We start from the raw sequence: 57,671 nt of genomic DNA on the forward strand, positions 1-57,671 counted from the left end.
GAGGACACGATCTTGCAGGAGGGGTTCTCTGGGGCCTTTCTCTTTCTCTAGGTTAATGTCATTATACAGAGCAACTCCCAGACATTCAAGTCAATCATTTTTAGGTCAATTTAGTTGGTCAAAAACACACTCAAGTTGAGTGGCCCCCCCGTCAACCATGTCAGTTAGGCAAACTTGTCAGCCACTTCATAAAGATTGTTCTTCATCTTTGATGAAATCGGGTATTTGCTTACCTTTACCTTAATGGATTCCTTTGACTCACCCTTGCAATAGAGCTCCCTAATGACGTCCTTTGCAATTTCGTCAAATTCATATTCTGCAATGCCATCGGCAATAACGCCTAAAACACAAAGTGTCATGACACCGCCAACAATTCCACCTGGACCTAATGCTGCAAGAGCAGTAGTAAGTGCTGCTGCACCAGCTAATCCAGTAAGGTCAATAGCAACCATAAATACAAGTCCAGGTACTCCTAATGCTGCAACCTTCTTAATAATCTGATCCATCTTAAAATTCCTCCATAAAAGAATGTGATTTGTTATTGTTATCTTTTTGATTGTCTTAAATGCTTTTTCTTTGTCGGCTCCTTTCAATCCGGCGTTGTTTCATCTGATGATGTAACTATATCTTTTTTCCAAATCACGTTTTTTCAAAAAACCTACAAAAAAAAGAAAACATGCCGTAAATGCTCGTCTTCTCAGTGTTTTTCACATCTATTTCGTTATAGCATTAGATTATCAATCAGCGATGCCATATTCATGCCCGCCCTATGGTCGCTGCTTGTTTTTGCTACGGTTGCCGAATATCGATGATCTCCAAAATAGGTCCACTTATAGTGCTTTCCATCATCAGTAATGATGAACCCCATGCTCCCCAATAAACTCTTGAGCGATCCACCAAGAGTTTTATATCCTTTTAAAGCTACCTTTATCTGTTCTCTACGCTTTGCTGGAATATGATCATATATATTGTTCTCAAGCAGATCCGTAACAATATGATCTCTCCTCGTCCCCTTAGGTGTATTCCTTAGGCATGTTTCAAGGATTTCCAAAATGATCTCACGAATTTCGCCCTCATAGAAATCGATCTCTTCGCCCATATAAAGCAATGGTTTTTGATCTTTGGATGCCAGCCTCATACGTAGTGCCTGGTTTTCAACAGTGAGTCTCTGAATCTCCAAATTTAAATTCTTATTGGCTTCTTCTGTTTTATGTAACTGCTCTTCAAATACTTCGTACAGCTCAGTATTTTCCTCCTCAAGAATTGATCTGCCTGATAGCAGGTCACTGTTTTGAAAGTGCAGTTTTGCATTCATCATGCCATCCCAAGTATCAGTGTCAAGCCGCATCACTTGGTTTGAGTATTCATATACGGCATTCGTTATAAGGCTCAAAACTTTATCCGGGTTTTCACTATTTGCCCCAAATGGATTTATCACCTTTCTCTTCATATATTTATTAGGGTATACGATGATAACGGATCCTCTTGCACCGTTGCAGTCCAATCTCTCCGCATATTGAGTAATACCAACATTCTTATCCTCATATATGGTATGTGCTACTCCTTGCAGTTTGAATGCAAGATCAGAAATATTAACTGGATAATCGCCATCTGACTTCTTTGATACAAAGACAATAGGAAGCCAAAGATTTTCCTTGCCTTCCAAAATATCTCTAATATATTTATCATATGTATCCAAGGATAGTCCTTGACTTCCAACCGGCAAGGAGCCATCCTCTGCTGCAAATCCCCAATAAATGATTTGTTTCACAAAAAACGGTGGGTAATATGAAGGATAAAAATCCGTGGTGGATTCAGTTGTCTCCAATTCCACTCGAATCGTAATGTACTCACCATAATTAAGGATAAAATCCGTCTTCCAAAGACCATGATTATCTTCCTTTTGAAAGCGCGATGCAATTATCCCTTTCTGCTCAAGTTCTTCAATGATCAGCTTTTTAACCGAATCCTCCCACGTGACAGAGAATGATTCTTCATCCCACTCCAAGTTATCTAACTTGTCATATTTACTTCCTTGATTCCACCTAATGACATATTCTACAAATGTCTTTTTGTCTAGCTTGTCATTAACTGGAAACTGTGTTGAATACGTAATCACTTGTTATCACCATCCTAAAATCTTGATTATATCGATACCTCTCCACCATTCACTGAAATCTTACATTCATTAAACTGAGCATCATCAAAGAATACAAATCCATCCTCAACCTTCTTTACGGACGAAATGGTTTTGGGATACAATTCCTAGTTCTCCGATCCGTCATTTTTAACTTTCCAAAAGATGCTTACCTTCCTGTTCATTTGGATAGTATACCCAGCCACCACACTGCATGCTATCATAGCTATTTGCTAGGCGACGAGCATCAACAGATATTTTCTCTTGCTTTCTTTGAACGCTAACAGTTGAAGATGTTTCTTGTTGATTGGCATGATTCTTAACAGCACTTGTAAGCTTCTTTTCTAACCTTCCTATTGCATCATTAACAGTTTGATTTATTTCTTCTCTTACAGCCTGTCGAATAATGGTTTCGAGTTCTTCAGCTGTCATTTCAATATGTTTTGTTTGTCCAGTTTCTATTTTTTCTACAGCAACCATCATATCATCATTTAACATGTGCTCAAAATCCAACTCTAATCGCCTCCTTTTTGAATCGATAATTTGCAAGCCTCAATCGCTGCTTCTTCAGTCTCGGCACCAAGTAAATATCCGTGCAAATGACAAAAGGTAATTCCATTAATTCCTGTCACTTCAGATAATTCTTCTCTTTTTCCTCTCCATTCTTGAGGGAATGATAGTTTACACTCTTGCGTTGATACGTCTTTTGGAACCGCTTGAGCGTTGTATCCGCCTCTTGGAGATGGAAAAACAACATACAGCGCATCAGACGGAATAAGTATTGATTTCCATGGCATGCCCTTAGGTATTACTACAATGCCATTCTTCTGATTCTCTAGGCAGGATAAAACCGTAGCCTCCGCATGTTCGGTGCTTCTCATACTCTTTATCTCGTTTGTTAAGATAATAGCTGCCATATCTACAGCCTTGAAAAAACACTGATCAAAGTCAATCTCTTCATCCCACTTCGGATTCATTTGAGTTATTGCCCTACATAAAAGATTATTCCCGCCATTGTTATCTTGAATATCCAAGGGCTGAACGAACGATTCGTCAAAAATTAGGGCCTCTTTTTCACTTACGAGAGTATGACCATATTCTTTCCAAAGAAGTCCAAATGAAGCATATTGAACACCATTATCCCGAAAGCTACTTCTCTCACCATGATGATCAAAAATCCCCTCTCCAAGGTCAAAAACCAATCCCGAATAACCTTCCGGAACTGCATTCTTCCTTTCAATTTTAATTTGTGGATTTAAGATTTTCAGTAAAGCAGCTGAAAAAACATCATCTGTATGAAACCTTCCGTTGTGGGTCATAGCTTCATTTAGAACTCTTGACATCTACTTAATCATCCTCATCAACTCCAACCACTTCAATTGATGCAGCCTGCTTATCTCCATTCAAATACAAATCAATTGCATAACACAAATCACTCATCTTTGAAAGAGACTCAGGCTTATTCAATTTGAATCTAAGTGTCGGATTGATTGCCCTTTCTTTACTCATATAGTCATCCAATGTACGTATTACTCTTGCTAATTTCTTTGACTCATCACTTGCAACAACAAGCAGTTGAAATCCACTAGCCTTATCTGGATCTCTTAACCTTAACAAACTCAACAGAGCAACCATGTATGAAATATACATCTTTTTGGTTTTACGATCCGGATTATACTCTTCACCGAACCTCTCACATTTATTCAGCATTCGTTCAATTCCATTAATGACGTAGTAAGTCATGGAATGCATAAATGCTGGATCTGTGTCATAAAAGTCATAGATCAGTTCTGAATCAAAACAGCACATTCTACCGAGTTCACGTACAAGCGCATACATTCTTACACTATATGTATCCTGATCTGGTGCCTCCTTAATCTCATCAATTACCTTTGAGATTGCCGCTTTATTACTTCCGTTACGAAGAAGCATGTCAATCATCGCCTTCATACGAGATTTTTCATTAATAGAATCGTACTGATTAACAAAATATTTCTGAATCGATTCTGGCGTGTACTTTCCAAGAGAAAACATTACCTGAAGGCAATCCCCTTGGAAATAACTCATTTGTTTGCCATAATTATCGTCAAAAAAGCTATCTGGAATATCTTGATGCTTAAACAGACCAGCAATCTGACCAACGTATCGGTACAACGGAGTTGAAATAAACCACTCGATAAACTCATGCGCTTCTAGCAAATCACTTAGCACAACATTTCGTAATTTAAAGGTATTACGGCTTAAAAACTGATCCGTTTTCTTAATCGGATACGACTTGTCATTGTAGCTAACATAATTAACCATATGCTTTTCGATGCTGCTTTGGATTCTAATAAAACTATCTCTAGCTTCAACTATTGCTTTCAAGACTATTTTATCTTCCAGCTTATTTGTTGCGGCAGGCCATATATTAACAACGTTGGACTTCCGATTTGTATTTGACCATTCGACAATAAATTCCTTAAATGCTACTTCTTTTTCGTCTTCCGGTCTCAACGTCAGTTCATAACTATTATCAAATCCATACCTATACTTTACAGCTAAGGAAACAACTACATCATGATCCAGCGGAAAACTTTTGTCTGAAATGTACGCATCAATCATGGTCGATTTCCGGCTTATATCTTGCTTAATTAGTGGGAAACTAAATTCTTTCTCATTAGCTTTTAAAACAAGTTTCTCTTCTACTACGTGTTCATTGTCGTCTCCCATAACATCAAATGAGACATCATCCCCAATTAGTTCCAGTTCTGCATAGTCACCATCCCTTATTACTTCAAGACTTAGATGAGGCAAATACTCTGTCCATGTAGAAAGATGTTTATTGAGTCGATCTTTGTATAGCAAAGCTCCTTTTAGTATCAAATCGCTAGAGCTTTGATAAATGAACAACCCTTCCTGCTCATCCTCATCAAACACTGAGCTTAGATCATCTTCTTTTTTAAGCTGAAAAAGAAGATTTATCATTATATCCGACAAAAAAATGGCATGATTAGGTTTTCTCGTAGAATCAAATCGCTGATGATTTCTTTTCCAAAATCTACGAATATCAATTAGCCACTTATCCATGCATTCACTGGTGAGTTCTTCATCATAGGTAATTTGATACACAGACGTTCTTCCGGCAATATTTATAAACTGATTAGCATAACTGTCTCGTAACATCAACGACTTAATGCTTCCAGATCTTACAAGACTAGAAACCACCGTCTCAGGTATATCAAAACCATATTTTTCAGCATATGCCGTTACATAACTCTGACAAAAGGCATTCTCAGTTATACTGTCTCCTTCATCAACCTGGGGGAATGGAGGAAAATGATTACATACATATCCCTTTACGAACTTCTCTGAGTGAATAGTAAGCATTCCCGCTGTTGCCGTATCGCCGACTAAATCCACATATGCAAATACACTATCCTCTTCGAAGGAGTAATCCGGATTAGCCAACCAATATGTTAATGCAGCCACACTTCTCCAAACAGGGAAAGTCCTTGTAAAATGAGATTTCACGCATTGTTTAAGACTCTTCTGAAGGATTTCTTCAAGAGCATCTGGCACAAGATAAAAGAAATAATCATCTCTATCAAGAATTACCTTATTTCGAATTTCTTCAAGGGCAATCTTCAACCCTTCATTATTCTGATCAGTTACTGCGTCGCTTATAGTTACTAAATCTTCAGAATTGTAATGTATTCCACGGTCACCACCTGGATAAAAGGTACATCCACCTACTGAATCAGGATATGAAACAGCATACCTCGATCCCCATATTGGTACCGTAGGTTTCTCTTCATCCTCAACTCCGATATAATCACCATTTGCTACAACATCAAATGCAATTGAGCCTTCAATATGATCAAAAAGAGGTTCCCTCTTATCTGAATCAACCTGTGCAAAAGGAAATAATCTGTTCATTAAAAAGCTTGTTATAGTTCTTATTCCAGCTAAATCCGCAAATTCAGATATTTCAATTTTTGAATCTTCTATAACTGTCCAAATTATCGGCAAACCGCGTTTGGATTCTAACTCTTGAGAATCGTGATTTCCCTTCGCATTCAGAGTTATTCTTAGTTCCGAATCATATGCTTCAGAACCATTTAGTGGAGCATCATACATGGTAATATCAATACCATTTCCGCTATATGACACCTCTACTACGAATGGAATCTGCCAATGGTATCCTATGACATAAGATGCTTGCAAATCACCCATGCCATTTATTCTATTTCGATTCTCAACGACATAAACATCTTGATAGGACAGCAATTCAGCATTTATTGAAAAGAAAACCGCTCTCACATATAAAGCAAGTGCATCATTCCATTTTGCTTCTAGACGTGCATCATACTTAGCCATATTAAGATATGCGCGCCAAATCACAGAATAATTTTTATCAGATAACAAAGCATTATTCGGCTGGTTGTGATTTTGTGGAGAAACCTCCGCTAAAGGTGATTCTCTCAGGCTTTTCTTTATATACTGTAATTGCTGCATTCTGTTGCTATGAGTATCATCATATGCTCCAGTTTTAATTCCATAGTTAACTCTATCTGCCACCCGGCGCATTATCTGACGATAAAGCACCATAGCGATCTGATTTTCACGAATATTGTAACTATATTCATTTACCTGGTTGAGCATTTTGTTCTTTCCTGACAGTTTCTCCTTAATTGTTTTCCCAGGCTGCTTACCCAACCAGTTCATGGTTTTTGGTCCCGCATTTTTCACCCTATATGGCATCACCATTTTGTCAACTTTCACAATATTATGCCTAGGGTTCTTTATTACGGATTGCAATTGATCTCCACAATAAGAGACGATTTGCATTAAGTCATCATAAGGAAGCGGTCTGGATGCGTTTGTATCCAGCACCGCCTGTACACCGGTAATAGCATCTGACCAAAATTCTTGTAAGAAGGCATTATTCACCGGATCCCTTAAACTTGCACAATTACAAATACTTTCTGCCGTCTGAAGCATGATCCACCAAGTGCCCTCTCTTGACGGCGCTTCATCTGCCGCAAGCTGTTCTATTTTTCGTAAATCAACAAGTTTTGGCGCCATAAATTATCACTCCTCAACTTCGAGATACTTCGCACTACTCCAAATGAAAGTTTCATATGCATTCTTGATAGCGTGTTCGAAATCTGCCTGAAGGCCTGGTGCAAGCCCATCATTTCCATTAGGACCAAACAGTACATTCTCAATCTTGTCAATGCACTGGATCTTTGTTTCTCCATCAGTTTCAATTCCCCGAAGCTTAGGCATTACTTTATGCACTAGAGCCTCTTCGAACGCCTCTTGCATCGCAATATCACATACAACCGCATCAAAATTACCGTCATCCACCTTGATAGCAGCGATAACCTTCGGATGATTAGCCGTATAACTTTCTATTGACTGCCATACACGATGGCCTAATGCTCTGCCTGCAAATTCCATCGCTTCGTTAACTGTCTCAAGACCCTTTTTGTACTTTTCAATCCTAGAGGTAAATCTTTCTTCTTCAATCACATTATCATCCAACCAGCTCTGCCAAGTTGACTTTGGAAGCATGGATGCAGCCTCAATAGTTGTTGTTTTTGTACGACTAATGAACTCTTTTGGTCTAGGGAAGCTCAAAAGATTACCACGATCAAGTACCTTGTCAGAAAGTGATTTTGTAGTCTCATCCTCGTTCATGGTTCCAACCCACATAATGTTATCGTTCAATTCAAGCGGATACTTTGGCATACCGGCACCTAAATCAATCTCAACATCAATTTCATCATCACTATTCCTTCTTCTCTCCAACTTACTCAGCATATCACTGAAATACAATTCAACATGCGCAAGATTCATTTCATCAAGAAGTACAATGTAAAGAGAATCAGTTAACTTTCCTCCTTCAAGTTTAGACATATGATTACTAAGACTTGTTACAATGGCTGGATCAGCAGCATATTTTTCAGCCAGGTGCTTAATGCTTCCCATCTCTGAAAACTGAACCATTGCTTTTAAAAGGTTTGTCGGATTAAATCTGTTGTCAACGGAGTTAAAATATCCAAACAAGGACTGTGGACTATCCCAGTCTGGCTGAACAGCCATTGACATAAAGTAAATACCTCCAAATCGGCAATAGTATTCTGGTAGTAACGATTTTCCAGTTCCACTTACACCTGCAAGCACTGTTACAGGAGACCAGTCAGCCGTCTTTAGTGCTGTATGGAAAGAATATAACAACCTCTGATTAAACTTAATTCCTGCCTCTTCGCAGTTTTTACAGATTTTATCAAGCCATTCCGTTTCGGACATGCTGATAGTTGCCATATCCCTTTTCTTGAAATAAGGTGCTTCAATAGACTCTAAGCGGCCACTAAGTTCCTTTGGCTGCTCATAGAGGCTTCTAAATCTATTAACTTCCTGTTCATACTTCTCAATAGAAGCCTGCAATGCCTCACGTCTCTTTTCAGCAATAAGACACTTTTCTCGTACTGTTTCCAGCTGGCTAGTTGTTAGCATCCACTGCATCTGCTGTCTTTCTAAATCCGAGTGTTCCTCTAAAAGCCTAATATATTTGGTATCAAGTTCATCATACTTCTCAGCTTTAATCTTATATTCAGCATGAAGTACTTCGTCCGGTCTTGCGTTTAATTCGCTTTCCAAACGTTCAATTTCCCCGTTTGCAAAACTAAGTTTTTCGAGGAGTTCTGACATTGTCATGCCATCAGCTTCGCGTTCTTGATCCTGATAAGCTTCTAAGCGCTTCTCGCACTCATCCAATCTTTTTTTGAGATGCTCTTTATCCTTTTTAAGGCGCGTTAATTCGAACTGAATAGCCCCGGATCTACGATCAACCTCTGCAGTAATCTGATCCTGAATACCCTCCTTTTCAGTCTTTAACTCATCTTCTCCAAATTGCAAATTCATTTCGCGAGTAGCTAACTCTGTAGCAGTCTTTTCCTGCTCAAGCTTCTGTGAATCCAGTTTTGATGCCTTTTCATTTAGCGCTTTCATTTCAGCATCAATGCTAGCTTTCTGTGTTTTCACTACCTCTTTTGCCGTTGCAACAATCTGATCAGCTTCAGCCTGAGCCGCAACGCGACGCTCCTTATCAAAACGTGCAATCTCTTCATCTAGGGTTGACATTCTTGCAGCTCTCAATGTCTCAATCTGAGAATCAATGTCATCTTCCCTTGCGATTTTTTTCTGTTCTAATTCTGCAATCTCCTTGTTGAGTTCTTCCTTACGTTTACGAAGTGCATCCAACGCCGCACGATTTTGTGTAGCGAATTCATTTTCTGCATTGGTTTCTCTACTAATAATGTCTCTTTCACGATTCATTAAGTCGGTATCGCGCTTATCAGCCTCACCTTCACGACCACTTACTGCAGATTCTCTGGATTGTACAGCAGATTCTCTATCGTCAAGACCGACCTGAATTTCATTCTGCTCATCGTCACGTCGATCAAGTTCATTTTCAATTCCTGTAAATCCTTCTTGAATTTCTTTTACTGTTCGTTCTCTTTCTGCAAGTTCGTTTTCTTTTGCAATAATATCCAGCTGGCTTACAAAAAGTTTAGCTTCATCTTCCGACATAGTAGATAAAAGATCCTGCCACTGTACCTCTGCTGATTTTACCTTTGCAGCCTTCATTCTTTCTTTCAGCTTCTCGATGTTATCCTTTTTTGTACTAACATTCGGGTTATTTTTCTTCTTCGCCATCTAGCGTTCCTCCTTATGGTCAAATAATAGTACTGCCTCTGTTTATGCTATTCTAGAAAACCTACAAAAGTCCGTTTTCAAACATAAGATCCAACATGCTATTTATGGATTGATCGATATTCTTTTTCGTATAATCAAGGCGTTTATCATTAAAATCCATCTTTCCATCATGCCCTCGATTATTATGTATTTCGCTCATTAGTTTGATGAACCCAGGACTCCTTGGAGCCAACTTGTGTAATACGTTATCTTTTCTCTTTGTCTCTGAATAATACCAGGCATAGAACAGAGTTAATAAAGTTCCATTAGTATAATCTCGAAATGTTTTGAGAACTTTATCCTTGTAATAGAACGGTGTTTCTTCTATCTCAAATCCGAATGCTCGCATCTCAGCCAACAGTTCATCACGCTTTTCAGGCTTTGAGGAATCTAAAACATTGATCATAGCATCCGGTAATAACCTTTGCGATAATACCTGCTTAAAAATCGCTTCAAATACCTCCGATGATCGTTTTGGATACTCATTTTCCTTTAACAGTATTTCGAATTGCAGATTCCTAAGCTGATTTGCAATATATGTATTTCTCTGAAAATATAAGGAGTACGTATTTTCACAAGAAAGTTCCGCTTCTCTTGTCGCCTTAACAAGTTTCTCCTTACTCTTGGGATCTTGAATATCACCTTCTGATTCTCTTTCATCGTTATTAAATAAAAGTCCATCCAGCAATAGGTACGCAATATACATATTCTTCTTGCGATACGATGATACCCACTCAAAATCTCGATAGATATCATTCGGATGGACACTATCATTTCTTAAATTCCTCAAAATCGATAAATAAGAAATGATCTTCGGAACTGCTTTAGTAAGCTTATAGAAGGGATGCTCTGCAAAATGTTCTGCTGTAATAATATTATGAGCAAATAAAGCATTTAACTGATGTTGGCTTGTATTTGCAGCTTCACTCACAGCTCTGGCTTTAACATTAAAGAATCTTTCAAATGTGTTGCCGGTAGGATCCACAAACCCAATCTTCTTTGCAATTTCAGAGATAATAACCGCATTTTGTGCTACATGGCTGGTCAGTTCAGCATCTGTATAGTAGTCATACGCTTTGGCGGTATATACTAAAATGCTGGCCAACAGGTTGTAGTTATAGACAATATAATCATCTAAATTCTTTTTTATTATTTCTCTATTACTTCCTTTATTTACTTCAAGTAATTCTTTTACCAGTAAATAAGAGGACTCAACCGATAGGAGTGCATCCCTCACAGCAGGATAATCATTTATTCTTTCCGAGAGAACATTTACTATTTTTTCTTCTGAAGCGGCATGACCTTTTTTTACTGCTTCAAGATCGTCATCGGACATACCAAATACTTCTTCTTTCAATCCTTTAACAGCATCCTTAAGAGAATTGTTTTTTGATACCTTTCTCATAATTGACTCCATTAAGCTTGCTGAAATACCTTCTCCAAACGGATAGCAAACCTGCAATTTGCTACGATTGAGAACATCATCAGCTGCCATGAACATGTATGTTGCAACGTATACATCCTTTTGGGTTCCTAGCAATTTTACACTTTGGATTTCCCAAGGAAGATCCCTTTTATCGCTTTGATTTTTATGTTCTTCCGCTTCAGCCATAGTTGTTACTCCATCTGATTCTTCCTCTACAAAACCCAAATTTCGTGTTCTTTTATTATGCTTTTTGCAGCTAGCAAGGACATCATATGCACTAGGTTCTATTGTCATCGAAGTATCAGCATCCACAACAATCCCTTTACGCCATTTCCTATTTGCCACGGTTCCTAGATCAAAACTAATCGTTCCTTCTTTTCTGGATCCCGTTTCAATTTCCTGATGTTTTTCATCAGGAACAAATGCATCCATAAAAGTCTTAGTTACGTAGTTATAATATATGTACCCAGTCCTAATCTCATAAGAGTTCGATTCCCCACGGACAATCTGAAGTCCTGCATTGGTAACACGTCGACGATCATCAATAAGCTGATACTTTTCTAGCTCATCCACGATGAAAGCTACTAATTCGGTGTTAAGACATAATGCATTAGCTAGATATTCGTCATCTTTACTTCCGCTTACCAGCATTTTTAAAATTGTCATCTGAAACAAGTTCAAATCATTATCTTTAGGATATGGAACAGAAACTTTGTATTCACACATCGGAATCAAAAGCCAGCGACTTCTTATCCTTTTGTAGTTTCTAGGAAGTATTGGATTTTGGTAAATAACTCCTGTTCTATTATTAAATAATTTTTCCATATTCATCCTCTTTACATAATTTGTAGTATTCAACAAGCGGAGCAACTCCCTTAACAGCTTGTGGTCCTTTGACCATTCCGCTATCTCCTACACAAATCAACGCACGTTTTTGACGACTCATTGCAACACAAAGACGATTCTCATACATTAAGAAGCCATATTTTCGCTGCAATTGTTTATTAGTTTCCGGTGAATCCACACTAACATCCACCTCTGTATCGTTAGAGCGAACCATAGAAAGATATACGACATCAAATTCCATACCCTGGAAAGAATCTACAGTTCCAACTCGAACAATCTCGCTTACATCTCTGTTATTCTTTTTATACTCAGGATTAAGCTCATAATGCCCGGCATCATCTTTTACCAGTATCTGTATGTTTGGATCTGCCAGTGCTTTGTTAATCACATTTACCTGTTCCCGATAAAAAGTAATAATTCCATAAGTGAAATTCTTTCCTTCATCCGATTGCATAAGTGTCTTGATGTGACATGCTATTGCCTCAGCTTCCTTGACTCTATATTTACTCTTAGCCTTTTCACCTTTGTTATTTCTATCATAAGGTAAATCGTACCAAACGCATGCTTTCCCCTCTATACCTGAAAGTTCATGTGCAAATAGCGTTGGATCTTCTAATCCATTGCCAACATGCTCACTCTCGCTATACTTGCTGTAGAAATTAGTATCAATATATGTACCTAATTTAGGGTGCATTCTAAATTGCTTGTCGAGAGTGATTGTTCTCTTAATGCCATCCTGAGCCTCAAGCATTTTCAGCTTTGTAAATAGCTGAGCAAACATACTTTTTTTAATTTTCTGTTCAATATCAGCCCTAACATCAGCCTCTGCACTGTCCTCCAATTTGTTTACAATTTGATCATCGATAATATGTGGTAACTGTCTATGATCACCAACAAGAATTATTCGATCTTTAGCAATGGACAGAGGGATAAATAAATCCAAAGGATTACTTCTAGCCGCTTCATCTACAAGTACATTGTCATAAACAATCTCTCCGTCTTTCAGATCACTAATCTCTTTACGCATAACCTGTTGGTTTGTAGCACCATTTACGGCAGAGTAGTTTAGTATGGCACGTTTTACTGCTATTGGATCTTCCTCTAAACTCTGCATATATTGCATGACTACAAGATCCTCACCATCTTTCCCGCCTTCAATCTGATTTAATAAGTAATCTGAAATTTTTCCAAGCAATCTTACAATCTCGTCTTTTTTACTTGGTGCGGTAAAGATATTTGCTTTCGGCAACACCTTTACAAGCAGCTCTTTTCGTATCTTTCTTAATTGCTCAAAGTCATATTTGCCTGTACTCTGCATACTTTGCAGAACAGCTAATTCTTTTTCAAATTCTTTATTACTTTGCTTACCGAGCAGGTAGATCACTCGCTGCAATTCAATTTTACCATTATCCGAAAAAGCTACTTCAGTGGTTGGCAATCTTCTTACTGCTCTCACTAACGCGGATGTTGTATGTGTATCTAAACGACCCGTCATAAGCTGCAATTCCGCAATTGATTCGGATAATTCATCAAGTATTTCCAAAGACACATATATATCAACGAGATCCCTTGCTCGTTCTAAAAGATCCAGGGTCTGTTCAATTGAATTAGCAGAATATAAATAATCCAGATATATCTTATTGAACTCGACTAGATACTTTTTATTATCTAAATCGCTATGATTTACATATAAATCAGAGAGTCTATCGTTAATCCATCCTTGAATCGATGCATTGATATCAACGATATCCTGTTCGGATTCGTTGTATTTGTGTCCGAATTTAATTGCCGGAAGTCCCAGTATTTCTATTCTATCTATAGCATTTTGGACAGCATCATGCTGAAAAGCAGTAACAAGATTACGTCCGAAAATACCGCCTGTCGGATCAGTAATCTCATTTAATCTTTTTAAAATCGCAGTGATAACTGTCGTTTTACCTGTACCAGGAGGACCTTGGATCAGCGCTATATCTGGCGTGTTTAATGCCATTGCGATAGCCATTTCCTGTTTCTCTGTTGGCGGCTGATAGTGACCTTTCTTGGTAAATATCTCCTTTTTTACTGAGGGACTAAGTGCCGGAAAGTGCCTTTTTACATTGTTGGCAGAACTAACTGACTTTCCTTCTAATACTGCGGCTAAATGTGGCATAGGACACTGGTGGCTTTCAATTTTTAATCGTGCATTTTCACGACGATTAAGGCGCTTTTTATCACCCATAATCGATACAAAGATATATCCCTGCTGAGCAACAGTTAGTTTTCGGATTTGCTGATCATCAATCGTAAATGTCATATATCCAAGATCTGTTACAATGTCTTCTGATAATCGAACATTTGCAATATAATCTTTATGCTTTGATATATACTCTTCAAATTCTTGATCTTCCCTCTGAATATCAAAAGGATTCTGAATGCTTGCCGCTAAAATATCGCCGCGCTCAAACTTTTTTGCGAATTCTGTGAGACGTGCTCTGTTATTACTGATAATATCAAATCTGTACTCTCTTCCACTTGCTTCAAAAGAGGTATACTTAAGAGCCCCCGATTCTCTTGCATCATGCATAATTGATTGGCGCTCAATCTCTCCATATGCATTCCAAATCTGAACGTAGGTATCATCAGAAAGACTTTCCATTACCGCTTTTGTTTCAAGTGCTACTTTTTCTCTTTCTGTGGTATATTTCAGTTCACCCTTTGCCAAGAAAAAACAATACTCATCTGCTTTAATCCGCTTAAGCACTTTTTCCGCAACATAATATTCTTGTCCTAAAGCTTCTTCTACTTTGGCTACTTGAATATAGAAGTCGCTGCCAGCAATTATAAACTGTTTGAATTTCTGATTTTCATCTGCTCTAATGTGTGTGCCTACTACTGCATATGTATATCCACCAACAGAATATAAAGTGCCATTTTCAATATCCTTTTTGGGATTATTCACATTTTGGAGATTAATATTTTTTCGAACCGAAGAGAAAAACTCTTCAGAAATATGAATTGAATAGCTAAGATTTTTCTCTTCGGCATACTGTTTAAATGATACCTGGAGCAATTTTTGGGCATGGTTAACAACGGCCGCAAGGTAAACACGACCTCGACCAATAATTCCTTCCATGATGCTTAGATAGTGTGAATTAACAGGCTTTACCATTGCAGTTTTACTCGAATCATCTGTTGCTGCAATAGCGAAGCTACCACCCGCACTAATCAATTTCACAGGCTCATTATCCTTAAAATGCAGTTTTTTTCCGTCTCTGAGATTTGATATTATCTCAAATTCAACTATATCTTCTTGCGTACAATGTTTGAGATCAAAATGATCCATTAACTATCACCTCGTTATATCAAACCAATACGAACTGTATTGTTCTCTGTCTCAGATGCATAATATCGTCTGTCGTAAATTCCTCATTCGAAAGATAATCTTCCATATTTCCTCGAAGAACCGACATTGTCAAAATGATATTATTGATGTCGTTTAAGCGTTTACTGCTATTGGGTTGTATTTCTCCATAGTCTGATGTTGATGTACTAATTCTTATAGAACGATCCATCAGATTCTTGATGGTGTATTCCCCTTTTTCAATCTCGATCTCTATGGATTTCTCAATTTTCTCTGAAAAAGATGTATCACTTGTATGGTAGTTATATAAATAATAATGGCCATCCATATTATCGATAATCTTTAACCCAACAACGTCTTTTCTTTTTAACAGATCAATAGAAATAGGTTCAACTTCATATCCGCCAGCCTTATTGAACTGATCAATCTCTGAATTAGTATCAGAAAAAATCTTATCAACGTTAAAATAATCCGTGATTACAGCCGCAAAGAATCTAGCTCTATCCTTTTCTCTGCCCGATTTACAGAAAGGACACTTGCAATTCTGGATATCCTCAAGCTGAACCAAATATGTGCTACCACAGTACTGACATTTAGCAGTGAGATTTGCAGCCTGGCGAAATGCAACATACCAATCTCTCATCTTTGGTCTAAACAATGGATTATGGCGACCCTGCTCATTAAAGTTAGCATCAAATAAGGACCTTATTGCCTTAGTAAACGTATACTTCGGAACAATTCCTGTTTTGCACCTGTTAGAAGAATCATTCTCGTCATAAATCCACGGAACCTCTCCTTTGGAAGCTAAATCAGCATAGTCTGTATCATCGTCATCCCAGCCTCCACCATCACCATCTGTGAGGAGTTCTCCATTAAAAGGAGAATTCATAGTTAAAATTTCATGAGTTAAGATAGCAAATGAATATTCATCTGTTTGTAATGAATTCATCTCGCCTTTCATTATTTCCGGAGCACCATACCCTGGTGTTTGGATTTGACGGTTAACATCAAACTTATACCTCATATTATCTGCATCGATGAGCCAAACTTCGCTAGAATCCAAAGTTCCTGATGCAAATACATTCTCTGGTGATATGTCCGCATATACTGCCGAATGTGCATATAATTTCGTAAAAATCTCCGCAGCATTCATAAGCAACTCATATCTATGTCTGAGTCCGCCGGTTTTATAAAAAAATAGACCCGGTTTATCTGTTCCATCAAAAGGTCGAATCCAATACTTGATCGGCTTCATATCACGCAGCAATCTCATCGTGTATCCGCAATATGGCCTCTGCAACAAACTCACTGGTCTCGCAATGTGAATATTTTCTGGAATATTAAGTATTCTTACTTCATCTAATTCCTCTTTGAACTTTTTATATTCGTCGTCATCGATCACAGGTTCACCAGAACTGGGATTAACTTTCATTTTGACAATAATATTAGGATCTTTGGTCTGCCATGTGATTCCCTGTCCGCCTCTACCAATTTCTTTCTCTAAGAAATGCTTATATCCATTTTCATCCACAACAAACTGTAATTTATTTTCTTCCATGTTTGTGCTGCCTACCTCTTTTCATAGCTAATTAAGGTTCTGTCATCACCAGAGTTAACTGGGTTCCATTGATTTAAAACCCGATAAACTAGGTTGTTTCTCTCAATCACATTTGCTTTTTCAGATATTCGTTTCCATATTAGTTCTACAAAAGCTGACCGTTTATTTTCTATCAAAGTTTCAGACACGCCATCTGTCATGAGGCATAATTTAATCGGTTTATCAAAGGCATCAACTGTCATCAGTATCCAATCTTCAAACGATCTAATATTGTTTATCCCTGTAGTCAGGTTGGCAAAATCATCATCTTTGTCTTTCAGCACTTCTGTACCCTTACCAAAATCAAAATAAATGCTGCCATCCCCAAGCTGGCCTAGAAAAACCTTCCCCTCTACACTTACGAATGCAAATAAACAGGTTGCTCCGCATTCATTCTTTGCAAACGGATAGATGTCCAAATTCCACATTGAATGCAAAAGTGGAATCAACAAGCGTATGTCTTCACACTTATTCTCATTCCATATCTGAAGTGCTTTTGAAACGCTCCTGCACACAGCCCTAGATCCAACTTCAGCATGAGCATGAGAACCCATTCCGTCCGAAACAACTAGAAGTGTCCCAAATTTTAATTTTTTAACCAAATAGGAATCCTGGTTAGGGAGCCTGCTCTTTGTGTGAAGTGCTCCCATAACCGAAGAATATCCAATGCCTTCATATCTCATATGATTATCTTAATCCGTCAAAATTAATATTCAGAATATCGGCAGTAAACAAATCCTGTGCTACCTGATTTGGATTCTTGCTCTGGCTTCTCTGAACAGTACATGAAGAGATAAAGCGGAAGAACTTATGAATATCAGCTGCATCCTCTACATAGCACACTTCCTTTTCAGGATGATCCAGGAACTTCTTAAGCATTCCAGTATCGGCATCAGCACCAATTGCTAAACTCCAGCGATCGCACTTAGAACTCCTTCCAGTCGAAGTAAACTTATTCAGCTTATTCTCCCAATGGTCATCATTAGGAGCTCCATCTGAAACGAGAACTACAACTGGGCGATATGCATTCTTCGGAATCTTAGTCTTGTCTTCAATCATGTCGTATGCAACATCCAAAGCACGACCCATATACGTCATTCCACCTGCAACCATGTCTGTGTAATTAATGTCTCGCGCAGGTGTTAACTCAGTATGGACATTTACTTCCGAGCCAAAAGTAATAATTGATACACAGATATCAGCCTGAACAATCTGTTCCTTCCGAAAGCTATCCAGCATTTCACGAACAGAACTATTCAGTTCATCCATTTTTGCATCATATGACATTGAACCACTCACATCGAGCAGAAGAATAACCGGCAACATTCTTGCTTCAGGCATTACAAATCCATCAAATTCATTTGCATTTTCCATCGTTTTGTCCTCCATAAGATAGATGATTATATTTTCATGTATTGATTTTAAATTTACACAAATTTTTATATTCAACTACTTGATATTTTAGCAAAATAGTGCAATAATATCAAGTTTAGCTAGAATTTTTGTGCATATTGCTTTATACTGAAGCCTATAGAGAAAGTAGCCACCTCCTTTTTTGGATAGGCTTTCGTCTTCATGACGATATCTTACCATGGGGCTTTTTTTCTCCGTACTAAAAAACCTACAAAAATCAAGGAGCGATGATATGGCGAAGACAAAGAATACTCATGCATTCCAAAATGATATAAAGCATTATGACAATATCCGTGATATTCTACGTTTCTTGTACATGTATGGAAGTTACAGTAAGGAAGAATTAGTAAAAAACAAGCTGGCCAAGAGCATTAGTTCTTTTTATGACACCAAACAGAGGATCGAAAACTATATCGATGGCGAATTTCTTCAGAAACACAAATCCACAGAAAAAGGATCAGGAAAGAAATATCGCTTCATGTATGACCCTTTTATCTGTCCTGTCAACTATTTAGCAGAAACGTATCAGAATTGTTCCTATGTTATAGGAGACTTCATTTTCTATTTTTGCCTCATGCAAGCATTTACAGACTCAGAGTTTCGCCAGCTGCCTTATGAGTATGTAAATGATGCAGAATATGGTGAGATTGATGATTGTATGGCCTTTAATCATGAATTCACCTTAAATGAGCTTATAACCACCATACAGCTAGTATTTGATGCAAATCAGGAACTCCTTGAAAACTGCAATCAAGTACTCTGCAATGATGAGCAAAGTGAATTAATATTCACCATGCCTAGAGTCCGTGCGCGCATAAACGAATTAACAGATCTTGGAATTCTTATTCGCACCCAAAAAGACAGATACCGTCTTGCTGATGATATCTTTCAGAATTTTGATGCAAATGAATTACAAGACATTCAGCTCATGACTCAATACTTTTATAATTGCTCTGTAATTACCGTCCCAGGATTCTACCTTTCTTCAACGATAGCCGAATACTCACAGGCAAATTTTATCTCTGAAACTGATGCTTTTTTCAACAAGCAGGAAAACCCTGTCTTCTTCTATAAAAACCATCGCCTGCAAAACGTTATCGATGATGATATTACCTGGGCTATTTTGGACGCAATTCACAATAGAAATGTCATACAGTATAGCTACAGAAATAAGAGCACCGAATCAAAAACATTTACCGTTCTTCCAATAAAAGTCGTTATCGATTTGCAATATGGAAGACAGTATCTATTTGCATATGATTACGATTTCAAAGGATTTAACATCCAGCGAATTGCATCTATTTCTGACATAAAACCATCGAAAGCAGTTACCGCAAACCAAAAATACGAATTTGCTTCAAATGCAAAAGAGTACAAAGATATTCATGTTCTCTATGATGAGCAATATCATGCCCATATGAAAAACGTGTGGAATATTGCCCGTAGTGATAGCCCTTCCACCGTCTTGATTCATTTTTGCTTCCCTGCAGATGTATATGAAAAGAACTTAAGCAGATTACGTTCAACTTGTCACTGCGGTACTATAACTGAACTAAGAGGGAATAAAGTTGACTACACTTCTACTGTTCAATGCGAATCGGAACTGGTTCCTTGGATAAAGAGTTTCGGATCTTTTGCCACCGTGGATAAGCATATGAACCCAAATCTTTATGACAAAATGAAATCTGATTGGGAGGAGGCGTTGAAATTATATGGAACTATTTAATAAATACAAAAACAAAAATTTCACCTTCATTACCAACTACATTAATAGCTGCATAAACGATGAGTCTTTGACATTGACTGAGGATGAACTTCGCGAACAATTATCTGGGGCTTCTCAAAGCACATTTGAGGAATTTGTTTTGGCACTCACAAATGCATACACAGATAACAGTGATGTAAACGCAGCTATTTTATACGAGAATGATCAGTCGAACTCTCTTCTGCCTCTCCGGCAGATAAATGTACCTATAAGAGCGACAATAGCCGAAAAGGCATGGTTATATTACATACTTCAAAATAGCAAATCAGATTTATTTCTCAGTCCTACCACAAAAGAGAAACTTGTATCGGCTTTAGAGGATGACTTTGACAATAACCGATATCCAATAAAATTTGACTATATAGATATTCGAACATTATCTGCTGATACCAAATCGGATTTTTCGACTGAATATGTTAATAACTTTAAAATGATAGTTTCAGCTATCAAGCAGCATCGAACGTTAACTGTCACAAATAACAGTTTTAGCGGGAAAATATATACGCAGCAGATTGTTCCCTACAAGATAGAATATGCTCTTCAATTGGATTCATTCTCCTTATCATGTTTTCCTTTGAACACCAAAAGACCTGTGAAAATGAACTTATCCAATATTTCAGATATCTCAATCGGGGAAACACTAGAGAATTATGATGAATATCTAAATGATTTTAAGAAACAGCTTCGGGAAACAAAAGAAAAATGTCCTGTTACAATTGAAATTCAAAATCAAGCAGAAGCTTATGACCGATGTGCATATCTTTTTTCTTCTTATGATACATTTTGCTACGACAAGGGAAATGATACCCTCATAATGAATATATATTATTATCGATTCCAAAAAGAAGAAATCGTCCGCAACATCCTCTTTTTAGGTCGATACGTACAGGTAGTCGCTCCAGAGAATATTGTGGACGATGTTAGTTCTTCTATCAAAAAAGCTTATATGAATTATGCTGATTAAGCAGTAGCAAGTTCATAATACTCTACAAAATACGGCATCATGAAATTCAGATACTTTGATAAGTTCATGAATGCCGTATCCTTCTTCCTGCCATACAGCACGGCGTTAATTGGTGCACCGGACATACACATTTCATAGCAATCCGTTGAATACTCTCTTGTAAAAAGATAGAGTTCATCGCCATTATGTGTTCGCAAATAATAATCCAGCTTGTTATTGGCCATCTTAGCCAAAATAGTATTGTTGGTCCTTACAGAATATTTCTTTGCCATATTATTGTTCCTCCGTTTCTGATTTGTCTTTGTTTTGTTAATCACATAGTAAAGCATCACGAAGAAACATCTTTCTAAAAAACCTGGAAACAATCATAGCATCCCCATATGCTACATCCCAGCCCATATAATCACATATCTGATCACTCCATCAACACAACCAGCTTAATATGCTCCAGCGCTGCTTTCTTACCCATCTCTGTCTTTAGGCTCTTCAGAAGCTGCATTGCCAGCAGGATATCCGGATCCTCTTCCTGCTCTTCTACTTCTGATCCGTTCACCAGGTAATCTAAGGAAGTTCCAAGTTCCTTGGCAAGAACCTGAAGTACTGATACGCTGACTGCACTTGTATCATGCTCATAGAAAGAAATCACGGACTTGTTGTTCACGCCAATCCGAAAGCCCAGCTCTTCCTGTGACCAACCCTTCTACAGGCGAAGTGCCTGGATTCTGCCTCCCATAGTTGTTGTATCGATTTTCTTATTTGCCATTTCTGATTCCTTCCGGTCTCGAAACCAGTCGGAATAGGAAAGTCGATTTATTCTCAGCATAAAAAAAGACGCACGAGAAGAAAATCCAGTAATTACTGGTTTCTTTTCATGCGTCTGTAGGATGGCTATGTACCCGGCTTATATATCTTCTCCGGAGTCTTCCGTATCATGATTTTAAACAGCGATAATGCTAAAATATCCCATTCAGAAAGAGAATTTAAACAACAGTCAGAAATATTTCAAATACTGAATAATTTGACAACAGCAGATGGGTTTGATTATTGCTTTTATAAAGACATTACCATAATATCAAGCATAGCCGAAAGAAAAATAAATAAAAGAGAATTAGTATTAGAATGTCAGTTTGATGGCATGGGTGATTATTGGATTCCACTTGAACAATTCATATTATTTTTCAATTATGAAGAAGCCTCAAAAGAAAATAAGGATTTACCACTTTTTGTTAAATCGCTGAATTTCCCCAATAAACAATTCATAAAAGACAAATTACAATTTCGAAGAAAACCACTTTGCAATTATTAAAAACCCAAAAAACTGTTTCTTGCTACACCGATATTCAAAAATATAACGGTAATAATACACCGAAATAAGTTTATGGGTTGCAAAAAAACAAAAAAAAGAGCGTAAATCCTTTTATAATAAGGATTTTACGCTCTTAGTAGCTATTCCCACTCAATCGTAGAAGGGGGCTTGGACGTAATGTCGTAAACAATGCGATTCACATGTTTAACCTCATTGACAATCCGGTTTGAGATGCTTTCCAACACATCGAAGGGTATTCTAGCCCAGTCCGAGGTCATACCGTCAACCGAGGTAACGGCTCGCAGGCCGATGGTGTAATCATAGGTTCGTTCGTCACCCATAACGCCAACGCTGCGGTTTCCCGGAAGCACGGCAAAATACTGCCAGATCTCTTCATCCAGACCGGCTTTGGCTATTTCATCACGGAAGACAAAATCCGCTTCTTTCAGGATATCCAGTTTATCTTTGGTCACGTCTCCAATCACGCGAATGGCCAATCCCGGTCCCGGGAACGGCTGACGCCAGACCAGATCGTGATCCAGACCCAGTTCTTCACCGACGGCGCGCACTTCGTCTTTGAACAGGTTTCTAAGCGGTTCGATGAGTTCAAAATTGACATCATCCGGAAGGCCGCCGACGTTGTGATGACTCTTGATCACGGCTGCGTTTTTGGTGCCGCTTTCAATGACATCCGGATAGATGGTTCCCTGCAGCAGGAAGTCAATATCGTTGAGCTTGCTGGATTCCTCTTCAAATACCCGGATAAATTCTTCTCCGATGATTTTTCTTTTTTTCTCCGGATCACTGACCCCGGCCAATTTTCCCAGAAAGCGGTCTTCACAGTTTACACGGATGAAGTTCATGTTAAAGCGATTTTTGAAGATGGCTTCAACCTGATCCCCTTCGTCTTTTCTCAGCAAACCGTGATCGACAAAAATACAGGTCAGCTTATCGCCAATGGCTTTGTGTACCAGGGTTGCGGCAACGGATGAATCCACCCCACCGCTGAGAGCACAAAGCACCCGGCCGTCTCCCACCTGTTCTTTGATGGCTTCGATCTGTTCCTGGGCGAAGTTTTCCATGGTCCAGAGCCCTTCGCAACCACAGACATCATAGACAAAATGGTTCAGTACTGCTGTCCCGTATTGCGTATGTTCAACTTCAGGATGGAACTGCACGGCATAGAGCTTTCGTTCTGGACATTCCATGGCAGCAGTCGGACAGGTTTCAGTGGTCGCCGTGGTTACAAAGCCATCCGGAATTTCTTTGATGTAATTGGTATGACTCATCCAGCAGGTTGATTTTTGCGGAATACCCTTAAACAGCACCGAATCTTTCTGGATGGTTACTTCTTTTTTGCCGTACTCTCTGATGTCGGCACTGTCGGTGATGCCTTTTAACTGTTCCGCCATCAGCTGTGCTCCATAACAGATACCCAAAATAGGGATACCCAGATTATAGATTTCCGGATCGCATTTCGGTGCCCCCGGTTCATGAACGCTGGATGGTCCACCGGTAAAAATGATCCCTTTCGGATTCTTTTCCCGGATTCTTTCCGGGGTGATATCGTAGGGAACCACTTCTGAGTAAACTCTGGCTTCCCGAACGCGCCTGGCGATGAGCTGATTATACTGTGCTCCAAAATCGACAATGAGAATGACTTCACTGTGTAATTGTTTTTTCATAAATTACTCCTTAAAATTGAGCGCTATTGTAATTCGGTGATTCTTTGGTAATCGAGATATCATGTGGATGACTTTCAATCAGTCCGGCACTGGTGATCTTGATAAACTGGGATTTTTCTCTTAAATCCTTGATCGTGGCCGCGCCGCAGTATCCCATCCCGGAACGCAATCCGCCAACTAACTGGAACACGGTATCGGCAAGACTGCCTTTGTAAGGAACCTTGCCTTCAACGCCTTCAGGCACCAGTTTTTTCTGACCTTCCTGGAAATATCGGTCCGAACTGCCGTCTTTCATGGCGCCGAGCGAACCCATGCCCCGATAGGTTTTAAATGTTCTGCCCTGATAAAGGATGGTTTCTCCAGGACTTTCCTCGGTTCCGGCAAACAGGCTACCAATCATAACCACATCTGCGCCGGCACCAATGGCTTTCACCACGTCGCCCGAGTACTTGATGCCGCCATCGGCGATAACCGGAATATCGTTCTCTTTTGCCGCCTCAACGACATCGAGAATCGCGGTGATCTGCGGCACGCCGATCCCGGCAACAACTCGGGTTGTACAGATGGAGCCGGGTCCAATTCCGACTTTCAGAGCATCCACGCCGGCGTCAATCAAATCTTTTGCTGCTGCTCCGGTGGCGATATTGCCAACAATCAGCTGCAGATCCGGGAATTTTTCTTTAATTGCCTTGACTGTTTTGACAACACCGGCAGAATGTCCATGCGCTGTATCCACCACAATCACATCGACCTGTGCTTTAACCAGGGCTTCCACCCGTTTCATCGTATTGCTGGTAACGCCAACTGCTCCGCCGACAAGCAAACGGCCGCGGGAATCTTTGGCTGCTTTTGGATATTTGATGCTCTTTTCGATATCCTTAATGGTGATCAGACCTTTAAGATTATTGTCGTCATCGACGATTGGAAGTTTTTCGATCTTGTATTGTTTTAAAATGGCTTCCGCTTTTTCAAGTGTCGTTCCCTCTTCTGCGGTGACAAGGTTCTCCTTGGTCATGGCATCTTTGATTTTCTTTTTGGGGTCATTTTCAAAGCGCAGGTCACGGTTTGTAATAATTCCCACCAATTTTTCATTTTCGGTGATAGGAACACCGGAAATTCGGTAACGGGCCATTAATTCAAGTGCATCGCCAATACAATGATCTGGAGATAAAAAGAAAGGATCAACAATAACGCCATTTTCTGAACGTTTAACCTTATCTATTTCAAATGCCTGTGCTTTAATGCTCATGTTTTTATGAATAATACCGATTCCGCCTTCTCTAGCCATTGCGATTGCTAAACGGGCTTCTGTGACAGTATCCATACCGGCACTCATGATGGGAATATTTAATGAAATCTTCTTGGTAAGTCTTGTGCCGGTATTGACGTCACTAGGCAGCACTTCTGATTTTGCGGGGATCAACAGGACATCATCAAAAGTGATTCCCTCTTTTAATATTTTCTCCAAACTTTGTAACTCCTTCCAATTTTGAACTCTCATTTAGATACAAAAAAAGCAGACAATTGGCCATTGCTTTTCATCTGCTTCGTGTATTTTCAGTAACCTTATTTATGTTTTTTAGTCTAACACAACTTGCTTCCGTGTGACAATCATTATTTTTCTGGTAACGTTATCTTTTCTCAATCCGTTTCAATCTTCGTTTCTAGAACAACAATAGTGATGGATTCTCCATGTCGGCCTTGATATTCTTTAAGAATTTTGCGCCTTCCATCCCGTCTGCGACACGATGATCAAGATTCAGGGTGATTTTCATGACGGATCTTACCATCGGTTCGCCCTGATGCACCCGCAGCCGCTGAACCACCTCACCCACGCTCAGAATGGCGCTGTTGGGGTGATTGATGATGGCCGTGAATTCCAGAATGCCATGCATGCCGAGATTCGAGATAGAAAATGTGCTGCCCTTGAGGTCTTCCTGAGTCAGGTACTTATGCTTCACCGATTTCAGGGTTTCTCCCCGACTTTTCACCATTTCAATAAAAGTCATCTCCTGGGCATTTCGGATCACTGGTATAATGATGCCATCCTCGCCATCGACGGCCAATCCCAAATGCGCGTAAGCATGCGGGATGATGGCATGGTCTTCAAAAGTGCTGTTGATCAGGGGATGTTTCATCAGCGCCCTGGCCGTTGCCATCAATAGAAAATCGGTATAGGTGCAGCGATAGTGGGACTGTAATTCAATTTTCTTTGCTATTTTCTTGCGGAGGTCTTTTACTTCCGTCATGTCAATTTCTGTCGTAAGGGTGATCACCGCTGTTTCCAGACTGACTTTTACCAGCTGCTCGGCGCTGTTCTGCCGATTTTCCGGGATTGTCATGTTATTTTTTGCATTGTCTGATGTGTTTTTTTCGAATGTCGTATTTTCAAGCTCACTCATTGGCACCGCTTTGACAATAATCTCATCGCGTAACGGTTCAACTTCACCTTCCACAAATGGTACAAAATCGAGCTCCGGATTTGGCATCGTTTCCTGTTTGGGGTTTCTGTTTGCATTCCGGGGAACTTCCGTTTTTTTAATCTCATGCTCCTTCGGTTCCGACTTTCTGCCCCAGCTCTTCGTGGTTTTAGGCTTTCGGGCTTCAGACTTCCTGAGCTCAATTTTCCCGGTCTCCGGTGTCGCTTCTCCTGAAGGATCCGAATAAACATTTTCGGAATTTCCCGCGATTTCGTCAAGCACAGTCCCGATGACTGCCGGTTCCTTCGAACGGTAATCGGAAGGACCCGGCCGAATGATCACCATCCGACTGACATCTTCCAACTGAATCCGACCCTTCTGTCCGGATCCCAGAAGGGTCTGAATGTCGATATCGTGTTCCCTTGCCAGGCGTCGGGCCGCCGGGGTGGCTCTTACTTTTCCCAGTCGCGGGTCCTCCTCAGGCTCTGCTGCGGCCTGCTCCTCAATTGCTTCCTGAATTGCTTCCTGAACCGGCTCCGATGGCAGCTCCGCCTGAATTTCTGCTGCCGATATGACAGTGGCAGTTTCCGGTTTCACTTTTTCACTGTCAGTTGCGGCCATTTCAGTTTCAGCAGGCATCTGAAGTGACGGCTTCTGTACTGCTTCGCCTTCTGCTCCTGAGTAGCCAGTGGTCACGTCGATCCCTGATTTCGGTAATATTTCTTCTTTTGCCATAATATGTCTTTACTCCCTATTCCCGATTAAGCAGGCGATAAACCCCATGAACAAAATCATTTCTTTGCGGCACCACTGATGCCTCCAGTTCTTTGCTGTAAGGAATCGGCACATCCATCCCGCACAGCCTGAGAATCGGCGCGTTGAGATAATCAAAAGCTTCGCTTTCCGCGATGCGGGCTGCAATTTCCCCGCCGACGCCACCCGTTTTAGGTGCTTCATGGGCCACGATCAGACGTCCTGTTTTGATAACGGATTCCACAATCGGCTGCATATCCATGGGATACAGGGTGACCGGATTGATGATTTCAACTTCAATCCCCTCTTCTTCCAGAAACGCTGCCGCCTCCATCGCTTTTGCCAGCAGGGTCCCGTAGGCCACAATCGTCACGTCCTTGCCCGGGCGTTCGATCAATGTTTTTCCGATCTCAATGGTATAATCATCGTCCAGTGGAACCAGCCCCTCGGTTTGATAAAGCGCTTTGGGCTCGATGAAACAGACCGGATTATTGTCGCGGATGGCTGCTTTAATCAAACCTTTTGCCTGTGCCGGGGTGGACGGTGTGACCACTTTTAATCCGGGAACATGACACAGCCATGCCTCCAGGCTCTGGGAATGCTGAGCGCCGGCGCCGTCTCCCGTACCGGCCGGCAAGCGCAGCACCAGCGGGACCTGTGCCTGTCCGCCAAACATGTAATGCATTTTGGCGCCCTGATTGACCAGCGCATCCATCCCGAGGGTGACAAAGTCCATATGCATCATTTCACAGACCGGTCTCAGTCCGGTGAGGGCGGCACCGACAGCCGTGCCGACAATCGCCGCTTCCGATATGGGGGTATCCAGCACCCGTTCTTCGCCGAATTCATCAAGCATCCCGGCCGACAAACCAAATGCACCGCCGTAGCGGCCAATATCTTCACCCAAAAAGATGACGGCGTCATCCCGTCGCATTTCTTCCGTCATGCCCAAACGTATGGCATCGCGATACTTCATTTTTTTCATCTCATTTATTTCCATCATTAACCCCTCACGCGTATACATCTTCTAAAACTGTGGTAATATCGGGTTCCAGACTTTCCAACGCAAATTCTGCCGCCTGCTCAATCGAGCTTTTCGCTTCACCTTCGATGGTTTCCAGCTGTTTGCCGGTAAAAACGCGATTTTCCTGAAGATATTTTTTCAGTCTGAAAAGCGGATCTTTTTCCTGCCACTGCTGAACCTCTTCGGTACTGCGATAAACCTGTGGATCGTCACTGGAATGGCCACAGAAACGATATGTTTTTGCTTCCACCAGCACCGGGCCTCTGCCCGCCCTGGCATAGCGCAGTGATTTTGTCATGACATCGTAAATTTCAAGAAAGTCGGTGCCGTCAATCGTCAGGCCGGGAATGTTATAGCCCGCACCGCGATCCGAAATATTCTCAATGTTCATATGTTTTGCGATTGGCGTCGACATGCCGTAAAGATTGTTTTCAATCAAAAAGACGATGGGCAGTTTCCAGACGGAGGCCAGATTCATTGCTTCGTGAAAGCTGCCTTCATTGGTTGCGCCGTCACCGGCAAAACACAGAACAACCTGCCCCGTTTTTTTATGCTTCTGGGTCAATGCCGCGCCGCAGGACAGCGTAAATCCGCCGCCGACGATGCCGTTGGCTCCGATATTTCCGTTTAGCACATCGGCGATGTGCAGGGAGCCGCCCTTGCCCTTGCAGTAACCGGTTGATTTTCCCAGCAGTTCCGCCATCATCAGATTGACATCCAGTCCAAAGCCGATGGCCTGGGCATGTCCGCGATGGGTCATCGAAACCAGATCGCCTTTTTCCAGAGCCAGACCGGATACGACCCCGGTTGCTTCTTCGCCCTTTGAAAGATAAACCGTTTCATCAATAATTCCCCTTTTTAGAAGATCCTCGACTTTCTCTTCGAAAAAGCGGGCCTGGTTCATTTTATAATACATTCTTAATAGAATTTCTTCTGATAATTCAATCATGGTTTCCTCCACGTTCTCACATTCTGTTCAATATGGTGAATAATCCTATCTTTCATTATATCTTTTTTTTCCCAATAAATAAAGAATGAAGCAAAAACTATGTCAAATAACGACTTTTTTTGGTTCATTCTTATATTTGTTTAATAATCTTTTAATTTTTCTCGTGTTACTGATGCTTTTTTTCAAGTTGTCTGATGATGGCTTCAGCAATAATCAGATCTTCCGGCGTCGTGATTTTTATGTTCGAATAATCGCCGCTGACGATTTTGACAGGATAACCAAGCCGTTCAACCAGAAAGGCGTCATCGGTTCCGGCAATCCCCATCTCGATCGCTTGTTGATGGGCTTTTTTTAACAGCGTGTATTCGAAAGTCTGGGGGGTCTGGATTTCCACCAGGTAATTTCGGTCTGGCGTGCTTTCCACAAAGCCCTGATCGTCGATGATCTTGATGGTGTTTTTCGCCGGCACACCCACGACCGTTGCCCCATACCGGCTGGTTTCATGGATACTCTTTTCAATCACCGCTTGCTGAATCATCGGTCTGGCGCCATCGTGAGTCATGACTATCGCTGTTTGGGGTGCCACCGCCATCAGCCCGTTATAGACGGATTCCTGTCTGGTTCTGCCGCCGGCAACCAGTTTGACCTTCGCATAACGATCGGGTTTTAGCACCTCGCGCCGGCAGATTTCAAATTCGTCCTGGTTGATGACCAGAATGATTTCATCAATCAGCGGGCACTGCTCAAATGCATCCAGAGTATAGGCCAGAACCGGCTTCTGCTTGATCTTCAAATACTGCTTGTTGACCGGGGCATTCATCCGGCTGCCTTGCCCTGCTGCCGGAATAATGACACTGGTTAATCGTCTTTCCATATTTTCCGCCTCAGATTGTATTCAGAATTTCCATTATTTCAGGATCGTCTGTCTCGAGAACAATTTCCCGCTGATCCGGTGTCGCCACTGCGGATTTCAGCGTAATCTCCAGTTTATGTTCAAACACGTCATCCGCAAGTAGATCCGGCCACTCCAGAATCAGGGTTCCCCCCAGATTGAGGTAATCCTCAAAGCCCATTTCGTAAAGTTCATCGCCGTCCTGAAGACGGTAGAGATCAAAATGAAAAATCCGGGCGGGATCGCCATACTCATTGACAATGGTATAGGTGGGACTCGTCACTTCGTCATCGATTCCCATTCCTTTGACAAAGCCCTTGGAAAAGACCGTTTTACCGGCACCCATTTCGCCGCGCAGGAAAACAACCAGGGGGAAGCTGAATGCTTCCCCCAGTCGTTTCCCAAAATCATAGGTTTCCTGACTTGATTTTGTTTTGATTGTTTTTGATAGCATTATTAATGAACCTTCTCCGATGTTTTTTCACTGGCATTCACTTCAGCGTCGGGATGATCATCCGCTTCATCATCGACGATTTCATAATCAACTTCGACCACGCCCTGCTGCTCAATGCGGTCTCGGTCCGGCAGCACAAGAACCAGCACAATGTAGATCACGATGCTTAAAATTCCGGGCACAACTCTCAGCACAAAGGGCAACAGAAGCAGAACTCTGAACACCCATGGATTGACATGGCAGTAATCACCAATACCAGCGCAGACACCGGCGATAATTCCGCTTTCTCTATTTCTCATCAAACGTTTCTTCATCATTCTTCCAATCTTTTAAAAATCATCCGACTTCATCGGCAGAACTATTTCTGCCGATAGGTCGACATAAACCGTTCCAGCCGATCCATCGTTTCGGTTAAATCTCCCGGATGCGGCAAAAACACAATTCTGAAATGATCCTGGTTGGGCCAGTTGAACCCGGTTCCCTGAACCATCAGCACGCGTTCTTCCTTCAGGAAATCCACCGCAAACTGCGTATCGCTTTTGATATTGAACATCTCTTTATCAATTTTGGGGAAAGTGTAAAAACCGGCTTCCGGCTTGGTACAGGACAAACCCGGAATGGCATTGACCCGTTCGTAGACAATCCGCCTTTGTTCAAACAGACGGCCGCCGGGCTTGAGCAGATCATTCAGACTCTGATAACCGCCCAGAGCGGTCTGAATCACATGCTGTCCCGGTACATTGGAACACAGCCGCATATTGGCCAGCATTTTTATTCCTTCAATATAGTCCCCGGCGTTTTCTCGGTTGCCGGTTATGATCATCCAGCCGACCCGGAATCCGGGAATGCGGTGGGATTTAGAAAGACTGTTGAGGGTTACCACCAGCACTTCATCCGTCAGGGTTGCCATCGGGGTATGAACGGCCCCATCATAAAGAATTTTATCGTATACTTCATCCGCAAAAATGATCAGATCATTTTCAACGGCCATTTTAACAATGCCCTCCAGAATTTCTTTGGGATACAGCGCTCCGGTTGGATTGTTGGGGTTGATCACCACAATGCCTTTGGTATTGGGTGTAATCTTGCTTCTCATATCTTCAAGATCGGGATACCATTTTGATTCTTCATCACAGGTATAATAAACGGCCGTCCCGCCAGCCAGGTTGACAGCAGCCGACCACAACGGATAATCTGGACATGGAACCAGTATTTCATCGCCGTCATCCAGCAGCGCCTGCATACAGAACAGAATCAGCTCGCTGGCACCATTGCCGAGAAAGACATCGTCCACGGTCAAATCCATGATTCCTTTGGTCTGATAATGCTGCACAATCGCTTTGCGGGCCGAGAATATTCCCTGGGAATTGGAATACCCTTCGGCATCTTTGATATTATATTTCATATCGTAAACAATTTCATCCGGTGCCATTAAATTAAAGGGTGCAGTATTGCCGGTATTGAGCATGATAATGTCAATTCCTTCCCGTTGCATACGGTCCGCCGCTTCAACCACCGGTCCTCTAATATCATAACAAACGTTGTCCAATTTCCTCGACTTCTTCACAGCTTTCATCACTACACTCAACTCCTTTAATTTTAAATTTTAAATAAGATTAGGCCCTGCATACTATTTTTGATTGTTTTTCATTTTTTCAATGACGGAACGATAGCCTTTTCCGTATTTCAGGCAACGGTTTACCCGGCTGATCGTGGCAGAGCTTGCGCCGGTACTTTTCTCCACATCAATAAACGTTTTTCCCTGAGACAACAGATAAGCAATCTCGAAACGATGCGCCATATCTTCAATTTCTTTGATGGTGCAAAGATCTTCCAATAACAGATTGCATTCTTCTTCTGTTTCAAGGGCCAGTATTGCCTGCGCCAGAGCATGTCGCTTCATATTTTCTTCCATGGAGCATCCTCATCATTTCCTGTCATTCCAGAAATTTCTCTCTAAAAAATTTTATCCATTGACACTTAATCTTATCTTTAGTGTATAATGTATTATCATAACACACTCAAGTTAAGAAATAAAACGAAAGGTTAAAATTTATGAAATTATATAATACCCTCACACAAAAAAAAGAAACATTCGTGCCGATTGAGGCTGGAAAGGTGCGAATGTACTCTTGCGGTCCGACTGTATATAATTATTTTCATATTGGCAATGCCCGTCCCTTTATCGTCTTTGACGTGCTGCGCCGATTTTTAGAATATACCGGTTATGAAGTGACCTTCATTCAGAACTTTACTGATGTTGACGACAAAATTATCAATCGGAGCCATGAAGAGGGCATCTCCCCCCAGGCGGTTTCCGAAAAATACATCCGGGAATATTTTGTCGATGCCGATGCTCTGGGCATCAAGCGCGCATCGCTCCATCCCAAAGTCAGCGAGCACATCCCGGAAATCATTCAGATGATCAAAACCCTGGAAGAAAAGGGACTGGCCTATAATATTGGCGGCAACGTCTACTATCGGGTGGACCATTTCAGGGATTACGGCAAGCTTTCAAAGCAGTCCATTGAGGATTTGAAATCCGGCGCCCGTATCGACATCAACGATGAAAAACAGAGTCCCCTGGACTTCGCACTCTGGAAGAAGAAGAAGGAAGGGGAGCCCTACTGGGAAAGCCCCTGGGGCCAGGGCCGTCCGGGATGGCATATCGAATGTTCAGCGATGTCGCGAAAGCACCTGGGCGAGACCATCGATATCCACGGCGGCGGACAGGATCTCATTTTTCCCCACCATGAAAATGAAATTGCCCAATCCGAAGGTTCCTGCGGCAAGCCGTTTGCCAATTACTGGGTGCACAATGGCTACATCAATATCAACAATGAAAAAATGTCCAAATCAAAAGGCAATTTTTTCACGGTCAGAGATATTGCCAAAACCTTTGACCTGGAAGTCGTGAGAATGTTTTTGCTGATGGCCCATTACCGCAGCCCGGTCAATTTCAGCGAGCCCTTGCTGCAGCAGGCGCAAACGGCTCTTGAGCGCCTCTACACCGCCAAATACCAGATGCTTTTTCTGCTGGAAAAAGCGGTTGCCGCGACGGCTTCTGAAGATGAGATCCGCTGGATCACCGCTCTGGACAAATACAAAAAATCCTATATCGAAGCGATGGAGGATGATCTCAATACCGCCGATGCCATTTCAGTCATTTTTGAGCTGGTCCGGGAGCTCAACACTTTCCTTGATGAAAACTCCTCGAAACCGGCGATTCTGGCAGCGCAGGCGCTTTTTGGCGAACTCACGACGGTTCTGGGCCTTGCTGTCAAGGAGAAAGAAACCAGTCTTGATGCTGACGTTGAAGCCCTGATTGAACAACGCCAGGCGGCCCGAAAAGCAAAAGATTTCAAAAGATCGGATGAAATCCGTGATCAACTTCTGGCCATGGGCATTGTCCTGGAAGATACCCGGGAAGGTGTTAAATGGAAAAAAGCCTGACCGACCTTGAGATCATCAAAGCGGCTATCGAGAAGCCCTTTACAAAAATTCAGGCGGGAGCCATGAATCCGCTGGCTCTGGCCTATATCGGGGACGGCATCTTTTCGGATGCGGTCCGGAAATACCTGATCGGATGCGGCCACCAGAATGTGAACTTCATGACCAAGACCTCGGTAAAATATGTCCGCGCCAGTGCCCAGTCGCTGGTCATTCACACCCTGATTCCGGAGCTGACGGAAGAAGAACACCGGATCGTGAAACGCGGGAGAAACACCTCCTCCCAGGTTCCCAAAAATGCCAAAGCATCTGATTATCGCTACGCCACCGGTTTTGAGGCCCTGATCGGCTACCTCCACCTCAGCGGCGCGTCTTCCCGTCTTGAACAGCTGCTCCTCAAAAGCATTGACATCATCAATCAGCAGCTTGATTCTAAAAAATAATAACCATAAAAAAAAAGCGCCCTGAAAAGAAAATTCTTTTCAGGGCGCTTTGTGTTGCTGCATTTACGGGGCCGTGGGCACGGCTTCCCATTTGCTGAAGATTGTCCGTTTGTACCGCCTGTACATATGGAGCTCGTAAGCCAGACAGACGATTTCCGAAATCAGGAATCCATACCAGACCAGGTCAAGTCCGCCGATTCGGGACAGTAAAAAGGAAACCGGCAGAAGAAAAATCATCTGTCGAATAAACGAAGCGATCATGCTCACATGCGCTTTGCCAATGGCCTGAAAGCTTGTCGCGATCATGATCGATGCACCGGCAACCGGAAAGGCCAGGCTGATCACTCGCAGGCAATGAATACCAATCGCCATCATCTCTTCCGAGGGATTGAAAGCCGACATGATTTGCGTCGGGAAAACCCAGAAAATGAGTACGCCGATGCACATGACAATCAGTGCCACCGTCGTGACCACCTTGAGGGTATCCTTAAACCGTTTTTCGTTTCTGGCGCCGAAATTAAATCCGAAAATAGGCATGGCGCCCTGCGCCAAACCGAATATCGGCATGAAAACGAACGACTGAACCTTGAAATAAATCCCGAAAACTGCCACCGCCGACATGCCGAAGGTTGCCAGAATCAGGTTGTAGCCGGTTATCATGATCGAAGCCAGGCCCTGCATGATCGCCGATGGCAAGCCGACTTTTAAAATATCTCTAAAAATGGTTTTGTCATAATGAAATGACTTGAAGTCCAGTTTCAGCAAATTGTTTTTGCCCTTGAACACAACAAAAAGCATATAGCCCATCCCGATAATCTGCCCGGAAACCGTTGCAATCGCCGAACCGACCACCCCCAACGCGGGAAATCCGAACAGGCCGAAAACAAGAATCGGATTGAAGATGATGTTCAATACCGCCCCCAGAATTTGCCCGATCATCGGTTTGATCATATCGCCAGAGCCTTGGAGCGTCGAGAATGCCGCCTGGGTAATGATGCTGCCAAAGCTCAGCATGGTCACAATCAGAAGATAGTTACGCCCCTGTGAAATAATCAGTTCGTTATCCGTAAACAGGCTGATAAACATTTCCGAAATGAAAAAGCCGATCACCACCATGATCAGCGATAAAATAATAGCAATGATAAATCCATGTTCCGCCACATTCACGGCTTCACTCTTTTTTTTCTCACCCAGACGTCTGGAAATGGCGGAGTTGATGCCGACGCCCATTCCCACAAAGCAGGCGATGATGATCATCTGGACCGGAAACGCCAGCGAAACTGCGGTCAGGGCTTCTTCCCCCACCTGTGCCACAAAAATACTGTCGACAATATTATACATGGCCTGAATCAGCATCGAAATAATTGCCGGCAATGACATCGCAAAGAGCAGTCGGGGAATTGGGACTGTGCCCATTTTATTTTCTTTTTTAATTTGAGTCTCTTGTGTTTGTTTCATAACATCTCCAAAAATATTTATTGCGATTTTTGCGAAAATAAAAAGACAAACTTTCAAAAACAACATTTACCGAGCTGCATGCATCACAGCGAACAGGCCAAGCCTGTTCGAACCTGCTGATTTGGCACACGACAACAATGTCAGCCTTCAATCAAAGTTTGTCTAATTTAAATTATTTTTTCTTTTTTGAAATTTCTACTTTTACCTTGCGGTCTTTAATTATCTTGCCGTTTAGTTTCTTTTCGACTTTTTTGGCATGTTCTTCATCAACATCGACAAAGGTAAATTTATCGTACATATCTATGTTGCCGACTGCTGAGGATGAAATACCGCATTCTCCGCAAATCGCTCCGAGGATGTCACGCTTCTGAGCCTTGTCCTTTTCGCCGACGCTGATAAAAAGACGTTTTGTCTTTTCCGGTCCTCTGCTTCCGCGGGAGCCTCCCTCACGACGAACACGACCGTCTCTGCTATCGCGACCATCTCTGCGATGACCACCTTCCGGACGTCGCGAACGACGTTCCACCATATTAAGGTCTTCCGCTTCTGATAAAGGCAGTTGTGATTGCAGCAATACGGCGGCAATGGTTTCTGCCGAATAACCCTTTTCTTTAAGGTCATCAATTATTTGGATATAATTGTCCAGCGTGCCCTTTTCAGCCCGGATTTTAAATCGTTCGTGGAAATGGGCAATCTTAATGTCATTGATCACATCACTGGTTGGAATCAGATCACGTTCGATACTCTTTTTAGTATAGTCGGTGATTTTTTTAAGTCTGAATTGGTCGCGGCTTCTTGCCAGTGTCAGGGACAAACCATTTTTTCCGGCACGTCCGGTTCGACCAATCCGATGCACATAGTATTCTTCATTGTCAGGCACATCGTAATTAAACACAATGTCCACATCGTCAACATCAATCCCTCTGGCGGCTACATCTGTTGCAACCAAAATGTTCAACTGACCCCGGCTGAACTGTTTAAGAACGGCCATACGGGACATTTGACGCATATCGCCATGGATTTTATCGACGGAATATCCCAGTTTTTTTAAATCATCGGTGATTTCATCCACATATCTTTTGGTGTTGCAGAATATCAGTGATCGTTGTGGTTTATAAACATCTAAAAGCCTGGTCAATGCCTCGAATTTATTGTGATCGCTGATATTGAAATACTTCTGTTCAATGCCTGGTGCGACCATATTCTTAGGCGATATTTCAATAAATGCAGGATTTTTTAAATATTTTTCTGCAATCTTTAAAATAGGCTTCGGCATTGTTGCTGAAAACAACGCGATTTGGACATCATGTGCTATTGCATCAAGGATTAATTCAATATCCTCTCTGAATCCCATGTTTAACATTTCATCCGCTTCATCCAGAACGACCATGGATATGTCTTCGAGTTTCAATGTCTTTCGTCGCATGTGATCCATCACCCGGCCGGGTGTTCCCACTACGATCTGTACGCCGGCTTTAAGATCTCTGATTTGCGCTTCAATCGAAGCCCCCCCATAAATCGGTAGAACTTTAATACCTTTCTGGTATTTCAGAACTTTTTTAAATTCGTCTGAGACCTGTACGGCCAACTCTCTGGTTGGGCATAGAACTAAAACTTGTACTTTTTTTATAGCAGGATCAAGCTTTGTAATGGCTGGAATCGCAAACGCAACAGTTTTTCCTGTTCCTGTTTGTGATTTTCCAATGAGGTCTCCTCCCATCATTAACTTCGGTATTGCTTGCTCTTGGATTTCACTCATTTCTACAAAGCCCATCGCTTCGATGGATTGTAGGATTTGTTCATTAACTTCTAATTCTGTAAATTTCATTTAGTATCCTTTCTCGAATATATAACAACTCATTATACACCAGCAGCAATAAAAGAACAAGTCGTGCTTTTTCCCCTTAAGAAACAATGAGACTGATTCATGTTCGATTTTAATTGTTTCCCGTTTGGCACTTTCTTCAAAAAAACTGTTCACAAACCGTTAATTCGTGTATACTTGAATTAAGAATCAATCTTAATGATTGCCTTATCTTTTATATAAAATTATGAATAATTTTGGAGGTAAAATAATGTCTAGTTTCGGAACCCGATTAAAACGACTGCGGATTAACAAGGATATGACCCAGCAGGATTTTGCAGAACATTTTGATTTAAATAAAAGTTCAATCTCTAAGTATGAAAAGGATAAAAACCTGCCCGAGAATCAATTGCTTGTTGAAATTGCCGATTTTTTTGATGTATCGGTTGATTACCTTCTCTGCCGTACTGACAATCCCACCTCTTTAAACGATGCAAAGCTTAAAACCGAAGGCTCATTGAATTCCGAGGAGCAGCTGAAAAAGCCGATCGAAATGAAAGATCTGCTGGGACTTTTCGGTTACGCCATGGTCAGCAAAGAAGGAAAAAAGGAAATTCTGGACTTCATCAATTTTAAACATGAAGTACTGGTCCAGCATTACTCAAAAAAAGAAAACGAAAGCGATCCTGAATAAATATCTGAAAGAAGCCGTTGCATCGCAACGGCTTCTTTTTTTGCCTATAATTCGATTTTCATTTTATCCAGGCTTTTCAGCCACTGGGTTGAGTTGGCATCAGATGGCATTCGCCAGTCTCCCCGGGGTGAAAAAGAAACGGAGCCAACCTTCGGACCATCGGTCGCACAGGATCGTTTGAACTGCTGGCTGAAAAAGCGTCGGTAAAAATTATTCAGCCACTTGAAAATTGTCTTGCCGTCGTAAACACCGTTAAAGCCCTTGCAGGCCAGATAGTATACTTTTTCGGGTGAGAATCCATGTCTGACCACCTGAAAGATGAAAAAATCATGGAGTTCGTAGGGCCCAACCGTTTCCTCGGTCTTCTGAGCGATTTTGCCATGCTCATCCGGCGGCAGCAATTCGGGAGAAACCGGCGTATCGAGAACGTCAGTCAGTATTTTCCGAATTTCGGTTTCCGCTGACTGATCAGCAACCCATTTCACCAGATAGCGGATCAGCGTTTTGGGAACGCTGGCATTGACATTGTACATCGACATGTGATCGCCATTGTAGGTTGCCCAGCCGAGGGCCAGTTCTGAAAGATCACCTGTTCCGACCACAATTCCACCTAGTTTATTGGATAAATCCATCAGAATCTGGGTTCGTTCTCTGGCCTGCCCATTCTCATAAGTGACATCATGCCGCGTCAGCGGCTGTCCGATATCTTTGAAGTGAGCCTTACAGGCTTCCACAATCGATATTTCATGGAAACTTGCGCCCAGACCCTTGATTAGCGCGACCGCATTATCATAGGTCCGATCCGTGGTTCCAAAACCTGGCATCGTCACGGCATGAATTTTTTCCCGTGGAATATTGAACCGGTCACAGACACTGACGCAAACCAGCAGGGCCATGGTCGAATCCAACCCGCCTGATATGCCAACGACCATCGGCGCATTGCCAATATGCTTCAGACGGGTAGCCAGCCCCATGGTCTGAATATTGAATATTTCTTCGCACCGTTCATTTCGACGGTTTTGATCCCCGGGAACAAAAGGCTGGGCATTGACTTCGCCTTGATAGTCTTCTGCGGCCAGCGTCTCAAACATGATTCGGCGGTAAGGCCGCTCTTTTATTAAATCCGTTGAATCCGAAATGGTTTGTACCTGGCGATCATGGATTAAGGTCTCGACATCGAGATCCGCCGCCAGAATTTCGTTTCCTAAATTGAATTTTGGCAGTTCCTTCAGTAAAACCCCGCGCTCACAGATGATGGCATTTCCGCCGAAAACAAGATCGGTTGTTGATTCGCCAAATCCGGCCGAAACATACAGATAAGCAACGTTGCAGCGGCCTGACTGTGATCGGATCAGTTCGCGCCGATAATCACTTTTTCCGACAATTTCATTGCTGGCTGAGGGATTTAAAATAACCGTTGCACCGGCGACGGCATGAAAACTTCCCGGCGGAATCGGCACCCATAAATCTTCACAGATTTCTATTCCGACGACAAATTCTGCCATGCCGGCATGCTGAAACAAAAGATCCGTCCCGATGGGAACAGTCTGGTCACAAATCGTTATCTCCTTTTGAAGCAGCGATTTTGATGAAGCAAACCAACGTTTTTCATAAAATTCCTGATGATTGGGAATATAGGTTTTGGGAACCATCCCCAATATCTTTCCATCGTTTAAAACCGCTGCGCAATTGTAAAGACTCCCACCAATGACTAACGGCACCCCCACGACAATCAGCATCTTCTTTCCGGCCGACCACTGGCATAAATCATCCAGCGCCTTCAGCGCATTCTGCTGAAGCTCCCGTTGAAAAAATAAATCCCCACAGGTATAGCCGGTAATACAAAGTTCCGGAAACAACACGACCTCGATACCCTGCACCCAAGCCGATGCAGCCAGTGAAATTATTTCTCCAATATTATACTGACAATCTGCCAATTTCAATTCAGGAACAGCACAGGCCGTTCGAACAAAACCATATTTATGCATCTATTTCACCTTTATTTTTTATTTCTTGCAGTTCTCAATGAATATCTTTCATTATATCCCCATTTATGATTCGTGACAATCTTATTTTATTTTCCACAGCCTGTGTCTAATTTGCTTTTTTTTGTTAACAATTTTGTGTTTCTAATTTTCATCATCACTTTGGCTCTATTAGTTGTTTTATGTACTTCTTAACAGAGTTATCCACATTGTCCACAGCTAAAGCGGGAGTTATCCACACGAAACCATCGTTTGTATCCACATTTTAAAAGTTATCCACAATCATTCAGGTCAATATATCTTGTGTTCTTATCCATAAAAAAAATCAAGATCTAGGATCTTGACTTTTTTAGTTCGCTATTTCTTTGCCAGTAAGGCTGCTTTGACAAAACTTTTGAAAAGTGGATGGGGTTTATTCGGACGTGATTTGAACTCAGGATGTGCCTGGGTTGCAACAAACCATGGATGATCTTTAATTTCGATCATTTCAACCAGAACCCGATCCGGAGACATTCCGGAGAAAACAAGGCCTTTTTCGGTTAAAATATCGATGTATTCATCATTGACTTCATAACGATGGCGATGGCGTTCATTGATATCTTTTTCGCCATATGCTTCTCGGGCCTTGGAGCCTTCCAGCAGCTCACACGGATATGATCCCAGACGCATGGTTCCACCCATGTTGATGATCTTTTTCTGTTCTTCCATCAGGTTGATCACCGGATACGGTGTTTCAGGGTCCAGTTCGATACTGTGAGCACCCTTGAGTCCGGCTACGTTTCTGGCAAACTCAACGACTGCCAGCTGCAGTCCCAGACAAAGTCCCAAAAATGGCACCTTGTTTTCACGGGCGTACTGAATTGCATGGATTTTTCCTTCCACGCCGCGATGACCAAAGCCGCCCGGTACGATGATACCGTCCATATCCTTGAGCATTCTTTCGACATTTTCTTCATTGATGTCTTCTGAATGAATCCATTTTATTTCAACTTCGGAATTATTGCCGATGCCACCGTGTCGCAGGGCTTCTGCAACTGACAGGTAGGCATCATGCAGTTCAACATATTTTCCGACCAGACCAATGGTGACTTTGTTTTCCAGACTCTTTGCTTTTTTAACCAGGTCCTTCCAATCTTTTAAATCCGGTTCTTTGCAATCGATTTTAAGTTTTTCACAAACCAGTTCTGCCAAGCCCTCTTTTTCAAGAACCAGCGGTACTTCATAGAGTTCGGCTGCATCCTTATTGGTCACGACCGATCGCTTGTCCACGTTGCAGAATAGGGATATCTTTCTTTTTAAGCTGTCATCTACTTCTTTTTCCGATCGGAGCACGATGATATCCGGCTGAATACCAATGCTGCGAAGCTCTTTTACAGAATGCTGGGTGGGCTTAGTTTTAAGCTCTCCGGCCATTTTCAGATAAGGCAGCAGCGTCACATGGATATACAATACATTCTCATCTCCCAGGTCGCCTTCAAACTGACGGATGGCTTCCAGGTATGGCAGACTTTCAATGTCTCCCACCGTGCCCCCAATTTCAGTAATGACCACATCGGGATGACTGTGCTCGGTAACTCGCAGAATGCCGTCTTTGATTTCATCGGTGATATGCGGAATAACCTGAACGGTGCCGCCAAGATAATCGCCACGTCGTTCTTTTGAGATAACATTCCAATATACTTTTCCGGTTGTCACATTGCTGAACTTGGAAAGATTTTCATCCGTGAAGCGTTCGTAGTGACCTAAATCCAAATCCGTTTCTGCCCCATCTTCTGTGACAAATACTTCCCCATGCTGATAGGGACTCATGGTTCCCGGATCAAAATTCAAATATGGGTCGAATTTCTGAATGGATACCTTAAGGCCTCTTGCTTTAAGCAATCGTCCCAATGAGGCACTCGTGATTCCCTTTCCAAGAGAAGATACTACACCACCCGTGACAAAAATATACTTTGTTTGCATTAATTTCCATGCTCCTTTTTCTTTTCGTTTTCTTTAGGTAATTGCGAAACTGCCTACCAACTGTGAGCCAGCACTTGTTTGCTTCAATGCTTTTACACAAATAAAAAATCACCACAAAAAATTGAGTTTTTTTTTTGCAGTGATGCAATTGACAACACGATTCAAACTTTTATAAAATTACAACCAGAATTTTCCTAAAAATTAAATTACCCAGCTATTATAACATTTTTTTTCTAAAGAATAAAGAAAAAAACACAAATAAAATGACAAAGTGATCCTAAAATTACAAAAATATGAAATAATTCATGAAAACCAAAGCTTTCTGAGAAATTCGGCTTTTTAATGGCATAGATCACACCGCCGACAGTATACATCACACCGCCCCCAACCAACAATAAAAAGCCCGCCAGGGATAACGCATAATAAAGCGGAACCAGAACAAACAGGGCAAACCAGCCCAGGAAAATATATAAAGCCGTTCCCAGCCAGCGGGGCATCTGTATCCAGGCCACTTTAAGAACAATCCCGACCAGAGCCACGCCCCAGATTGCAAGCATCATCACCATTCGCATCGTTCCCGTCAGACAAAGCAGACAAAATGGCGTGTAACTCCCGGCAATGAGAATAAAAACCATGGAATGATCCAGTTTTCTGAGATGCAGCACCTTTTCTTCGCTGCCAAGCGAGGCATGATAGGTGAAGCTTGTAAAGTATAAACAGATCAGTCCCATCCCGAAGGCCAGCACTGAAATCACGGTCAGCGGCGTGACATTGTTTTCTGCAATAATCAACCAGAACATGGCGATTATACCAAAGACGGATAATATTCCCCCAATAAGATGGGTCAGGGCATTGACAGGGTCGCGAAATTGTTTCATAATACATCCTTTCGCATATAGTTTATATAACTATATGATGTCATCTATTAATTTTATAATATATATAATATAACTACAAAATGTATTTGTCTATTGTTTTTTTTGCATAATTCGTTTATTATAATAATAAACACCTATAAAAAAGGAGATCTTAATGGATGAACAATGGCTAAAGGCCGCAATTGAAGATCTTGAACTGGCAAAACATATGGAACTCAGCGATATTCCGAACATCAGCCTGTACATGGATCAGCTGACCACGCTCTTTGATCAGAACCTGTCCCATAAAAAGCGTCATCCGGAAGACAAGCTTCTGACAAAGACAATGATCAATAATTACACCAAAAACAAACTGTTGAAACCGGCACAGAAAAAGAAATATACCCGGGATCATATTATTCTGATGGTACTGCTCTATGAATTGAAACAGATTTCCAGCATGGACGATATCGAAGCTCTTTTCGCCGTGATCCCCGTTCAGGAGGACCCGAAATATCTTGACACCCTGTATCAGACCTATCTTGACTGCGACGACCTGATTCTGGCGGACTTTTCGTCCCAGGTGCAGGCCATTTATTCCGCGGTCAAAGAAAAAACCACTCCGGCAATAGCTGAAGAGTGGCTGAATGAAGAAGATATTAAAAAAAACAATACCCTGCTCACGGCTCTTTTACTTTTTCAAACGGGTGTTCATTATAAACGGCTTGGCGAAAAAATCATCGACGAACTGCTGAAATAAAGCTAGGCACTTCTGACGTCGACCCCGTCGAAATCATCTTTAGTGGTCGGACGCCCCGGCGGGACGACACAGAAGCTTTCATTCCATTGTCCTGAAACAAGTTTTTCCAGCGGTGAAATGCTACCCTGATCGACGACCACCTCCAGCCCGATCAGTTTTCCGATATCGTGTACGCGGGGAAGATTTTCTGCGACATCAAAGGCCCCGGTATCGATCAGCATCAAATTTTTATAGTTCTTGTACATAATGCCGGCAACCATCTTGGCACGTTTTTCACCATATTTTTTAACATTGTATTCGTACTCCTTATCCAATGATCGATCGCCCCGGAGCCATCCCTCTGTCAGAAAGTAAGTATTGGTACGAACACGGTCCAGGTTGCATTTTTCACATAAAAGAATGTCGATGCAATCCCCAAATCGGGGGATGATGATCGTCGCTTTTTCACTTTGCAAACCCAAAAGTCCGTTTCCACAATTGCCGTAAGCAAACAATAACTCATCGTATGACGCTTCCGCTTTATTTATTTCTTCCTGTAGCGCCGCTCTTAACCGTTCCGGAGAATCGTGGAGATTATTTGGCATCCACACGGTCGCCATCGCAACGCCTTGCTTTTTCATTGCCATTTCTACTTCGTCACGTATCGTTTCACAAGCAATCAGTAATCTTTTCATATAATTTTTGCACCTTTTTTCTCTCAGCTTTTTTGAAGCATTAATAAAGAAATTTTTTTTCTTCTATAAGACAAGTATAACGATATTTCCTTTAGTTTCAAGAGAATATTATGATAAAATTTCCTCTTGATATTTTTTTGTCGATGAAGCAGTTTGTGTTATAATGGCATCGTCAATAAATCTATATTATTAGGAGAAAAGAATGGATAAGAACTTATTTCGAAAAGAAACATTAGCGCGTCGCAAAGCAATTTATTCTGCTGATATCGATGCCAGAATCATCGATAATTTTTTAGCAAGCGATCTATATAAAAACAGTGATTGGATCATGGCTTATGTCAGTTTCGGAACTGAAATCTATACCCATGATTTCGTCAAAAAAGCGCTCGCTGACGGAAAACATGTTGTTGTTCCGATTTGCAATATAGCTGACCACACAATCACTTTATCTGAAATTTTAAACTTTCCGGATGACCTGGAAGAAGGCCACTATGGCATTCTGGAAGTGCGTAAAGACTGTCTGCGCATTGTCGATCCGAAACAGCTTGATCTGGTTATGGTTCCCGGCTGCGCCTTTAACCCTTCTGGAAACCGGATGGGTTTTGGCGGCGGATATTACGACCGTTTCCTGGAAACCATCAATGATGACTGCATCACCGTTGCGCTGATTCGGGAGGACTTCATCTTCGCTGAAATTCCCATGGAAGCACATGATAAAAGCGTCGACTATATGATTACCGAAAAACGTCTGATTACTTGTCCGACCCTGGAGGCTTAACTCAATGAACATCACCGAAGCCATCAACTACATTGAAGCTACAAACAAGTTCGGCACCCGCCTGGGACTTGAAAGCATGAAGAACCTGCTCAATGAAATGGGAAATCCCCAGGACAAACTCAAATTCATCCACGTTGCCGGCACCAACGGCAAGGGTTCCACCTCAGCGATGATTGCTGCCACTTTAAAAACAGCCGGCTACAATACCGGTCTTTTTACTTCACCTTTTCTGGAGAAGTTCAATGAACGCGTCCAGCTGAACAATGTCCCGATTGACGATGAAAGTCTCATTGCCGCGACCAGCTTTGTCAAAGAAAAAATCGATATCCTGCTTGCCCAGGGTGAACCGAATCCCACTGAATTTGAACTGGTGACCGCGGTAGGACTCCAGTTTTTCTATCAGAAAAAAGCCGATATCGTCGTGCTGGAAGTCGGTATGGGTGGCCGTCTTGATGCCACCAACATCATTAAAGACCCGGTGGCGGTAGCCATCATGAGTATCAGTCTGGATCACACCGATTATCTCGGCGAAACGTTGGCCGAAATTGCCTTCGAAAAAGCATCGATTATCAAGGAAGGGTCCGATGTGGTCGTTTATCCTCAGGAGCCGGCGGCACTCAAAGCGATTCTGGATTTTGCCAAAACTAAAAACGCCTCGGCTCTGGTCGTGAATCCCGACGATATTGCCATCAAAAACTTTGACGGCCACGCCCAGATTCTGAAATATTCAGGTGCCCATCTGGATCTGGATGAGTTCAAATTAAACCTGTTGGGCAGCCACCAGTCGCTCAATTGCCTGACCGCGCTTGAAGTGATCGCGCTGCTGATTAAAAAAGGCTATCACATCACTGCCGACCATATTAAAACGGCCTTGTCCACCGTCACTTTTCCAGGACGTTTCGAGATTTTTCTGGAGTCTCCGGTCGTTCTCATCGACGGTGCACATAACAGCAACGGCATTCAGGCTTTTGTAAAAAACATGGCTCTCTATTTCCCCGGGAAAAAAATCAATCTGTATTTCGGCATGCTGGCGGATAAAGACATTGAGGAATCGCTGTCTTATCTAGTGCCGATCGCAACCACCATTCATACCCTGACGCCAAACAGCTACCGGGCCATGCCGGCCGCAACGATGGCCGCGTTGATTCACGATACCTACGGCAAAACTGTTGATTTCTATGATACCATGGTGGACGCCGTCAAAAGCATCGACCTCACTCAAAAAGACGATGTCAATGTTTTCGTTGGTTCCCTCTACATGATTGGCGAAGCCCGAACCCTGATCCGCAAAAATTTGATGCAATAAAAAAAGGGCTTTTGCAAAGCCTCAAAATTGTAATAAAACACTAACGTAGTACCGACAATTGTTACATCATGTTGTCTGCATCAGAGCGGACATCTCAAAGAGTGTCAGATTCTGCAGCAGACAACAGATTAACAATTGGTCGGTACGGTTTTTGTCGCCAACCTGAGGGCTTTTACAAAGCCCTTTTTTAGTTTTCCACGGCATTTTTCAGAAGCGCGATCACTGCGGTTTTATCCGGTGCCCGAAACAGTTCGTTGCGCAATGTGGTGGCGTGTTTGAGTCCCTTGGTGTAGGCCGCCAGATGCTTGCGCATTTCACGAAGACCGGCCTCCTCATTTTTTAAGAGGCTCAGCAATTCAAGGTGTTTCAGCGTCACCCCGATTCGCTGCTGAGGCGTCGGTTTCGGCAATATCTCGCCGGTTTTCAGATAATGGCTGATTTCGTTGAAAACAAAGGGATTGCCGATGGCTGCCCTGCCCACCATGAGCCCGTCTGCGCCGGTCATTTCAAGCGCCTTTTGGGCGGTTTCTCCGCTGTTGATATCACCGTTAAGGATGATCGGGATGCCGGCATTTCTCTTCACTTCCCCGATGATATCCCAATTGGCTTTGCCGGAATAAAAAGCTTCACGGGTTCTGCCGTGAATGGTTATCGCCGCTGCGCCCGCTTCTTCAATGCCGGCGGCAATTTCACGGATATTGATGGCATCGTCATCCCAGCCGATTCTGGTTTTCACAATCAGCGGTTTGTCTGAAGCCTTTGCCAGAGCCTTCACCACCTGGTACAGCAAAGCCGGCGTTTTCAGGAGTGCAGACCCATCACCGTTTTTGGTGACCTTCGGCGCCGGACAACCGGCGTTGAAGTCCAAAAATGCAAAATCGGTGGCATTGATGTATTTTTCAACAACTTCCCCTAAAATATCCGGATCTGAACCAAATATCTGTATCCCTGCCGGTTCTTCTTCTTTGGCGGTCATCATCAGTTCAGCCGTCTTGTGATCTTTATAATAAAGGCCTTTTCCGCTGATCATTTCTGTAAAGACCACACCGGCCCCATGCTCTCTGGCGATCAGCCGGAAGGGCAGGCTGGTATAGCCCGCCAGCGGTCCCAGAAAAAGAGGATTGCTGATCGCAACATTTCCAATTTTCAACCGATTATCCGCCCCGTCTGCCGGTGTATCTTTTTCTACTATCTTATCTGATTTACTTTCGATTCTTATCATGAATAATTTTTAATCCTTTAAGTGAAAGCTGCGGATCGTAAATACCGATCGACTCCGTCTCCTGGTAAAACAATCTGCCATAACCGCCTGTCGCCACTACCTTCAGGTCTTCTCTCCCGGTTTCTTTTTTAAACTGCTTGATGATATATTCCACCTGTCCAATATATCCGTAAACCAGACCTGCCTGCATACTGGTGACAGTGTCTTTTGCCAGTATTGAATCCGGTTTTTTTATTTCAATATTCGGTAATTTCGCCGCATTCTTCCATAAGGCATCGACGGAAATCTGAATTCCCGGCGCCGTAACGCCTGCAGTAAAAATGCCTTCAGCCGTCACATAATCATAGGTCGTAGCAGTACCAAAATCGATCACCAGTATCGGACCGCCGTAAATACTGTAGGCTGCCACTGCATCGACCACCCGGTCGGCACCAATTTCCGCCGGATCGGCAGTATTGATCGGCATCCCGGTTTTTATTCCCGGTCCGATAATCATTGGTTCCAGACCGATGAATTTTCTGATGCCGTTGCTTAACGAGTACATAATATTGGGAACCACCGAAGCAATGATGACACTGTCTATTTTATTTAGTGAGACTCTGGCATTTTGAAAAAAAGATTGAATCAGGACGCCGTATTCGTCTGAAGTTCTGGGCGTTTTGGTGATGAAGCGCCAGGAACAAAGAATTTCTTTCTCATGAAGCACTGCTATTTCTGTGGTAGTATTTCCGACATCAATACCTAAAATCATTTCATCCTCCTAAAGGTTTCCTTCATGCTTTTTCATCACTTTTTCCATAAATCGGCTTTTGTCTACGACAACGCGTTGATGATGCGCTGTCCCTATTTTTTCCGCTTTATCCCATGCCTCTATCTCGAAATTCAGCGTTCTTTTTTCCCAGTTTACCAGTGTTGCCTTAATATTAATTTCCATTCCGACAGGAGAAGCGGCGATGTGTTTTATGTCAATCTGCGTACCCACTGTGGTGTTTTCACGAGTTAGAGTGAGTTCCAATCCTTCAAATGCCGTGTTCTCCATCCAGGCCACCAGCCGAGGTGTTGCCAGCACGGCTTCGCCACCACTGCCTAAAACGAGTGCTGTATCTTCCTCATCAACATGAAATTTTTTTTCGTAGCAGGTTCCGATAATAAATTCTTCCATATTCTGAATTTCCTCCGACTATTTCTGTTCAATCATATCATTACAGTCTGAAAGCCGTTATATTATAACGGCTTTCTTTATTAATTGTTTATTCAATTTGCGAATCAACCGCGACATCGACCACCTGGTCAGTGTCTTTTTTTTCTTCAAACAAAGCCTTGAACTCTTCGCCGGTTACGGTCTTGTCTCTCAAAAGTCGCGTCGCAATTTCCTCGAGTTTATCACGCTGTGTTTCAAGAATCGAACATGCCCGTTCATAGGCATTTTCGACAATCGTTCGAATCTCTTTATCGATGACTGATGCAACCTCTTCACTGTAGTTACGGGATCTTCCCAGGTCACGTCCCAGGAACACTTCACCACTGTCCGGATGGCCAAAGGTCATCGGTCCAAGATGTTCGCTCATTCCCCATTCTGTCACCATTCTTCTGGCGATCCCGGTTGCTCGTTCAATGTCATTACTTGCGCCGGTACAGATATCATCTAATGCAATTTTTTCGGCTGCTCGTCCGCCAAGCAGTCCGCAGATCATTTCCAGCAGCTTGTTCTTGCTCATATGCTGACGGTCATCATCCGGCAGTGACAAGGTATAACCTGCTGCCATGCCACGGGGGATAATCGAAATTTCATGAACTGAATCGCAATTCGGCAACAGATGCATGACAATGGCATGTCCGGCTTCATGATAAGCGGTGATATGAAGATCATCTTCATTCACTACCTTGCTTTTCTTTTCAGGTCCGGCAATAACACGCTTAATCGCTTCTTCGAGCTCAATCATGGTAATCAGTTTGGCGTTCTTTCTCGCTGTCAGCAAGGCTGCTTCATTCATCAGGTTTTCCAGATCTGCTCCGGTGAATCCCGGTGTGCCTTTTGCAATCACCTTGAGATCAACTTCAGGGGCCAATGGTTTATTCCGTTTATGGACATTGAGAATTTCTTCTCTGCCTTTAACATCCGGAATACCAACCGTGATCTGTCGGTCAAAACGTCCGGGACGAAGCAGTGCCGGATCTAAAATATCTGGTCGATTGGTTGCAGCAATGATGATGATTCCTTCATTGACACCAAAACCGTCCATTTCTACCAGCAGTTGATTAAGGGTTTGTTCACGTTCATCGTGCCCGCCACCCAGACCAGCGCCACGGTGACGACCAACCGCATCAATTTCATCGATGAAAATGATACATGGTGCATTTTTTTTGGCGTTTTCGAAAAGATCTCGCACCCGGGAAGCACCGACACCAACAAACATTTCCACAAAATCAGAACCACTGATGGTGAAAAACGGAACCGCTGCTTCGCCGGCCACTGCTCTGGCCAGCAAGGTTTTTCCTGTACCGGGAGGTCCCACCAAAAGAATCCCCTTGGGTATACGCGCTCCCAGTTTCCGATAGCGCTCCGGTGCTTTTAAGAAATCAACAACTTCTTCAAGTTCCTCTTTTTCCTCATCGGCGCCGGCTACATCTTTAAACGAAACTTTTGTCTCCCCTTCGACGTGAAGTTTGGCCCGGCTCTTTCCAAAGGACATGACCTTTCCACCGCCGCCGCCAGCCTGCTGACTGAAAACGAGGAAAAAGACCACCATCAAAACGATCAGTACAACGGATGGTATTAACGATATCCACCAGGAATCCTGTTGCTTCGTAATGGTTACTTTTACATCATTCTGTAAAATAAACGGGGTTACCTGTTCATCAATCACATATTGTGGAACAACCGCTTCAAATGCTTCACCGCTTCGCAAAACACCTGTCACATTGGAATTGTTTATTTCAATTTCTGATACCTGATTGTTATTGAGTTCAGTAAGCAGTTCGCTGTAAACAATCGTCTTAACCTCATTTTTCATGGGGTTTAAAAAAGTTACGGCAACAATAATGATTACTAAAATTACTAAATAAAACCCGATCATCTTAAGGTATTTATTCAAATCACATCACTCCTCTCAAAATAATACTTGCTTCTTTTTTTAAATTTCTATTCATAAATTTCCTTTTTCAAAATCCCGATGTATGGCAAATTACGGTATTTCTGCGCAAAATCCAGTCCATAACCGACCACAAATTCATTCGGAATTTTAAATCCGATATAATCAGCAATCACCCGTTGTTCCCGGCGATGTGGTTTGTCAAGCAATGAACATACCTTGACTTCTTCAGCTCCCAGATTTTCAAAACGTTCCAGCAGATACTTCAATGTATTTCCCGTATCGACGATATCTTCAACCAGCAAAATATGACGTCCCTTGACCTCCATCGAGAGATCTCCCCGAAGTTCAATTTTGCCGCTGCTCTGAGCCCTACTGCCATAACTGGACGCTTTTAAAAATTCAATCTCAATTGGAATCGGCATTTTTCGGATCAGATCGGCAAAGAAAACCGAACTGCCTTTTAAAACACAAACAAGAATGGGATTCTTTCCCTGATAATCTCCTGAAATTTGCGAACCAAGTTCACTGACACGTTTTTCTATTGCTTTTTCATCCACCAAAATTTCCTGAATATCGGATATCACACTTTTCTCCTAACACAAGGTAACATTCACCTTTAAAATATTTTTTGTATTAAAATCTGCTAAATAACGTTCATTTATGGCATAACCTATGATCCAAAGCACTTCCGAACCGATTGCCAAAAGAGGAATTTCATCTCGCAAATCACGATCAATCTTTTTATCAATAAAATATTTCTTGATCGTTTTTTTTCCTGAAAGCCCTGAAGGATAAAAAAAATCCCCAGACTTTCGACTGCGTAAATACATGTTACCATTTATTTTATCACAATCAAAATATTTTTCACTATGATTTTCCAATTCTTTAGAAAAAAAAGGAATTTTTTTTCGGAATTCTTCCTGAGAAATAAGCATTGACTCCAATATGATTCCTTCTCTGGCAAAAATCCAGGTTTTATCCGGGAAGATATGTTTCGGAGACATGATCTTCTTTTCAGCATTTCGCCTGCTTGTCACCATCACCCGATCGTAACGCCGCATCAGTAAAATCTGATGCGGAAAATTGATCTCCCATGTCGTTTTTTCACTTTTCAGCAGCTTGTAAAAAGCAGTGATGTGATTGTACTCAATTTCCTTTAAACTACCCTTAAATTCCAGAATTAAACGGCGCAACACTTCTTTTTGGACAACCGCTTCTTCGCAAAGCCACAAATTTCTTTCAAGAAAAACAACATCATCTTTTCTGCTGATCATCTTTTCCTGAACCTTATCGACGTATTTCTCGAAAAACGCCTCATATTCATTGGCAATTTTTGTGAACTCGTTAAAATGGATTTCCGCTTTGGGATTAATCTCCAGAATCATCGGCATAATATCCAGCCGTATTTTATTTCGGGTGTAATCTTTTTGGAAGTTGGTCGCATCGGTTCGATACGCTAGATGATGGATCGCACAGTATGCAATGATTTCCTTTTTCTCCAAACACAAAAACGGGCGGATGTAAAGATTGCTGCGACTGGACTTAATACCAGAAACCCCTTTGACACCGGTTCCGCGAATGAGCCGCATGAGCATGGTTTCGGCCTGATCATTGATATGATGCCCCAAAGCGATCCGGTTATATCCATGTTCTCTCGCCACGGTCTGAAAAAATCCATAGCGTTCGTTTCTGCCGGCTTCTTCAATGGAGATTTTTTCAGCTGATGATATTTCCTGAATATTTCGTTGTCTTGAATAGAATGGGATATTTCTGTCCTGGCAAAAATTTCTGACAAATGTCTCATCTGCATCTGCCGCTGCACCCCGAAGGCCATGGTGCAGATGCGCCACCGCAATGTCAACCCCCAACGATCCTTTATATCTATCCAAAAAATATAATAAAGCCAGCGAATCAGCTCCACCGGATACGCCGATGAGAATATGATCGCCAGCCTCTAAAATTCCCTGTTCTTCAATATAATTATTTACCTTTTTCTCCATGGACTCACCACTTCAATAAAATTGTTTAAATAAAAAATGGTGGTCGCTACAGGGCTCGAACCTGTGACCCCCTGCTTGTAAGGCAGGTGCTCTCCCAGCTGAGCTAAGCGACCACGCTAAAAAACGGTTATAACTGGATAATTCTCTTATGATTTCAAAATGCCCGCCATTATCATTTCAATGGTGACCCCTAGGGGATTCGGACCCCTGTTACCGCCGTGAAAGGGCGGTGTCTTAACCGCTTGACCAAGGGGCCATATATGGCATTTAAAATATTTTTTTTATGGTAGCGGCGAACGGAGTCGAACCGCTGACACTGCGGGTATGAACCGCATGCTCTAGCCAACTGAGCTACGCCGCCATGAAAAGTAATTTTTTAATTGGTTGCGGGAGCAGGATTTGAACCTACGACCTCCGGGTTATGAGCCCGACGAGCTACCAAACTGCTCCATCCCGCGATGTAAAAATATTAAATTAAGTGGTGCCGAGGACCGGAATCGAACCGGTACGATCGAAGGGATCGCAGGATTTTAAGTCCTGTGCGTCTGCCAGTTCCGCCACCCCGGCAACATTTTTGCCCGCCCCTTCGCTCAAGGGACAAGTGTTATTATACTCCCATAAAATAACAATGTCAAGCTTTTTCAAACATTATTTTTTTTCGCCATAAAATGTCGATACGCTGCGCCTTCGAGATTGTCATAATCACATACCATGAAGCTGTCTTCTCCGGTTATTTTTAAAATATTCAACAGCAGTAATGCGCCGGCAAGAATAATGTCAGCCCGCTTCGCTTCCAAACCGACAATTGTTTTTCGTTCCTGAATGGTTTGGCCGGCCAACTTGTCAATCATCGCTTCAAGTTCAGCTTTCGTAATCATGCTCTTATGGACCATTTCGCTGTCATAGGTCTTTAATTCCTGTTTGATGGTTGAAAGACTCGTCGCTGTTCCGCCGATGCCAATCAGTTTGTATGGTTTTTTCGGGAGAAAATTTTCAGTTCTTTGCTGAAACTCAGAATAAATCCGTTCGTTGAGTCGTTCCAGTTCCTGAAGCGTCGGCGGATCTGAAATTAAATACTCTTCCGTACACCGAACACAGCCCAGGTTGATGCTCATCATTTTTTTTATTTCATTCTTTTCGCCGTAGATAAGCTCAGTGCTGCCCCCACCAATATCAAAAATAAGAATCTTTTCATCAAAACACTGGGACACACCAACAAAACCAAGTTCAGCTTCTTCTTCGCCGGCAATTATTTCAATATCGAATCCCAGCTTTTCTTTAATAAAAGCGACGTAGTCTTCTGCGTTTTGGGCATCCCGCATTGCACTGGTTCCGAACAGATAGAATCCTTTAACTGCATAATCCTCGGCAATACTTTTGAATTCTTCCAGGGCTTCATAATTCCGTTTTTGGGCATCTGGATGCAGATGGCCGGTTTTGTTCACATCCTGTCCCATTCTTGTGTAGCGAACCGACTTATTGACCCGAATCAGCTGGCCATCGTCATCTCTAAAGATCAGCATTCGCGTTGAATTCGTGCCAATATCAATTACCGCCATATGCTGTTTTTCATTTTTTGGTTTAAGCTCTGCATTATTATCGTTCAACTGTATGCCCATCACTTTCTCTGGTTTCTTACTGCGTTTCCACAATCACAATGGTCTCGTCCGGATAGTATAAGCCCAGATATTTGCGAGCAAAATACTCCACATAGAATTTGCTGTCCATCTGTTTGACTTGTACATCCAGTTGATTGCTTCTGACTTTTTCGTTTTCTATCTGCTGTGCAAGATCGGTTTTCTGCACTTCCAGTTCATTGATCTTCATCGCATTGCCGACAAAGAGCGAAATAATAAAACCCACGATGCATACGACAATCAGTAGCCTCAGAAGACGTTGCTGAACAACTTTTCTTGTTCTTTCATTCATATTCCATTCTCCACTTTGACTGCCGTCTTTTATAACTCACGATACATATCCGCTGCACGATCCTTGGGAGCATGCTCTAATATCTCCAGAACTTCAACCTTCTGTTCGCCATCTCCGTAGCGGATGGCAATAATATCGCCCACCTTCACCTGATCTCCAGGTTTGGCAACTTTGCCGTTAATGGAAATTCGCCCTCCGTCACAGGCATCTTTACCAACGGTTCTTCGTTTAATGATTCTGGCGTTTTTTAAAAATTTATCTATTCTCATCTATCCCTCTATTATTCTAACTCAAAATTTTCATCTCAACCTTAAAAGCTGCCCACCTCGACACAATCAGATTTCCGACAAAGACCTGAAAGAATCCTATCCGTACAAAAAACAAAAGCCAGAGCAATGCCCTGGCTTTTGTATCGTTTCTTACTTATTATTTACTTCATCCTTAAAGCCTTTGCCTGCTTTAAAGCCAGGAGCTTTAGAGGCTGCTATTTCGATGGGTTCTTTTGTTCGTGGATTAAGACCGGTACGAGCCGCACGTTCTCTAACCTCGAAAGTTCCAAATCCAACCAACGAAACCTTGTCTCCATTTTTCAAAGTTTCAACAACTGTGTCCAGAAAAGCACCTAGGGCTTTCTCTGAATCCTTTTTAGATAAACCTGATTTTTCTGCCATTTGGGCAATTAATTCTGATTTGTTCATTTTTTCCTCCATCTGTTATTTTCCAGTATTCTATGTGATATATTATAAGCGCGTTCCTATGTAAATTACAAGTTTTTTTTGATTTTTTCGGTTTTTTCCACTCTTAAAGCCCTTTTGCGCGATTCCAGGCCGCATCAAATTGATCAAAAGTATAGTCAGACAGACATTTTTTCTCTTGACTGGCCAATTTTTCCATCTGTTCAAAGCGCTGAATAAATTTCTGTGTCGCATTTCTTAAGCTGATTTCCGGTTGAATTTTAAGCAGACGGGCTACATTCACGACTGAAAAAAGCAAATCGCCCAATTCTTCCTCGATGTTCTCCGGGTCGTTTTTACTGAGCGCTTCCTGTAATTCCTCGGTCTCTTCACCAATTTTTTTAAATGCCTGAGCTGCATTTTCCCAGTCAAAGCCGATTTTGGCCGCTTTTTTCTGAACCTTGCAAGCCTCCATTAAAGCCGGAAATGATCTTGGCAGTTTTTTCATTTCTGCGGAGATTCTATGGATATTGTCCTCTTCCGACAGCTCCAGCTCTCCTTTTTCCCGTCTTTTGATGGCATCCCAGTTTGTTTCAATCTCATCGGGATTGAATTCGGCCTTGTCAATGAATACATGGGGATGTCGCCGGATCATTTTTTCATTGATCCCGTTGATGACCTGATTCATGGAAAAACGGCTCTCTTCACTGGCAATTTCAGCATGAAAAACAATCTGAAATAATACGTCGCCTAATTCTTCAGCCAAATTATTCCAGTCCTGATTGTCAATCGCCTCCAGAACCTCATAACTTTCCTCCAGCAGATAATTTTTCAGGCTTTCATGCGTTTGGACGCGATCCCAGGAGCATCCGTCTTCACTCCGGAGTGTTTTCATGATATCAAGTGTCCCTTTAAATCCCAAATAAGCCTCTTTTTCCGCCGGAATATAGAGACTGGTAAGATGATTGATGGACTCAATCCGATCCAGCTCATACAGGCAGATTTCCTGCACTATTTCCTGATCCGGGATTCCGGAATTGATCAGCAGAACCACTTTCTTTTCCGGATTGTACAACTCCATTAATCCCAGCTTCAATTCCGATGCCATATGTTTGTCAAAAACCTGGGTCACCAGAATCCCCTTCTGCGGATCCGGCGGATTCTTTATGCAATCAAAGGCATCCAGAATTTCGATGCCCTGGATCGGATCCTCTTCCAGCGCATTCATGGTGACATCCACGAAGCTCACGCCGGGATAGAGCCGATAACCAATCCCCTGATTTCTCGCTTTTTCAATGAGTTTTTCCACCGTTTTTTCTCCGAACAAAGGGTTTCCCGGAACGGCATAAACAATCGTTTCGCCGGTTTTTGCCACTGCTATCAGCTCATTGACAATCTGATCATAGACTTTCTCAAACGATTCCTCTGTTTCATAATAATGATCGAAGCTTTCATAAACGATTCCTTCATCCCTGATGAAATCCATGACCGGATGTATTTCTGTCCGAAAAAAATTCCGGTTTTTATTTTTTAATAAGTCGAGAGTTTCCAGTGTCATATGACCCGGACTCCCTGGGCCCAGGCCCACAATATCGATTTGTGACATACTCTAACTATCCTTTCTTAATCATTTCTGCGATGATGTCTGCTTTTTCGCCCCGGAAAAAGTCCGTTGATGCGATGATAACCGATTAACAATTTCCGGCTTCCCGGGAGAACGCGTATCTCATCTTCTGTAATCCCTTTTATGGCGATCATGATAACCGCATAGACCAAGACGCCAACAATCATCGCCGCCAGAATCCCGATAAATCCACCTAAAACAGAGGTTACCCCGTGATAGGTAAAATAAGTGAGCAATCC

General features: G+C 42.2%; 49 protein-coding genes, 5 tRNA genes and 1 pseudogene (1 of these 55 running past the window's edge). 9 read left to right on the top strand and 46 right to left on the bottom strand.

Annotation, left to right across the window (positions count from 1 at the left end; genetic code table 11):
• Nucleotides 1–164: 164 nt before the first annotated feature.
• The 11 genes from GH808_RS03745 to GH808_RS03795 all read right to left on the bottom strand — a co-directional run bounded on the left by GH808_RS03745 (nucleotide 165) and on the right by GH808_RS03795 (nucleotide 18,466).
• Nucleotides 165–506, bottom strand: coding sequence for a hypothetical protein (locus GH808_RS03745; RefSeq protein ID WP_186841462.1), 342 nt, complete (start codon nucleotides 504–506; stop codon nucleotides 165–167).
• Between the two features lie 215 nt (nucleotides 507–721).
• Nucleotides 722–2,119: a hypothetical protein gene (locus GH808_RS03750; RefSeq protein WP_186841463.1), complete on the bottom strand. Its 1,398-nt coding sequence runs from the start codon at nucleotides 2,117–2,119 to the stop codon at nucleotides 722–724.
• Nucleotides 2,120–2,287: 168 nt separating this feature from the next.
• The gene (locus GH808_RS03755) at nucleotides 2,288–2,650 is read right to left on the bottom strand and encodes a hypothetical protein (RefSeq protein ID WP_186841464.1); all 363 of its coding nucleotides are present in this window, start codon (nucleotides 2,648–2,650) and stop codon (nucleotides 2,288–2,290) included.
• 2 nt (nucleotides 2,651–2,652) lie between these two features.
• Nucleotides 2,653–3,480 (bottom strand): MYG1 family protein, encoded by an 828-nt coding sequence (locus GH808_RS03760; protein ID WP_186841465.1) that lies wholly within the window; start codon nucleotides 3,478–3,480, stop codon nucleotides 2,653–2,655.
• Between the two features lie 4 nt (nucleotides 3,481–3,484).
• On the bottom strand, nucleotides 3,485–7,204 hold the full coding sequence (locus tag GH808_RS03765; RefSeq protein ID WP_186841466.1) for a hypothetical protein: 3,720 nt from the start codon (nucleotides 7,202–7,204) through the stop codon (nucleotides 3,485–3,487).
• Nucleotides 7,205–7,210: 6 nt separating this feature from the next.
• On the bottom strand, nucleotides 7,211–9,844 hold the full coding sequence (locus tag GH808_RS03770; protein ID WP_186841467.1) for a hypothetical protein: 2,634 nt from the start codon (nucleotides 9,842–9,844) through the stop codon (nucleotides 7,211–7,213).
• A gap of 61 nt (nucleotides 9,845–9,905) precedes the next feature.
• Entirely contained in the window at nucleotides 9,906–12,134 is a 2,229-nt protein-coding gene (locus GH808_RS03775; protein WP_186841468.1) for a hypothetical protein, read from the bottom strand.
• Entirely contained in the window at nucleotides 12,118–15,477 is a 3,360-nt protein-coding gene (locus tag GH808_RS03780) for a DEAD/DEAH box helicase (protein WP_186841469.1), read from the bottom strand. Before GH808_RS03780 ends, GH808_RS03775 begins: the two co-directional genes overlap by 17 nt.
• 19 nt (nucleotides 15,478–15,496) lie before the next feature.
• Nucleotides 15,497–17,053: a protein kinase domain-containing protein gene (locus tag GH808_RS03785; protein ID WP_186841470.1), complete on the bottom strand. Its 1,557-nt coding sequence runs from the start codon at nucleotides 17,051–17,053 to the stop codon at nucleotides 15,497–15,499.
• 11 nt (nucleotides 17,054–17,064) lie between these two features.
• Complete coding sequence (locus GH808_RS03790; protein WP_186841471.1) at nucleotides 17,065–17,775, bottom strand: PP2C family serine/threonine-protein phosphatase; 711 nt, start codon at nucleotides 17,773–17,775, stop codon at nucleotides 17,065–17,067.
• Between the two features lie 4 nt (nucleotides 17,776–17,779).
• Nucleotides 17,780–18,466 carry a vWA domain-containing protein gene (locus GH808_RS03795; RefSeq protein WP_186841472.1) on the bottom strand — a complete coding sequence of 229 codons (687 nt, stop codon included), beginning with the start codon at nucleotides 18,464–18,466 and terminating at the stop codon, nucleotides 17,780–17,782.
• Nucleotides 18,467–18,737: 271 nt separating this feature from the next.
• Here GH808_RS03795 and GH808_RS03800 point away from each other — a divergent pair, with 271 nt between their 5' ends.
• Together GH808_RS03800 and GH808_RS03805 are read left to right on the top strand one after the other, a co-directional pair.
• Nucleotides 18,738–20,231 (top strand): helix-turn-helix transcriptional regulator, encoded by a 1,494-nt coding sequence (locus tag GH808_RS03800; protein ID WP_186841473.1) that lies wholly within the window; start codon nucleotides 18,738–18,740, stop codon nucleotides 20,229–20,231.
• Nucleotides 20,218–21,234, top strand: coding sequence for a WYL domain-containing protein (locus GH808_RS03805; RefSeq protein WP_186841474.1), 1,017 nt, complete (start codon nucleotides 20,218–20,220; stop codon nucleotides 21,232–21,234). The genes GH808_RS03800 and GH808_RS03805 overlap by 14 nt, the downstream gene beginning before the upstream one ends.
• On the opposite strand, the gene GH808_RS03810 is transcribed toward GH808_RS03805, so the two are convergent.
• Entirely contained in the window at nucleotides 21,231–21,506 is a 276-nt protein-coding gene (locus GH808_RS03810) for a hypothetical protein (protein ID WP_186841475.1), read from the bottom strand. The two genes, GH808_RS03805 and GH808_RS03810, sit on opposite strands and share 4 nt — an antisense overlap.
• A 143-nt stretch (nucleotides 21,507–21,649) precedes the next feature.
• Nucleotides 21,650–21,922: pseudogene (locus GH808_RS03815) on the bottom strand (helix-turn-helix domain-containing protein); the annotation flags it as partial.
• Nucleotides 21,923–22,165: 243 nt separating this feature from the next.
• On the opposite strand from GH808_RS03815, the gene GH808_RS03820 reads away from it, so the two are divergent.
• Complete coding sequence (locus GH808_RS03820; protein WP_186841476.1) at nucleotides 22,166–22,540, top strand: hypothetical protein; 375 nt, start codon at nucleotides 22,166–22,168, stop codon at nucleotides 22,538–22,540.
• Nucleotides 22,541–22,680: 140 nt separating this feature from the next.
• Here the strand turns inward: GH808_RS03820 and guaA are convergent, their stop codons facing one another.
• The 10 genes from guaA to GH808_RS03870 all read right to left on the bottom strand — a co-directional run bounded on the left by guaA (nucleotide 22,681) and on the right by GH808_RS03870 (nucleotide 32,632).
• Nucleotides 22,681–24,225 (bottom strand): glutamine-hydrolyzing GMP synthase, encoded by a 1,545-nt coding sequence (guaA, locus tag GH808_RS03825; protein ID WP_186841477.1) that lies wholly within the window; start codon nucleotides 24,223–24,225, stop codon nucleotides 22,681–22,683.
• Nucleotides 24,226–24,235: 10 nt separating this feature from the next.
• Nucleotides 24,236–25,693 (bottom strand): IMP dehydrogenase, encoded by a 1,458-nt coding sequence (guaB, locus tag GH808_RS03830; RefSeq protein WP_243166094.1) that lies wholly within the window; start codon nucleotides 25,691–25,693, stop codon nucleotides 24,236–24,238.
• 196 nt (nucleotides 25,694–25,889) lie between these two features.
• Entirely contained in the window at nucleotides 25,890–27,380 is a 1,491-nt protein-coding gene (locus tag GH808_RS03835; protein WP_186841479.1) for a 2-oxo acid dehydrogenase subunit E2, read from the bottom strand.
• Nucleotides 27,381–27,396: 16 nt separating this feature from the next.
• The gene (locus GH808_RS03840) at nucleotides 27,397–28,401 is read right to left on the bottom strand and encodes an alpha-ketoacid dehydrogenase subunit beta (RefSeq protein WP_186841480.1); all 1,005 of its coding nucleotides are present in this window, start codon (nucleotides 28,399–28,401) and stop codon (nucleotides 27,397–27,399) included.
• 7 nt (nucleotides 28,402–28,408) lie between these two features.
• On the bottom strand, nucleotides 28,409–29,371 hold the full coding sequence (locus GH808_RS03845; protein WP_207722251.1) for a thiamine pyrophosphate-dependent dehydrogenase E1 component subunit alpha: 963 nt from the start codon (nucleotides 29,369–29,371) through the stop codon (nucleotides 28,409–28,411).
• Between the two features lie 166 nt (nucleotides 29,372–29,537).
• The gene (gene ispD / locus GH808_RS03850) at nucleotides 29,538–30,245 is read right to left on the bottom strand and encodes a 2-C-methyl-D-erythritol 4-phosphate cytidylyltransferase (protein WP_186841481.1); all 708 of its coding nucleotides are present in this window, start codon (nucleotides 30,243–30,245) and stop codon (nucleotides 29,538–29,540) included.
• A gap of 10 nt (nucleotides 30,246–30,255) precedes the next feature.
• Nucleotides 30,256–30,717: a tRNA (adenosine(37)-N6)-threonylcarbamoyltransferase complex ATPase subunit type 1 TsaE gene (tsaE, locus tag GH808_RS03855; protein WP_186841482.1), complete on the bottom strand. Its 462-nt coding sequence runs from the start codon at nucleotides 30,715–30,717 to the stop codon at nucleotides 30,256–30,258.
• A 2-nt stretch (nucleotides 30,718–30,719) separates the two neighbouring features.
• A complete protein-coding gene (locus tag GH808_RS03860) occupies nucleotides 30,720–31,016 on the bottom strand; it encodes a PspC domain-containing protein (protein WP_243166095.1) in 297 nt (98 codons plus the stop codon).
• 59 nt (nucleotides 31,017–31,075) lie between these two features.
• The gene (locus GH808_RS03865) at nucleotides 31,076–32,293 is read right to left on the bottom strand and encodes a pyridoxal phosphate-dependent aminotransferase (RefSeq protein ID WP_186841483.1); all 1,218 of its coding nucleotides are present in this window, start codon (nucleotides 32,291–32,293) and stop codon (nucleotides 31,076–31,078) included.
• A 54-nt stretch (nucleotides 32,294–32,347) separates the two neighbouring features.
• The gene (locus GH808_RS03870) at nucleotides 32,348–32,632 is read right to left on the bottom strand and encodes a YerC/YecD family TrpR-related protein (protein WP_186841484.1); all 285 of its coding nucleotides are present in this window, start codon (nucleotides 32,630–32,632) and stop codon (nucleotides 32,348–32,350) included.
• Between the two features lie 140 nt (nucleotides 32,633–32,772).
• On the opposite strand from GH808_RS03870, the gene cysS reads away from it, so the two are divergent.
• Both cysS and GH808_RS03880 read left to right on the top strand, forming a co-directional pair.
• The gene (gene cysS / locus GH808_RS03875) at nucleotides 32,773–34,170 is read left to right on the top strand and encodes a cysteine--tRNA ligase (RefSeq protein ID WP_186841485.1); all 1,398 of its coding nucleotides are present in this window, start codon (nucleotides 32,773–32,775) and stop codon (nucleotides 34,168–34,170) included.
• Nucleotides 34,155–34,610, top strand: a complete 456-nt coding sequence (locus tag GH808_RS03880) for a Mini-ribonuclease 3 (RefSeq protein ID WP_186841486.1) — start codon at nucleotides 34,155–34,157, stop codon at nucleotides 34,608–34,610. Before cysS ends, GH808_RS03880 begins: the two co-directional genes overlap by 16 nt.
• Before the next feature lie 63 nt (nucleotides 34,611–34,673).
• On the opposite strand, the gene GH808_RS03885 is transcribed toward GH808_RS03880, so the two are convergent.
• Both GH808_RS03885 and GH808_RS03890 read right to left on the bottom strand, forming a co-directional pair.
• The gene (locus tag GH808_RS03885) at nucleotides 34,674–36,068 is read right to left on the bottom strand and encodes an MATE family efflux transporter (RefSeq protein ID WP_186841487.1); all 1,395 of its coding nucleotides are present in this window, start codon (nucleotides 36,066–36,068) and stop codon (nucleotides 34,674–34,676) included.
• Between the two features lie 172 nt (nucleotides 36,069–36,240).
• Nucleotides 36,241–37,896 carry a DEAD/DEAH box helicase gene (locus tag GH808_RS03890; RefSeq protein ID WP_186841488.1) on the bottom strand — a complete coding sequence of 552 codons (1,656 nt, stop codon included), beginning with the start codon at nucleotides 37,894–37,896 and terminating at the stop codon, nucleotides 36,241–36,243.
• Nucleotides 37,897–38,143: 247 nt separating this feature from the next.
• Between GH808_RS03890 and GH808_RS03895 the strand changes: the two genes are divergently transcribed.
• Nucleotides 38,144–38,566, top strand: coding sequence for a helix-turn-helix domain-containing protein (locus GH808_RS03895; protein ID WP_243166096.1), 423 nt, complete (start codon nucleotides 38,144–38,146; stop codon nucleotides 38,564–38,566).
• Between the two features lie 44 nt (nucleotides 38,567–38,610).
• On the opposite strand, the gene GH808_RS03900 is transcribed toward GH808_RS03895, so the two are convergent.
• The 3 genes from GH808_RS03900 to trhA all read right to left on the bottom strand — a co-directional run bounded on the left by GH808_RS03900 (nucleotide 38,611) and on the right by trhA (nucleotide 43,391).
• Nucleotides 38,611–40,554 (bottom strand): NAD(+) synthase, encoded by a 1,944-nt coding sequence (locus GH808_RS03900; RefSeq protein WP_186841490.1) that lies wholly within the window; start codon nucleotides 40,552–40,554, stop codon nucleotides 38,611–38,613.
• Nucleotides 40,555–40,908: 354 nt separating this feature from the next.
• Entirely contained in the window at nucleotides 40,909–42,513 is a 1,605-nt protein-coding gene (locus tag GH808_RS03905) for a CTP synthase (protein WP_186841491.1), read from the bottom strand.
• Nucleotides 42,514–42,746: 233 nt separating this feature from the next.
• On the bottom strand, nucleotides 42,747–43,391 hold the full coding sequence (trhA, locus tag GH808_RS03910) for a PAQR family membrane homeostasis protein TrhA (RefSeq protein WP_186841492.1): 645 nt from the start codon (nucleotides 43,389–43,391) through the stop codon (nucleotides 42,747–42,749).
• Between the two features lie 154 nt (nucleotides 43,392–43,545).
• Here trhA and GH808_RS03915 point away from each other — a divergent pair, with 154 nt between their 5' ends.
• Nucleotides 43,546–44,130: a DUF1836 domain-containing protein gene (locus GH808_RS03915; RefSeq protein ID WP_186841493.1), complete on the top strand. Its 585-nt coding sequence runs from the start codon at nucleotides 43,546–43,548 to the stop codon at nucleotides 44,128–44,130.
• 2 nt (nucleotides 44,131–44,132) lie between these two features.
• Here GH808_RS03915 and GH808_RS03920 read toward each other — a convergent pair whose 3' ends face one another.
• Nucleotides 44,133–44,804 (bottom strand): DUF1638 domain-containing protein, encoded by a 672-nt coding sequence (locus GH808_RS03920; protein WP_186841494.1) that lies wholly within the window; start codon nucleotides 44,802–44,804, stop codon nucleotides 44,133–44,135.
• 202 nt (nucleotides 44,805–45,006) lie between these two features.
• Here GH808_RS03920 and GH808_RS03925 point away from each other — a divergent pair, with 202 nt between their 5' ends.
• Both GH808_RS03925 and GH808_RS03930 read left to right on the top strand, forming a co-directional pair.
• Nucleotides 45,007–45,582: a 5-formyltetrahydrofolate cyclo-ligase gene (locus GH808_RS03925; RefSeq protein WP_186841495.1), complete on the top strand. Its 576-nt coding sequence runs from the start codon at nucleotides 45,007–45,009 to the stop codon at nucleotides 45,580–45,582.
• A gap of 4 nt (nucleotides 45,583–45,586) precedes the next feature.
• On the top strand, nucleotides 45,587–46,888 hold the full coding sequence (locus GH808_RS03930; protein ID WP_186841496.1) for a bifunctional folylpolyglutamate synthase/dihydrofolate synthase: 1,302 nt from the start codon (nucleotides 45,587–45,589) through the stop codon (nucleotides 46,886–46,888).
• 187 nt (nucleotides 46,889–47,075) lie between these two features.
• Here the strand turns inward: GH808_RS03930 and dusB are convergent, their stop codons facing one another.
• The 17 genes from dusB to GH808_RS04015 all read right to left on the bottom strand — a co-directional run.
• Nucleotides 47,076–48,110, bottom strand: a complete 1,035-nt coding sequence (gene dusB, locus GH808_RS03935; RefSeq protein WP_186841497.1) for a tRNA dihydrouridine synthase DusB — start codon at nucleotides 48,108–48,110, stop codon at nucleotides 47,076–47,078.
• The gene (locus tag GH808_RS03940) at nucleotides 48,091–48,861 is read right to left on the bottom strand and encodes a type III pantothenate kinase (protein WP_186841498.1); all 771 of its coding nucleotides are present in this window, start codon (nucleotides 48,859–48,861) and stop codon (nucleotides 48,091–48,093) included. The genes dusB and GH808_RS03940 overlap by 20 nt, the downstream gene beginning before the upstream one ends.
• A 9-nt stretch (nucleotides 48,862–48,870) precedes the next feature.
• Entirely contained in the window at nucleotides 48,871–49,272 is a 402-nt protein-coding gene (locus GH808_RS03945; protein ID WP_186841499.1) for a thioesterase family protein, read from the bottom strand.
• 88 nt (nucleotides 49,273–49,360) lie between these two features.
• Nucleotides 49,361–51,205, bottom strand: coding sequence for an ATP-dependent zinc metalloprotease FtsH (ftsH, locus tag GH808_RS03950; protein WP_476559224.1), 1,845 nt, complete (start codon nucleotides 51,203–51,205; stop codon nucleotides 49,361–49,363).
• 47 nt (nucleotides 51,206–51,252) lie between these two features.
• Complete coding sequence (gene hpt / locus GH808_RS03955) at nucleotides 51,253–51,789, bottom strand: hypoxanthine phosphoribosyltransferase (RefSeq protein WP_186841500.1); 537 nt, start codon at nucleotides 51,787–51,789, stop codon at nucleotides 51,253–51,255.
• A 9-nt stretch (nucleotides 51,790–51,798) separates the two neighbouring features.
• A complete protein-coding gene (tilS, locus tag GH808_RS03960; RefSeq protein WP_186841501.1) occupies nucleotides 51,799–53,205 on the bottom strand; it encodes a tRNA lysidine(34) synthetase TilS in 1,407 nt (468 codons plus the stop codon).
• 37 nt (nucleotides 53,206–53,242) lie between these two features.
• A tRNA-Val gene (locus GH808_RS03965) sits at nucleotides 53,243–53,318 on the bottom strand.
• Nucleotides 53,319–53,386: 68 nt separating this feature from the next.
• Nucleotides 53,387–53,461 (bottom strand) — tRNA-Glu (locus GH808_RS03970).
• Nucleotides 53,462–53,489: 28 nt separating this feature from the next.
• Nucleotides 53,490–53,566: transfer RNA gene (locus tag GH808_RS03975), tRNA-Met, on the bottom strand.
• Between the two features lie 20 nt (nucleotides 53,567–53,586).
• Nucleotides 53,587–53,663, bottom strand: a tRNA-Met gene (locus GH808_RS03980).
• Nucleotides 53,664–53,684: 21 nt separating this feature from the next.
• A tRNA-Leu gene (locus tag GH808_RS03985) sits at nucleotides 53,685–53,772 on the bottom strand.
• A 74-nt stretch (nucleotides 53,773–53,846) separates the two neighbouring features.
• On the bottom strand, nucleotides 53,847–54,824 hold the full coding sequence (locus GH808_RS03990; RefSeq protein WP_186841502.1) for a Ppx/GppA phosphatase family protein: 978 nt from the start codon (nucleotides 54,822–54,824) through the stop codon (nucleotides 53,847–53,849).
• A 16-nt stretch (nucleotides 54,825–54,840) separates the two neighbouring features.
• Nucleotides 54,841–55,134, bottom strand: coding sequence for an FtsB family cell division protein (locus GH808_RS03995; RefSeq protein WP_186841503.1), 294 nt, complete (start codon nucleotides 55,132–55,134; stop codon nucleotides 54,841–54,843).
• A 29-nt stretch (nucleotides 55,135–55,163) separates the two neighbouring features.
• The gene (locus GH808_RS04000; protein ID WP_186841504.1) at nucleotides 55,164–55,403 is read right to left on the bottom strand and encodes an RNA-binding S4 domain-containing protein; all 240 of its coding nucleotides are present in this window, start codon (nucleotides 55,401–55,403) and stop codon (nucleotides 55,164–55,166) included.
• Between the two features lie 150 nt (nucleotides 55,404–55,553).
• The gene (locus GH808_RS04005) at nucleotides 55,554–55,832 is read right to left on the bottom strand and encodes an HU family DNA-binding protein (RefSeq protein ID WP_186841505.1); all 279 of its coding nucleotides are present in this window, start codon (nucleotides 55,830–55,832) and stop codon (nucleotides 55,554–55,556) included.
• A 103-nt stretch (nucleotides 55,833–55,935) separates the two neighbouring features.
• Nucleotides 55,936–57,414, bottom strand: coding sequence for a bifunctional methyltransferase/pyrophosphohydrolase YabN (gene yabN, locus GH808_RS04010; RefSeq protein WP_186841506.1), 1,479 nt, complete (start codon nucleotides 57,412–57,414; stop codon nucleotides 55,936–55,938).
• 17 nt (nucleotides 57,415–57,431) lie between these two features.
• Nucleotides 57,432–57,671 carry the final stretch of a putative polysaccharide biosynthesis protein gene (locus GH808_RS04015; RefSeq protein ID WP_186841507.1) on the bottom strand. Its footprint extends 1,398 nt past the window's final position, so only the last 240 of its 1,638 coding nucleotides appear in the window; the start codon falls outside the window, past its right edge — the gene reads right to left on this strand; the stop codon is at nucleotides 57,432–57,434.

The organism is Acetobacterium fimetarium, assembly GCF_014284475.1.
Classification (GTDB): Bacteria; Bacillota; Clostridia; order Eubacteriales; family Eubacteriaceae; genus Acetobacterium; species Acetobacterium fimetarium.

What these genes read in the sequence shown, in the direction of transcription:
- GH808_RS03915 (WP_186841493.1), top strand. Translation starts at nt 43,546, where the DNA reads ATGGATGAACAATGGCTAAAGGCCGCAATTGAAGATCTTGAACTGGCA.
- GH808_RS03925 (WP_186841495.1), top strand. Translation starts at nt 45,007, where the DNA reads ATGGATAAGAACTTATTTCGAAAAGAAACATTAGCGCGTCGCAAAGCA.
- GH808_RS03940 (WP_186841498.1), bottom strand. Translation starts at nt 48,861, where the DNA reads ATGATTTTAGGTATTGATGTCGGAAATACTACCACAGAAATAGCAGTG.
- GH808_RS03885 (WP_186841487.1), bottom strand. Translation starts at nt 36,068, where the DNA reads ATGAAACAAACACAAGAGACTCAAATTAAAAAAGAAAATAAAATGGGC.
- GH808_RS03870 (WP_186841484.1), bottom strand. Translation starts at nt 32,632, where the DNA reads ATGGAAGAAAATATGAAGCGACATGCTCTGGCGCAGGCAATACTGGCC.
- GH808_RS03810 (WP_186841475.1), bottom strand. Translation starts at nt 21,506, where the DNA reads ATGGCAAAGAAATATTCTGTAAGGACCAACAATACTATTTTGGCTAAG.
- GH808_RS03820 (WP_186841476.1), top strand. Translation starts at nt 22,166, where the DNA reads ATGATTTTAAACAGCGATAATGCTAAAATATCCCATTCAGAAAGAGAA.
- GH808_RS03745 (WP_186841462.1), bottom strand. Translation starts at nt 506, where the DNA reads ATGGATCAGATTATTAAGAAGGTTGCAGCATTAGGAGTACCTGGACTT.
- ispD (WP_186841481.1), bottom strand. Translation starts at nt 30,245, where the DNA reads ATGGAAAGACGATTAACCAGTGTCATTATTCCGGCAGCAGGGCAAGGC.
- GH808_RS04005 (WP_186841505.1), bottom strand. Translation starts at nt 55,832, where the DNA reads ATGAACAAATCAGAATTAATTGCCCAAATGGCAGAAAAATCAGGTTTA.
- guaA (WP_186841477.1), bottom strand. Translation starts at nt 24,225, where the DNA reads ATGAAAAAACAATTACACAGTGAAGTCATTCTCATTGTCGATTTTGGA.
- GH808_RS03800 (WP_186841473.1), top strand. Translation starts at nt 18,738, where the DNA reads ATGGCGAAGACAAAGAATACTCATGCATTCCAAAATGATATAAAGCAT.
- GH808_RS03900 (WP_186841490.1), bottom strand. Translation starts at nt 40,554, where the DNA reads ATGCATAAATATGGTTTTGTTCGAACGGCCTGTGCTGTTCCTGAATTG.
- GH808_RS03835 (WP_186841479.1), bottom strand. Translation starts at nt 27,380, where the DNA reads ATGGCAAAAGAAGAAATATTACCGAAATCAGGGATCGACGTGACCACT.
- GH808_RS03805 (WP_186841474.1), top strand. Translation starts at nt 20,218, where the DNA reads ATGGAACTATTTAATAAATACAAAAACAAAAATTTCACCTTCATTACC.
- GH808_RS03930 (WP_186841496.1), top strand. Translation starts at nt 45,587, where the DNA reads ATGAACATCACCGAAGCCATCAACTACATTGAAGCTACAAACAAGTTC.
- GH808_RS04000 (WP_186841504.1), bottom strand. Translation starts at nt 55,403, where the DNA reads ATGAGAATAGATAAATTTTTAAAAAACGCCAGAATCATTAAACGAAGA.
- GH808_RS03760 (WP_186841465.1), bottom strand. Translation starts at nt 3,480, where the DNA reads ATGTCAAGAGTTCTAAATGAAGCTATGACCCACAACGGAAGGTTTCAT.
- GH808_RS03890 (WP_186841488.1), bottom strand. Translation starts at nt 37,896, where the DNA reads ATGAAATTTACAGAATTAGAAGTTAATGAACAAATCCTACAATCCATC.
- GH808_RS03790 (WP_186841471.1), bottom strand. Translation starts at nt 17,775, where the DNA reads ATGAGATATGAAGGCATTGGATATTCTTCGGTTATGGGAGCACTTCAC.
- GH808_RS03845 (WP_207722251.1), bottom strand. Translation starts at nt 29,371, where the DNA reads ATGATTGAATTATCAGAAGAAATTCTATTAAGAATGTATTATAAAATG.
- GH808_RS03765 (WP_186841466.1), bottom strand. Translation starts at nt 7,204, where the DNA reads ATGGCGCCAAAACTTGTTGATTTACGAAAAATAGAACAGCTTGCGGCA.
- GH808_RS03785 (WP_186841470.1), bottom strand. Translation starts at nt 17,053, where the DNA reads ATGGAAGAAAATAAATTACAGTTTGTTGTGGATGAAAATGGATATAAG.
- GH808_RS03860 (WP_243166095.1), bottom strand. Translation starts at nt 31,016, where the DNA reads ATGAGAAATAGAGAAAGCGGAATTATCGCCGGTGTCTGCGCTGGTATT.
- GH808_RS03865 (WP_186841483.1), bottom strand. Translation starts at nt 32,293, where the DNA reads ATGAAAGCTGTGAAGAAGTCGAGGAAATTGGACAACGTTTGTTATGAT.
- GH808_RS03995 (WP_186841503.1), bottom strand. Translation starts at nt 55,134, where the DNA reads ATGAATGAAAGAACAAGAAAAGTTGTTCAGCAACGTCTTCTGAGGCTA.
- GH808_RS03920 (WP_186841494.1), bottom strand. Translation starts at nt 44,804, where the DNA reads ATGAAAAGATTACTGATTGCTTGTGAAACGATACGTGACGAAGTAGAA.
- dusB (WP_186841497.1), bottom strand. Translation starts at nt 48,110, where the DNA reads ATGATAAGAATCGAAAGTAAATCAGATAAGATAGTAGAAAAAGATACA.
- cysS (WP_186841485.1), top strand. Translation starts at nt 32,773, where the DNA reads ATGAAATTATATAATACCCTCACACAAAAAAAAGAAACATTCGTGCCG.
- GH808_RS03770 (WP_186841467.1), bottom strand. Translation starts at nt 9,844, where the DNA reads ATGGCGAAGAAGAAAAATAACCCGAATGTTAGTACAAAAAAGGATAAC.
- GH808_RS03945 (WP_186841499.1), bottom strand. Translation starts at nt 49,272, where the DNA reads ATGGAAGAATTTATTATCGGAACCTGCTACGAAAAAAAATTTCATGTT.
- GH808_RS03775 (WP_186841468.1), bottom strand. Translation starts at nt 12,134, where the DNA reads ATGGAAAAATTATTTAATAATAGAACAGGAGTTATTTACCAAAATCCA.
- yabN (WP_186841506.1), bottom strand. Translation starts at nt 57,414, where the DNA reads ATGTCACAAATCGATATTGTGGGCCTGGGCCCAGGGAGTCCGGGTCAT.
- GH808_RS03895 (WP_243166096.1), top strand. Translation starts at nt 38,144, where the DNA reads ATGTCTAGTTTCGGAACCCGATTAAAACGACTGCGGATTAACAAGGAT.
- GH808_RS03840 (WP_186841480.1), bottom strand. Translation starts at nt 28,401, where the DNA reads ATGATGGAAATAAATGAGATGAAAAAAATGAAGTATCGCGATGCCATA.
- GH808_RS03880 (WP_186841486.1), top strand. Translation starts at nt 34,155, where the DNA reads ATGGAAAAAAGCCTGACCGACCTTGAGATCATCAAAGCGGCTATCGAG.
- GH808_RS03990 (WP_186841502.1), bottom strand. Translation starts at nt 54,824, where the DNA reads ATGGGCATACAGTTGAACGATAATAATGCAGAGCTTAAACCAAAAAAT.
- GH808_RS03795 (WP_186841472.1), bottom strand. Translation starts at nt 18,466, where the DNA reads ATGGAAAATGCAAATGAATTTGATGGATTTGTAATGCCTGAAGCAAGA.
- trhA (WP_186841492.1), bottom strand. Translation starts at nt 43,391, where the DNA reads ATGAAACAATTTCGCGACCCTGTCAATGCCCTGACCCATCTTATTGGG.
- GH808_RS03780 (WP_186841469.1), bottom strand. Translation starts at nt 15,477, where the DNA reads ATGGATCATTTTGATCTCAAACATTGTACGCAAGAAGATATAGTTGAA.
- tilS (WP_186841501.1), bottom strand. Translation starts at nt 53,205, where the DNA reads ATGGAGAAAAAGGTAAATAATTATATTGAAGAACAGGGAATTTTAGAG.
- tsaE (WP_186841482.1), bottom strand. Translation starts at nt 30,717, where the DNA reads ATGCTATCAAAAACAATCAAAACAAAATCAAGTCAGGAAACCTATGAT.
- GH808_RS03905 (WP_186841491.1), bottom strand. Translation starts at nt 42,513, where the DNA reads ATGCAAACAAAGTATATTTTTGTCACGGGTGGTGTAGTATCTTCTCTT.